The organism is Micromonospora trifolii (genome assembly GCF_022229005.1).
Classification (GTDB): domain Bacteria; phylum Actinomycetota; class Actinomycetes; order Mycobacteriales; family Micromonosporaceae; genus Micromonospora; species Micromonospora trifolii.
In genome coordinates, this window is the sequence record NZ_JAKKFD010000001.1 from 55964 (window position 1) to 113634 (window position 57671).

The 57671-nt window shown below is 70.9% G+C and carries 47 protein-coding genes, 1 tRNA gene and 1 pseudogene (2 of these 49 running past the window's edge); 34 read left to right on the forward strand and 15 right to left on the reverse strand.

The window, feature by feature from the left end; genetic code table 11:
* The 3 genes from NIE79_RS00270 to NIE79_RS00280 form a co-directional block, all read left to right on the forward strand.
* Positions 1–106: the final stretch of a helix-turn-helix domain-containing protein gene (locus NIE79_RS00270; RefSeq protein WP_238676705.1), read on the forward strand. Its footprint begins 707 nt before the window's first position; the window shows 106 of its 813 coding nt (coding positions 708–813); the start codon falls outside the window, past its left edge; it ends in the stop codon at positions 104–106.
* Entirely contained in the window at positions 97–279 is a 183-nt protein-coding gene (locus tag NIE79_RS00275; RefSeq protein WP_238676570.1) for a DUF397 domain-containing protein, read from the forward strand. Before NIE79_RS00270 ends, NIE79_RS00275 begins: the two co-directional genes overlap by 10 nt.
* Positions 280–375: 96 nt before the next feature.
* Positions 376–975, forward strand: coding sequence for a GNAT family N-acetyltransferase (locus NIE79_RS00280; RefSeq protein ID WP_238676571.1), 600 nt, complete (start codon positions 376–378; stop codon positions 973–975).
* Here NIE79_RS00280 and NIE79_RS00285 read toward each other — a convergent pair.
* Entirely contained in the window at positions 942–1487 is a 546-nt protein-coding gene (locus NIE79_RS00285; RefSeq protein ID WP_238676706.1) for a CGNR zinc finger domain-containing protein, read from the reverse strand. The two genes, NIE79_RS00280 and NIE79_RS00285, sit on opposite strands and share 34 nt — an antisense overlap.
* An 86-nt stretch (positions 1488–1573) precedes the next feature.
* Between NIE79_RS00285 and NIE79_RS00290 the strand changes: the two genes are divergently transcribed.
* The 3 genes and pseudogenes from NIE79_RS00290 to NIE79_RS00300 all read left to right on the forward strand — a co-directional run bounded on the left by NIE79_RS00290 (position 1574) and on the right by NIE79_RS00300 (position 4767).
* Positions 1574–2539: an EamA family transporter gene (locus NIE79_RS00290; RefSeq protein WP_238676572.1), complete on the forward strand. Its 966-nt coding sequence runs from the start codon at positions 1574–1576 to the stop codon at positions 2537–2539.
* A 21-nt stretch (positions 2540–2560) separates the two neighbouring features.
* A pseudogene (locus tag NIE79_RS00295) lies at positions 2561–2992 on the forward strand (HAD family hydrolase); the annotation flags it as partial.
* Between the two features lie 56 nt (positions 2993–3048).
* Complete coding sequence (locus tag NIE79_RS00300; protein WP_238676573.1) at positions 3049–4767, forward strand: S8 family serine peptidase; 1719 nt, start codon at positions 3049–3051, stop codon at positions 4765–4767.
* Between the two features lie 205 nt (positions 4768–4972).
* On the opposite strand, the gene NIE79_RS00305 is transcribed toward NIE79_RS00300, so the two are convergent.
* Positions 4973–5572, reverse strand: coding sequence for an endonuclease domain-containing protein (locus tag NIE79_RS00305; RefSeq protein ID WP_238676574.1), 600 nt, complete (start codon positions 5570–5572; stop codon positions 4973–4975).
* Positions 5573–5842: 270 nt separating this feature from the next.
* On the opposite strand from NIE79_RS00305, the gene NIE79_RS00310 reads away from it, so the two are divergent.
* Positions 5843–5983 (forward strand): hypothetical protein, encoded by a 141-nt coding sequence (locus NIE79_RS00310; RefSeq protein ID WP_238676575.1) that lies wholly within the window; start codon positions 5843–5845, stop codon positions 5981–5983.
* Positions 5984–6415: 432 nt separating this feature from the next.
* On the opposite strand, the gene NIE79_RS00315 is transcribed toward NIE79_RS00310, so the two are convergent.
* The gene (locus tag NIE79_RS00315) at positions 6416–7159 is read right to left on the reverse strand and encodes an IclR family transcriptional regulator (RefSeq protein WP_372471369.1); all 744 of its coding nucleotides are present in this window, start codon (positions 7157–7159) and stop codon (positions 6416–6418) included.
* A gap of 63 nt (positions 7160–7222) precedes the next feature.
* Here NIE79_RS00315 and cysS point away from each other — a divergent pair, with 63 nt between their 5' ends.
* Together cysS and rlmB are read left to right on the forward strand one after the other, a co-directional pair.
* A complete protein-coding gene (cysS, locus tag NIE79_RS00320) occupies positions 7223–8638 on the forward strand; it encodes a cysteine--tRNA ligase (protein WP_238676576.1) in 1416 nt (471 codons plus the stop codon).
* The gene (gene rlmB, locus NIE79_RS00325) at positions 8638–9771 is read left to right on the forward strand and encodes a 23S rRNA (guanosine(2251)-2'-O)-methyltransferase RlmB (RefSeq protein WP_238676577.1); all 1134 of its coding nucleotides are present in this window, start codon (positions 8638–8640) and stop codon (positions 9769–9771) included. The genes cysS and rlmB overlap by 1 nt, the downstream gene beginning before the upstream one ends.
* 143 nt (positions 9772–9914) lie before the next feature.
* On the opposite strand, the gene NIE79_RS00330 is transcribed toward rlmB, so the two are convergent.
* Entirely contained in the window at positions 9915–11006 is a 1092-nt protein-coding gene (locus tag NIE79_RS00330) for an ABC transporter ATP-binding protein (RefSeq protein WP_210780867.1), read from the reverse strand.
* Positions 11007–11347: 341 nt separating this feature from the next.
* On the opposite strand from NIE79_RS00330, the gene NIE79_RS00335 reads away from it, so the two are divergent.
* Positions 11348–11424: transfer RNA gene (locus NIE79_RS00335), tRNA-Thr, on the forward strand.
* A 234-nt stretch (positions 11425–11658) separates the two neighbouring features.
* Complete coding sequence (locus tag NIE79_RS00340) at positions 11659–11949, forward strand: hypothetical protein (RefSeq protein ID WP_238676578.1); 291 nt, start codon at positions 11659–11661, stop codon at positions 11947–11949.
* Positions 11950–12018: 69 nt separating this feature from the next.
* Here NIE79_RS00340 and NIE79_RS00345 read toward each other — a convergent pair whose 3' ends face one another.
* A complete protein-coding gene (locus tag NIE79_RS00345) occupies positions 12019–12792 on the reverse strand; it encodes a hypothetical protein (protein WP_238676579.1) in 774 nt (257 codons plus the stop codon).
* Between the two features lie 127 nt (positions 12793–12919).
* Here NIE79_RS00345 and NIE79_RS00350 point away from each other — a divergent pair, with 127 nt between their 5' ends.
* The 3 genes from NIE79_RS00350 (at position 12920) to NIE79_RS00365 (ending at position 15179) form a co-directional block, all read left to right on the forward strand.
* Positions 12920–13321: a helix-turn-helix domain-containing protein gene (locus tag NIE79_RS00350; RefSeq protein WP_238676580.1), complete on the forward strand. Its 402-nt coding sequence runs from the start codon at positions 12920–12922 to the stop codon at positions 13319–13321.
* A 35-nt stretch (positions 13322–13356) separates the two neighbouring features.
* Positions 13357–14466: a DUF998 domain-containing protein gene (locus tag NIE79_RS34260; protein WP_443677163.1), complete on the forward strand. Its 1110-nt coding sequence runs from the start codon at positions 13357–13359 to the stop codon at positions 14464–14466.
* A gap of 68 nt (positions 14467–14534) precedes the next feature.
* Positions 14535–15179: a histidine phosphatase family protein gene (locus NIE79_RS00365; RefSeq protein WP_238676582.1), complete on the forward strand. Its 645-nt coding sequence runs from the start codon at positions 14535–14537 to the stop codon at positions 15177–15179.
* Here NIE79_RS00365 and NIE79_RS00370 read toward each other — a convergent pair.
* Positions 15167–15706 (reverse strand): hypothetical protein, encoded by a 540-nt coding sequence (locus NIE79_RS00370; RefSeq protein WP_238676583.1) that lies wholly within the window; start codon positions 15704–15706, stop codon positions 15167–15169. The two genes, NIE79_RS00365 and NIE79_RS00370, sit on opposite strands and share 13 nt — an antisense overlap.
* Before the next feature lie 166 nt (positions 15707–15872).
* On the opposite strand from NIE79_RS00370, the gene NIE79_RS00375 reads away from it, so the two are divergent.
* From NIE79_RS00375 to NIE79_RS00390, 4 genes are all read left to right on the forward strand, one after another.
* A complete protein-coding gene (locus NIE79_RS00375) occupies positions 15873–18266 on the forward strand; it encodes a M4 family metallopeptidase (RefSeq protein WP_238676584.1) in 2394 nt (797 codons plus the stop codon).
* A gap of 179 nt (positions 18267–18445) precedes the next feature.
* Complete coding sequence (locus NIE79_RS00380) at positions 18446–19213, forward strand: enoyl-CoA hydratase/isomerase family protein (RefSeq protein WP_238676585.1); 768 nt, start codon at positions 18446–18448, stop codon at positions 19211–19213.
* Between the two features lie 148 nt (positions 19214–19361).
* Entirely contained in the window at positions 19362–19862 is a 501-nt protein-coding gene (locus NIE79_RS00385) for a hypothetical protein (protein WP_238676586.1), read from the forward strand.
* Between the two features lie 78 nt (positions 19863–19940).
* Positions 19941–21518: a serine/threonine-protein kinase gene (locus NIE79_RS00390; protein WP_238676587.1), complete on the forward strand. Its 1578-nt coding sequence runs from the start codon at positions 19941–19943 to the stop codon at positions 21516–21518.
* Between the two features lie 73 nt (positions 21519–21591).
* On the opposite strand, the gene NIE79_RS00395 is transcribed toward NIE79_RS00390, so the two are convergent.
* The 4 genes from NIE79_RS00395 to NIE79_RS00415 all read right to left on the reverse strand — a co-directional run bounded on the left by NIE79_RS00395 (position 21592) and on the right by NIE79_RS00415 (position 25583).
* Positions 21592–22035: an HNH endonuclease gene (locus NIE79_RS00395; RefSeq protein WP_238676588.1), complete on the reverse strand. Its 444-nt coding sequence runs from the start codon at positions 22033–22035 to the stop codon at positions 21592–21594.
* A 211-nt stretch (positions 22036–22246) separates the two neighbouring features.
* On the reverse strand, positions 22247–23455 hold the full coding sequence (locus NIE79_RS00400; RefSeq protein ID WP_238676589.1) for a hypothetical protein: 1209 nt from the start codon (positions 23453–23455) through the stop codon (positions 22247–22249).
* Positions 23456–23522: 67 nt separating this feature from the next.
* Positions 23523–25070: an FAD-dependent oxidoreductase gene (locus NIE79_RS00405; RefSeq protein WP_274523386.1), complete on the reverse strand. Its 1548-nt coding sequence runs from the start codon at positions 25068–25070 to the stop codon at positions 23523–23525.
* A gap of 24 nt (positions 25071–25094) precedes the next feature.
* A complete protein-coding gene (locus NIE79_RS00415; protein ID WP_238676590.1) occupies positions 25095–25583 on the reverse strand; it encodes an MSMEG_6728 family protein in 489 nt (162 codons plus the stop codon).
* Positions 25584–25678: 95 nt separating this feature from the next.
* Between NIE79_RS00415 and NIE79_RS00420 the strand changes: the two genes are divergently transcribed.
* The 8 genes from NIE79_RS00420 (at position 25679) to NIE79_RS00455 (ending at position 45742) form a co-directional block, all read left to right on the forward strand.
* A complete protein-coding gene (locus tag NIE79_RS00420) occupies positions 25679–27649 on the forward strand; it encodes a potassium channel family protein (RefSeq protein ID WP_238676591.1) in 1971 nt (656 codons plus the stop codon).
* Positions 27650–27838: 189 nt separating this feature from the next.
* Positions 27839–28285 carry a type 1 periplasmic-binding domain-containing protein gene (locus NIE79_RS00425; protein WP_238676592.1) on the forward strand — a complete coding sequence of 149 codons (447 nt, stop codon included), beginning with the start codon at positions 27839–27841 and terminating at the stop codon, positions 28283–28285.
* 109 nt (positions 28286–28394) lie between these two features.
* Positions 28395–40022, forward strand: a complete 11628-nt coding sequence (locus NIE79_RS00430) for a LamG-like jellyroll fold domain-containing protein (protein ID WP_238676593.1) — start codon at positions 28395–28397, stop codon at positions 40020–40022.
* A 9-nt stretch (positions 40023–40031) separates the two neighbouring features.
* The gene (locus NIE79_RS00435; RefSeq protein ID WP_238676594.1) at positions 40032–40604 is read left to right on the forward strand and encodes a suppressor of fused domain protein; all 573 of its coding nucleotides are present in this window, start codon (positions 40032–40034) and stop codon (positions 40602–40604) included.
* A 58-nt stretch (positions 40605–40662) separates the two neighbouring features.
* Positions 40663–41055 (forward strand): GNAT family N-acetyltransferase, encoded by a 393-nt coding sequence (locus NIE79_RS00440; protein WP_238676595.1) that lies wholly within the window; start codon positions 40663–40665, stop codon positions 41053–41055.
* Positions 41056–41087: 32 nt separating this feature from the next.
* On the forward strand, positions 41088–43940 hold the full coding sequence (locus NIE79_RS00445) for an AfsR/SARP family transcriptional regulator (RefSeq protein WP_238676596.1): 2853 nt from the start codon (positions 41088–41090) through the stop codon (positions 43938–43940).
* Positions 43941–43970: 30 nt separating this feature from the next.
* Positions 43971–44960 carry an ATP-binding cassette domain-containing protein gene (locus tag NIE79_RS00450; protein ID WP_238676597.1) on the forward strand — a complete coding sequence of 330 codons (990 nt, stop codon included), beginning with the start codon at positions 43971–43973 and terminating at the stop codon, positions 44958–44960.
* The gene (locus NIE79_RS00455) at positions 44957–45742 is read left to right on the forward strand and encodes an ABC transporter permease (protein ID WP_238676598.1); all 786 of its coding nucleotides are present in this window, start codon (positions 44957–44959) and stop codon (positions 45740–45742) included. Before NIE79_RS00450 ends, NIE79_RS00455 begins: the two co-directional genes overlap by 4 nt.
* 19 nt (positions 45743–45761) lie before the next feature.
* On the opposite strand, the gene NIE79_RS00460 is transcribed toward NIE79_RS00455, so the two are convergent.
* Both NIE79_RS00460 and NIE79_RS00465 read right to left on the reverse strand, forming a co-directional pair.
* Positions 45762–46997, reverse strand: a complete 1236-nt coding sequence (locus NIE79_RS00460; protein WP_238676599.1) for an APC family permease — start codon at positions 46995–46997, stop codon at positions 45762–45764.
* Positions 46998–47008: 11 nt separating this feature from the next.
* The gene (locus tag NIE79_RS00465; protein WP_238676709.1) at positions 47009–47746 is read right to left on the reverse strand and encodes a phosphatase PAP2 family protein; all 738 of its coding nucleotides are present in this window, start codon (positions 47744–47746) and stop codon (positions 47009–47011) included.
* Between the two features lie 120 nt (positions 47747–47866).
* On the opposite strand from NIE79_RS00465, the gene NIE79_RS00470 reads away from it, so the two are divergent.
* The gene (locus NIE79_RS00470) at positions 47867–49090 is read left to right on the forward strand and encodes a DUF4032 domain-containing protein (protein WP_238676600.1); all 1224 of its coding nucleotides are present in this window, start codon (positions 47867–47869) and stop codon (positions 49088–49090) included.
* Positions 49091–49220: 130 nt separating this feature from the next.
* On the opposite strand, the gene nagA is transcribed toward NIE79_RS00470, so the two are convergent.
* From nagA to NIE79_RS00485, 3 genes are read right to left on the reverse strand one after another with little or no spacing between them, the layout of a single operon-like run.
* Positions 49221–50330: an N-acetylglucosamine-6-phosphate deacetylase gene (gene nagA, locus NIE79_RS00475; RefSeq protein ID WP_238676601.1), complete on the reverse strand. Its 1110-nt coding sequence runs from the start codon at positions 50328–50330 to the stop codon at positions 49221–49223.
* Positions 50327–51277, reverse strand: a complete 951-nt coding sequence (locus NIE79_RS00480) for an ROK family protein (RefSeq protein WP_308193114.1) — start codon at positions 51275–51277, stop codon at positions 50327–50329. Before NIE79_RS00480 ends, nagA begins: the two co-directional genes overlap by 4 nt.
* A 20-nt stretch (positions 51278–51297) precedes the next feature.
* Positions 51298–52227, reverse strand: coding sequence for an SIS domain-containing protein (locus tag NIE79_RS00485; protein ID WP_238676602.1), 930 nt, complete (start codon positions 52225–52227; stop codon positions 51298–51300).
* Positions 52228–52428: 201 nt separating this feature from the next.
* On the opposite strand from NIE79_RS00485, the gene NIE79_RS00490 reads away from it, so the two are divergent.
* From NIE79_RS00490 to NIE79_RS00520, 7 genes are all read left to right on the forward strand, one after another.
* Entirely contained in the window at positions 52429–53214 is a 786-nt protein-coding gene (locus tag NIE79_RS00490) for a DeoR/GlpR family DNA-binding transcription regulator (RefSeq protein ID WP_091403015.1), read from the forward strand.
* A 121-nt stretch (positions 53215–53335) separates the two neighbouring features.
* Positions 53336–54346, forward strand: coding sequence for an ABC transporter ATP-binding protein (locus NIE79_RS00495; RefSeq protein WP_091403013.1), 1011 nt, complete (start codon positions 53336–53338; stop codon positions 54344–54346).
* Entirely contained in the window at positions 54343–55359 is a 1017-nt protein-coding gene (locus NIE79_RS00500; RefSeq protein ID WP_238676603.1) for an ABC transporter permease subunit, read from the forward strand. The genes NIE79_RS00495 and NIE79_RS00500 overlap by 4 nt, the downstream gene beginning before the upstream one ends.
* A gap of 110 nt (positions 55360–55469) precedes the next feature.
* Positions 55470–55868, forward strand: a complete 399-nt coding sequence (locus tag NIE79_RS00505; protein WP_238676604.1) for a DUF3263 domain-containing protein — start codon at positions 55470–55472, stop codon at positions 55866–55868.
* 194 nt (positions 55869–56062) lie between these two features.
* Positions 56063–56701: a hypothetical protein gene (locus tag NIE79_RS00510; RefSeq protein ID WP_238676605.1), complete on the forward strand. Its 639-nt coding sequence runs from the start codon at positions 56063–56065 to the stop codon at positions 56699–56701.
* A complete protein-coding gene (locus tag NIE79_RS00515) occupies positions 56698–57093 on the forward strand; it encodes a phage holin family protein (RefSeq protein WP_238676606.1) in 396 nt (131 codons plus the stop codon). The genes NIE79_RS00510 and NIE79_RS00515 overlap by 4 nt, the downstream gene beginning before the upstream one ends.
* 22 nt (positions 57094–57115) lie before the next feature.
* Positions 57116–57671, forward strand: the 5' portion of a protein-coding gene (locus NIE79_RS00520) for a DUF3618 domain-containing protein (protein WP_238676607.1). 44 nt of this gene lie beyond the right edge of the window; only the first 556 of its 600 coding nucleotides appear in the window; it begins with the start codon at positions 57116–57118; its stop codon lies off the right edge, out of view.

Sequence of the window (57671 nt, forward strand, 5' to 3'; positions counted from 1 at the left end):
GGATCTGTTGCGGTTGCAGCGGGTCTGGGAGGCTACCTTGGGCGAAGCCCTGCCCCCGCAGGCGTCCATTGAATTGATCAGCGAGGTGGCCGAGTCGTGGAGTTGACCGACGCTCGATGGCGTAAGAGCAGCCGCAGCAACCAGGACAACAACTGCGTCGAGGTGGCGACGAATCTTGGGGACGTGGTCGGGGTGCGAGACAGTAAGGACTCGGACGGGCCCGTGCTCGTTGTCGACGCGTACTCCTGGCGGCTCTTCGTGGTCGCGCCCCCGCGCTGACCCGACCGCCTCGCCCGCGACGGCGGTCGGGGTTCCGCGCGTCTGGCCTGGATAAACGGCTCGACGGGGTCGTGAGCAGACCGGATGATCCGGGCTATGGGTGACGATGGCGCGGGTGTGCCGGCGGGGACCGAGCGGCTGCGGTTGCGGCGGCTGACCATTGCCGACGTGGACGCGCTGGTCGAGTTGGACAGCGACCCCGAGGTGATGCGTTTTCTTACCGGTGGTGTGGCGACCTCGCTGGCCACAGTGCGCGACGAGCAGTTGCCGAGGCTGCTGGCCCAGTACGACAGGCACCCCGGGCTGGGTCGGTGGGCGGCGCATGATCGGGAGTCCGGCGAGTTCCTGGGCTGGTTCGCGTTGGACCCGTCGGCGGACGGGACGGAGGCCGAGTTGGGCTACCGGCTGCGCCGCTCGACGTGGGGGCGAAGGCTGGCCACCGAGGGGTCGCGGGCGCTGGTCCGGTACGCCTTCGACATTGTCGGGGTGCGTCGGGTCTGGGCCGAGACGATGACTGTGAACGAGCGCTCCCGGCGGGTGATGGTGAAGGCCGGGCTGCACTACGTGCGGACCTTCCACCTCCAGTGGGACCACCCGATTCCGGGCACCGAGCAGGGCGAGGTGGAGTACGAGGTGCGGGCCGAGGAGTGGGCGACCGTCGGTCAGGAGCGGCCGGCGGCCCGGCGGGCGCGGTAGGCGGTCACCGCGGCGCGGTTGCCGCAACCGGCCTCGCAGAACCGCCGGGACCGGTTGCGGGACAGGTCGACGACCACGTTGTCGCAGTCCGGGTATTCGCAGATCCGCAGTCGACTCAGCTCGCCGCTACGGACCAGGTCGGCCATCGCCATGGCGGCCTCGACAGCGATCCGGGTGGCCAGCGGCGCGTCGCGGGGCACGGCGTGCAGGTGGTACGGCTCGTCGTCGTGCTCGATGAGCTGAGGCAGCGCCTTGTGTTCCAGCAGCAGGCCGTTGACCACCGCGACGATCTCGGGTGGCTCGGAGTGCCAGATGCGGCGCAGTTGGGGGCGGATCTCCCGGACGGCGTGCAGCTCGGCGTCGGTGTGCTCGTGCCGGCCGCTGTAGGAGTAGCGGGCGAAGAACGCGTCCAGCGCCGCGATGTCGGGCAGCAACTCACCGTCCCGACCTGCGGTGTTGACCAGCGCCGCGGCGGCGATCAGCGAACACTCGGTGTCATGAGCGAATAGCAACTTGACTCCTGTCATGGCTTCCGCCTAGCGTCATCAGCACAAGGATAGTTTGCCCATGACACGGTGCCCATTGCGAGGAGCGCGACATGCACTCACGACCTGCTGCCGGCGTCGGGTTGGCGCTGCTCTCCGCAGTCACCTTCGCCACCTCCGGCACCTTCGCGCGATCGCTCATCGAGGCCGGCTGGTCAGCCGAGTCCGCTGTGATCGCCCGCGTCGGCGTGGCCGCCCTGGTGCTGGCGATCCCCGCCCTGCTGTCGCTGCGGGGCAAATGGCACGTGCTGCGAAGCAACGCCACGGCCATCGGGCTGTTCGGGCTCCTCGGGGTGGCGCTGGCCCAGGTGTGCTTCTTCAATGCCGTGCGTTACCTGCCGGTCGGTGTCGCGCTGCTGCTGGAATACCTGGGCATCATCCTCGTCGTGGTCTGGATGTGGCTGCGGCACGGGCAGCCGCCCCGCCGGCTCACCGTCGCCGGGTCGGTGGCCGCGCTGGCCGGGCTGGCGTTCGTGCTCGACCTCGCCGGCACCGCCGACTTCCACCCGGTGGGCGTGCTCTGGGGGTTGGGCGCGGCGTTCGGCCTGGCCGGATATTTCGTCCTCGCCGGTCGGGTCGACCCCCGGCTGCCCTCGGTCGCCATGGCCAGCGGTGGAATGGCCGTCGGCGCCGCAGTGCTGCTCCTCATCGGGCTGACCGGCCTGCTGCCGTTGCACGCCACCTTCGGTGAGGTCACCTTCGCCGGGCAGCCCACCAGCTGGTTGGTGCCCATCGCCGGGCTGTCGCTGGTGGCCGCCGTCATCGCGTACCTCGCCGGCATCGCCGGCACCCGGATCCTCGGGCCCCGCCTGTCGTCGTTCGTCGGGCTGACCGAGGTGCTCTTCGCGGTGCTGATCGCCTGGCTGTTCCTGAACGAGCTGCCCACCGGCTGGCAGTTGTTCGGTGGTGCGCTGATCGTCGCCGGCGTCGCCCTGGTACGCCTCGACGAACTGCGTGGGTCGCCCTCGACGCCCGCGCCGGTCACGCCCGAGCCCGAGTTGGCGCTTGACGGTCGGTGAGGTTCGGGGGTCGGTGTGCCCTCGCTGGTCGGTGAGTTTCCGGACGTACCACCGGCGCTGGCCGTGCTGCGCAGCCGGTACACGCTGGGCTTCGCCACCAACGGCAACAGCCGCGCCGAACGCTGCGGGCTCGCCCGCGGGTTCGCCTTCGAGCTGTACGCGCACGAGAACGGCCTGCCCAAGAAGCCGGCCCCGGAGTTCTACGCCGCTGTGGTAACGGCGGCCGGGGTGCCGGCCGAGCGGATCGTGTACGTCGGCGGCTTGTGGGAGCACGACGTGGTGGCACCCCAACGGGCCGGCCTGCGGTCGGTGTGGCTGAACCGGCTCGGCCTGCCTCGCCCCCTCGGCTGCACCCCCGACGCCGAGGTTTCCAGCCTCACCGAGCTGCCGGCCGTTCTGGCGAATCTCGAACTGGCGGGATTCACGGCCATAACGGGCGCTCAACTGGCGTAATCCGGATCGTTGTTGTGTGATGGCTGCCACGTCCCTCAACGAGAGGATCCGATGTGGTGAGCAAGCGCTTCACCGCCCGTACTGTCGCGACCGCGGCTGTGCTGGCACTTACGGCTACGGGGTTGGGCGCGCCGGCCAACGCCGCGCCGAGCGACTCCCGCACCTTCACGGTCGTCGCCGAGGATGGCGTCGCCACCGACACGGCCGTCGCCGCGATCCGGGCAGCTGGCGGCACTGTGGTGTCCCGGTCCGACGAGGTCGGCATGTTCCAGGTCAGCAGCGACCGGGCCGACTTCGCGACCAGGGCGACCGCCGCGCCGACGCTGATCGGCGCCGCCGAGCAGAAGGCCATCGGCCGCAAGCCCAAGCTGGACCGGGTCGAGCAGGAGCACCTGCTGGCCGCCGCCGGTGCTCGTGCCGGTGCTGCCGGTGCTGCCAAGAAGGGCGCCAAGCTCGATCCGCTCGACGACAAGCTGTGGGGCCTGGAGATGATCCGGGCCGACAAGGCCCGCAAGATCGAACCGGGCGACCGTCGGGTGACCGTCGGCGTACTGGACACCGGCGTCGACGCCAGCAACCCGGACATCGCGCCGAACTTCAACTGGTCGCTGTCGCGCAACTTCGCCCCCGACCTGACCGACGTGGACGGCCCCTGCGAGGTGCAGAGCTGCCTCGACCCGGTCGGCACCGACGACGGCGGGCACGGCACCCACGTGGCCGGCACCATCGGCGCTGCGGCCAACGGCTTCGGCCTCTCCGGCGTCGCCCCGAACGTCTCGCTGGTCGAGCTCAAGGGTGGCCAGGACTCCGGCTACTTCTTCCTCGACCCGGTCGTCAACGCCCTGGTCTACGCCGGCCGGTCCGGGATCGACGTGGTCAACATGTCGTTCTACGTCGACCCGTGGCTGTACAACTGCACCGCCAACCCGGCCGACTCGCCCGAGGACCAGGCCGAGCAGCGGGCCATCATCAAGGCGATGAAGCGGGCGCTGATCTTCGCGCACAACAAGGGCGTCACCCTCGTCGGTGCGCTCGGCAACAACAACGAGGACCTGGGCGCACCGCGCACCGACGTCACGAGCCCCGACTATGGTGCCGACCCGTACGACCGCCCGATCGACAACGAGAGCTGCTGGGACCTGCCCACCGAGGGCCCGCACGTGATCGGTGTGTCGTCGGTTGGCCCGTCCGGCAAGAAGTCGGACTTCTCCAACTACGGCACCGAGCAGATCTCGGTCGCCGCGCCGGGAGGTTGGTTCCGGGACGGCTTCGGCACCGACACCCACCGGACCCCGGCCAACATGATCCTCTCCACCTACCCGCTGAAGGTGCTCCAGGAGGAGCCGATCTCCGCGACCATCCCGGACCCACGGGTGGACGCCGATGGCAACATCGACCCCCGGATCGCCAACGAGGTCTTCAAGCAGTGCAAGGCCAACGGTGAGTGTGGCTACTACACGTACCTCCAGGGCACCTCGATGGCGTCCCCGCACGCCGCTGGTGTCGCCGCGCTGATCGTCAGCCGGCACGGCAAGGCGCAGGGTCGGACTGGCTTCGGGATGTCGCCGGACCAGGTCGAGCAGCACCTCTACCGCACGGCCGCCGAGCACGCGTGCCCGGAGCCGCGCCTCCAGCAGTACCGCAACGAGGGCCGGGACGAGACCTACGACGCGTACTGCGCCGGTGGGGTCAACTTCAACGGCTTCTACGGCTACGGGATCGTCGACGCCTACGCGGCGGTGAAGACCCCGCTCAAGCCGAACGCCCGCCCGTAGCGCACATCGCACTACGGAGGTGGCCCAACCGCCACCACCGTCGGGGCCCGGTCGACACCTCGTCGACCGGGCCCTGCGGTCGTCCGGGCCCGTTGTCCCGAGCCGCCGCCGCCCGGCGCTCATCATGATCGACTCGGCTTCCTGGAAGGCGCGGTGTTGGTGCCCGAAGGATGGCGCGGTTTCCAGGAAACCGAGGTGATCCTGGTCATTTGGACGATCCCTGTCGCCAGCCGCGGCTGACCAGCGCGTCGCGTACCTCACGAAGCACCGCCGGGAACTCGCCGTGCAGCCGCCGGCTGGTCACGTGCAGGACCAGCCACCCCGCGCCCACCAGCAGATTCAGCCGACGGCGGTCACGGTGCAGCTGCTCCACGTCGGAGTGCCACGTGCCGTCGTACTCCACCGCCACCCGATATTGCGGCCAGGCCAGGTCGGGGTGCAGAACAACGCCGGTGGGCAGGCGCACCGGATGTTGAACGGCTGGGCGCGGCAGCCCACCCAGCACCAACCGCACGCGTAGGTGTGACTCCGGCGGGGACTCGGCGCCGCCGTCGGCCAGGTCGAACACCCAACGTGCTCGTCGCGCGCCCGGCCGGTCAGCGTTACGGGCAGCCATGGCGGCCAGGGTGTCGCGATCGGCCAGCCCCTGCCCGAGCAGCGAATCGACGATGGCGACCGCCCGGACCGGGTCGAGCCAGACAGCCGTCTCCCAGGCGGCCCGGCCGGGGTCTGACCGGGGGATCGGAAGGTCCCGCTCGCTGGGACTGGTCGCCGCCCACCCATCGCCCCGGCTGGCCGTGACCATGCCCCCTGCTCCGACGGACACCATGGCCGGGCGGGACAGGTGCCGTGCGGGGCGTGGTGACATCCCGCCGACAGGTGGGCGGCCTGCTCCCTGAGGCCTCGCCGCATCGCGTGGACGTCCAGCGATCAAGGGTCGTCCTGCGTCTGGCGATCGTCCTGCGTCTGGCGGTCGTCCTGCGTCCGATTGCTGTCCCGTGCCTGCCGGTCGTCGTGTGGTCGGCACCGCCAGCCTGGGGGTCTCACTCGCCGTTAGCGGGGTGATGGCATTGACGTGCACGCGGAGGCCGCGCTGTGGGCCGATCCGCAGCGGTCGGGGCACGAGGACGTGCACATCGTCAGTGAAGCTCGCGGCGTGTTGGACGCCGTGCAGGTAGGCGGCGGACGGGCCGCCGACCATTACTCCGGGCGGTAGCCGGAGGAGGGCGGCGCGACACGCGAGGGCGTGGTCCCGGTCCAGCCGCGAGTCGGCGTAGATGTCGTGGCGCAACCGCACCCAGGCGGAGTTGCGCAACTGATGTTCGGTGAGCTGGCCGTCCCGGACAGCGTCGGAGCCGCGGAAGACCTGCCAGGCCAGGGCATCGGGGCGGTGCGGACGTGGTGGCATGCCGAGCAGCCTGCCGACCGCGCACCGGGCACCGAAACCCCTGTGGACAACCCGGCGTGCGGGTGCCGCCGGACCTGTGGACAACCACGAATCCGCCTGCCGATCGTGCTATGACACCGGGCCGATCAGGCATCCGGGCCGCCGACGGGTGGTGATCCACTCGCGTTCCTGAAAGTCGGGCGGTCACCGGGCCTGGGACACCGCGACTTCCGTGAACCCGAGTGGATCAAGGGCGCGGGGTCAGCTGAGGGCTGTGGTGATGGCTCGGGCGGCGGCCAACACCTGGGGGCCGAGCGTGTCGACGTCCAGTGGGGCGAGCGCGACCACGCCGACGCTGGCCTCCAGCCCGGGTACGCCGAGCACTGGCGCAGCCACCCCGTACGCCCCGGCCTGCAACTCACCGCTGCTACTCACCGGCTCTGCCACCCCGGCGCGACCGGCCAGGATCGCCCGGCCGGCAGCTCCCCGCTCCAGTGGATGCCGTGCGCCGGTCCGGTACGCGACGTGGAACGACGTCCAGCTCGGCTCGACCACGGCCAGGGCGACGCCCTCTCCACCTTCGACGACGGTCAGATGTGCTGTCGCGCCGGCCTGCTCGGCCAGACGGCGTAGCGCGGGCAGCGCACCCTCGGCGAGCAGCGGCTGGGCCCGTCGGGCCAGGTGCAGCAACCCGGCACCGAGGCGCAGTCGACCTTCTCCGTCGCGGCGCAGCATTCCGTGCCCGGTCAGCGCGCTGACCAGCCGGTAGACGGCGGCCCGGCCGATGCCGAGCCGATTGGCGGCCTCGGTGACGGTCAGACCGCCAGAGGCGTCGGCGACCAGGTGCAGCAGTCGCAACCCCCGGTCCAGCGTCTGCGACGTCTCCCCGCCCCGCCCCGCGACCGCGTCGGCCGGCCGGGTGGCGCGTTCGAAGGCCGGGTCGGCGGGGGCGGTGGGGTTGGCTGGCGGGTCACCGGAGCCACCGGAGCGTGCGGTCGCATCCACGCCTGGCAGCGTACGACCCGGCACCGGCGGACCCGGACAGGCACGGACAGCTACCCTTGTACGGTGACGCTACGCCTGTACGACACCGCCACCCGATCGGTGCGGGACTTCGTCCCGCGGGAAGCCGGCAAGGTGGGGGTCTACCTGTGTGGTCTCACCCTTCAGGCTCCGCCGCACATCGGTCACCTTCGCTCCGGCGTCAACTATGACGTCCTGCGTCGCTGGCTGTTGGCCGCCGGCTACGAGGTCACCTTCATTCGCAACCTGACCGACATCGACGACAAGATCCTGGTCAAGGCCGGCGAGCAGGGCCGTCCGTTCTGGTCGATCGCGTACGCCAACGAGTTGCTGCTCGCCGAGTCGTACCGGTCGTTGAACGTGGTGGCGCCCACCTATGAGCCGCGCGCCACCGGGCACATCCCCGAGATGCATGAGCTGATCACGAAGTTGATCGCCGACGGGCACGCGTACCCGGCGAGTGACGGCTCCGGCGACGTCTACTTCGACGTGGCGTCCTGGCCGGCGTACGGGTCGCTGTCGGGTCAGTCTCCGGACGCCATGCAGTCCGCCGGGGACGCCCCGGATCGGGGCAAGCGGGATCCGCGCGACTTCGCGCTGTGGAAGGGTGCCAAACCGGACGAGCCGGCGGACGCCTACTGGCCCTCGCCGTGGGGGCTGGGCCGTCCCGGCTGGCACATCGAGTGCTCGGCGATGTGCTGGCGCTATCTCGGCCCCGAGTTCGACATCCACGGTGGTGGCCTGGATCTGACGTTCCCGCACCACGAGAACGAGATCGCCCAGTCCCAGGCGGCCGGGTTGCCGTTCGCCCGCTACTGGGTGCACCACGGGCTGTTGAGCATCGGCGGGGCCAAGATGGGCAAGTCCGCCGGCAACGCGCTGGGCCTGGCGTACGTGGACTCGCTCGGGGTGCGGCCGGTGGAGCTGCGTTACTACTACGCCGCCGCGCACTACCGCTCGTTGATCGACTACTCGGAGGATTCGCTGCGCGACGCGGCCACCGCGTACCGGCGGATCGAGGGTTTCGTGCAGCGGGCCGCCGAGCGGGTCGGTGCCGGGCAGCTCGGTGACCTGCCCGTCGGCTTCGTCGCGGCGATGGACGACGACCTCAACACGTCCGCCGCGCTGGCCGTGCTGCAACAGCACATTCGGGACGGCAACACCGCGCTGAGCGCCGGTGATGATGTGACCGTCCGCACCACGCTGGCCGTGGTGCGGGCAATGCTGGATATTCTCGGGATCGACCCCCTCGACCCGGCCTGGACCGGCGGCGGCCGATCGGACGACCTTCGTGCCGTGGTGGACTCTCTGATCGCGCTGGCCCTGGAGCAGCGTGCGCAGGCGCGGGGCCGCAAGGACTGGACCGCAGCGGACGCCGTGCGTGACCAGCTCAAGCTGGCCGGCGTGGTGGTCGAGGACACCCCCCAGGGCCCCCGTTGGACTATTGGAGAGCAGGACTGATGGCCGGCAACTCGCAGCGCCGTGGCCGGCGACTGACGTCGAAGGCAGGCGCCCCCAAGGGCACCGGCGGCAAGAACAAGGACTCGTTGGCCGGGCGGGGTCGCACCCTGCCCGCTGACGAGCGGCCGTGGCACAAGGGCTACTCGGGCACCGAGAAGCTGCCCCAGCGCACCGCCTGGAAGCAGGACAAGGAGCGCCGCGCGGCGGCCGAGGAGGGGCGCGCCCCCAAGATCGGCCAGCCTGGCAGCAAGGACACCACCTGGGGTCGGGGTGGCGGTCGGGGCGTACCGGGCGGCCGGGGTGCCGCCACCGGCGGGCGGGGCGGCAAGCCCACCGGCCGGTCCGGCCCCCGGGTCACGCCGGGACGCAAGTCCAACCCGTCCAAGGACACCCCTGAGCTGTTGGTCGGGCGTAACCCGGTGCTGGAGGCGCTGCGCGCCAACGTGCCGGCGACGGCGCTCTACACGGCCCTGGGCATCGACATGGACGACCGGATCAACGAGATCATCCGGACCGCCGCCGACCGGGGCATCGCCAACCTGGAGATCAGCCGCGCCGAGTTGGACCGGATGACCGGCGGGGTGCTGCACCAGGGCGTCGGCCTGCAGGTGCCGCCCTTCGCGTACCAGCCGTTCGAGGACATGGTCGCCGCTGCCCTGGAGCAGCAGGCTCCGCTGCTCGTCGCGCTGGACGGTGTCACCGACCCGCGCAACCTGGGCGCTGTGATCCGGTCGGCTGCCGCGTTCGGCGCGCAGGGTGTCTTCGTACCCGAGCGTCGTGCCGCCGGGATCACCGCGACCGCCTGGCGGACCAGTGCCGGCGCGGCCGCGCGGGTGCCCGTGGCGCAGGTGACCAACCTGACCCGGTCGCTGAAGGCGTGCCGCGACGCCGGCTTCATGGTCGTCGGCCTGGACGCCGACGGCGACACCGACCTCTACAACCTGGAGGCCGCTGTCGGTCCGCTGGTGGTGGTGGTCGGTTCCGAGGGACGCGGTCTTTCCCGCCTGGTCGGGGAGACCTGCGACCTGACCGTCAGCATCCCGATGATCTCCGAGATCGAGTCGCTGAACGCCAGCGTCGCCGCGGCGGTCGCCCTGGCCGAGGTCGCCCGCCGGCGCTCCGTCGAGCTGTAACGCACGTCGACGAAGGCCCTCTCCCGCCGAGCGCGGGAGGGGGCCTTCGTCGTCAGGCGCCCAGGCAGGGTGAACAGCCAATTGTGGTACGACGGAAGGGGCGGCCCGCCGAAGCGGACCGCCCCTTCCGGTACGGCGTTACGTCAGATCCGGCCACCGGTGGAGGCGTGGAAGACGTGGCTGCGACCGGCAACCGGCCTGACGAACACGGTGTCACCCATGTTCGGCATGTTGCGCCGGTCGGTGCGGACGACGAAGCGCTCCGAGTTGCCACCCAGCGCGGCGTGCCCGTAGACGTTGGCGTCCGAGCCGAGGTCCTCGACCAGCTCGACCACTACCGGCATGCCGCCCTCGGTCGGGCTGACCAGCTCGCAGTCCTCCGGGCGGAAGCCCACGGTGACCTTGCCGTCGCCACCCTCGGCGCGGGCCGCCTCGACCTGCTCCCGGGTCAGCGGGATCTGCAGCTCGGCGAACTCGGCACCCCGCTCGTTCAGCGGAACGGTCTTGATGTTCATGGCGGGAGAGCCCATGAAGCCGGCGACGAACACGTTGGCCGGGGTGTCGTAGAGCGCCCGCGGGGTGTCCACCTGCTGAAGGACACCGTCGAGCAGCACTGCGACCCGGTGACCCATGGTCATGGCCTCGACCTGGTCGTGCGTGACGTAGACGGTCGTGACGCCCAGCTTGGCCTGGAGGGACGCGATCTGGGTACGGGTCTGCACGCGGAGCTTGGCGTCGAGGTTCGACAGCGGCTCGTCCATGAGGAAGACCTGCGGCTCGCGGACGATCGCCCGGCCCATCGCGACACGCTGACGCTGACCACCGGAGAGCGCCTTCGGCTTACGGCTGAGGTATTCCTCCAGCTGGAGCAGCCCGGCCGCCTCCTTGACCCGCCGGTCGATCTCCGACTTGGAGGTCTTGCGCAGCTTCAGGGCGAACGCCATGTTCTCGTACACCGTCATGTGCGGGTAGAGAGCGTAGTTCTGGAAGACCATCGCGATGTCGCGGGCCTTCGGGGGCAGGTGGGTGACGTCACGCTGGTCGATGTAGATCGAACCGGCGTCCACGTCCTCCAGGCCGGCGAGCATCCGCAGGCTGGTGGACTTACCGCAACCCGAGGGGCCGACCAGGACGAGGAACTCCCCGTCGCCGATCTCGAGGTCCAGCTCGTTGACGGCGGGACGCTCTTGGCCCGGGTAGACCCGGGACGCCTTGGAATAGGTGACCGTAGCCATGGTGAAGCGCTTCCTTTCACCGGCAGGAACGTGCCGGACGATCCGAGTGAAGGAGCAACCGGCACGTGTCCGTGCCGGTTCAGCGGACGGCGGCCCGGTCGCGGGGGCGCCCGGTCGTCGTCCGTGTCAGTGAACCGTAAACGCGTTTACCCGTGCTGCCAAGGTGGGGGGCCGTCCAGCCCACCAGGCGGGCTACGCATTCCGGTCACTCGGGCACGGTCAGACATCAATCGACGCCGTGTGAAACGAGTCTGCGTCGGGTTGTTGACGATTCCCGTGCTCGGGAGGCATCGCGATCGGGATTACCGGACGTCAGTCGCTATGCTGACCTCGACGCACGCGCCCCTGTAGCTCAGCTGGCCAGAGCACTCGCCTTGTAAGCGAGATGTCGCCGGTTCGATCCCGGCCGGGGGCTCCAATTACATCAGACCTATCCGAGCGGCACTGCCGCGAGTCGACCTGTTGACAGCAACGGCACTCGCGACAGCTTCCCGTCGAGCTTGGCGTCCGGTAGGTAGCCGGCGACGAGCGGGTGCCGCTCGACATCCAACCATTCGATGCCAGGACCACGCCGAGCGTGAAGGTCAGTCGGGCAAGCTTGGCGTCCAGGCTCAGTACCCACGCGTTCTGTCTGCTGCGAGGATCTGTAGTCATGGCCTTGGCGGATGAACTCGCTGAGTGGACGGATGTGGATGGCGCTCAGTACGAGTTGGGCCGAGCGGTGGGCCTGTTCACGGATCAAATGTTCTTGCAGGTCAAGTGGGTGTTCTGGTCGGACAATCCGCTCGGTCAGGCGCTGTGGGACATGCTGCATGAGCTGGTGAAGGCGGGCGTTCTGGAGTACCGCGACGAGCCTGATCACCAATTTCGATGGAAGACGGCAACACCATTCGGCGGCCTCACGGCTGAAGACTCGCGAAGCGCGACGACGGAAAGTCCTTGAAGATCAACTCGCCCGCACGCGCTGGTGAGCCGCCGACTTCTCCCAGCGCAAGTAACAGCCCAGCAGGTGTCACTCCTGGCACACAGCGCCCCACAGGTCTGGGTGGCGGTAGTGGTTGCGAGCACCAGCCGCCAGCACCGCCCGCAGCGGGGCGAGGTGCGGGGTGTCCGCGGGTAGCTGAAGGCGGTCCAACAGGGCGAGCGCCGGCACGGGTTCGAGGTCGCCGTAGACGTCGTGGTAGCTGGCCCGGAGGCCATTGAACAACGCCAGCCGCAGCTCGGGCACAGTTGCGGCAGTCTCGTAGACATCGTGTTTGTGAGCCCAGCCGACCGGCCCCGAGTGTTCCAGGACCCGGGCGACTCGACGGTGCACCGGACCACTGGCGAGATCGCACAGACGCTGTCGGGCCAGCGTGCGGCGCACATCGTCGCCGGCCACCTGCGAGAACGCGGCCTCGACGGTGCCCTGGTCCTCGAACCAGTCGACCCACAGCGAGTGCAGCACCTGTTCCGCCGGTTCGACGGCTTCGAGGCGCTGTCGGTATCCGGTCCAGAAGGCGTCGGTGACCGACGGATCGGCCTGCTCGGTGACGAAGGTCCGCAGCTCAACGGTCACCCAGTATTCGTCGAGCAGATCGAGGAGGCCGAGCCCCGTGCGTAGCCGCTGCATCGGGGCTAGCCGGTCGTCTCCCAGAGCGGCGGCGGCCCACTCGTGAGCGAGGTCGTTGTCGGATCGTTCGAGGTCACCCGAGGAGGTGGATTCGCACCAGCGTCCCTTCCCGAGCGGTGTGACGGCCTGTTCGGCCAGCCAGCGCAGCGCGTCGTTGGCCTCGGGTGTGGGCATCCGCGAATCATCGGGGATCGGAGACAATCGTGCAGACCCTGGTCGTCCCGGCGCGCGCCACCCGACCGGACGACGGAGGCCCGGCGCTAACCTGGGGCCGGAGCAGCGCGGAGCGGGACGGGGGCAGATGAGTCGGGCGGTGGAGGAGTCGAACCGGGCGATGCTGCGCGCCCGGGACGGGATGGACCGGGCGTACGCCGAGCCTCTGGACATTCCCGCGTTGGCCCGGATCGCGCACGTCTCGCAGGCGCACTTCATCCGTACCTTCCGGGCGACCTTCGGTGAGACCCCGCACCGCTATCTGCAACGCCGCCGGGTGGAGCGGGCGATGTCGCTGTTGGTGGAGACCGACCGGGACGTGACGGACATCTGCTACGCGGTCGGCTTCGGCAGCCTGGGCACGTTCAGCCGAACGTTCCGACAGATCGTCGGCGAGTCGCCCTCGGATTTTCGGCGTCAGCGCGTCGCGCCGGCCAACGTGCCGTCGTGCTTCACCAAAGCCTGGACCCGACCCAGCAGTTTTGGATAAGCCGCAGGTCACGGTCTACCTCTAGCGTCATGGGCATGACGATGAACGCGATCAGCCGCTCCCAGATCTACGTCCTCGACCAGGACGCTGCGCTTGACTTCTACGTCAACAAGCTCGGCATGGAGGTCAACACCGACCAGGACCTCGGCTTCATGCGGTGGCTCACTGTCAACCTGCCCGGCGACCCGGAGCGCGAGATCCTGTTGGAGAAGCCGGGCCCGCCCGCGCTGGACCCGGCCACCGCCGAGCAGGTGCGGGAGCTGCTCACCAAGGGTGCCCTCGGCGGGTACCTCTTCATGACCACTGACGAACTGACGACGCCCGCAAGACGCACGAGGACCTGGTGGCGAAGGGCGTCGAGATCACCGACGAGCCGACCGAGCGCCCGTACGGGATCGACTTCGGCATCCGGGACCCGTTCGGCAACCGGATCCGTATCGGCCAGATGTTCCCCCGGGCGTAGGGGGCGGGCGATGAGCCAGGCCGCGGCGTTTCCCGTGGTACGACCGACCGCCGTCGGTCGGGACCGCCTGCTGTTGATCGGTGGGGTGCTCGCCGGCCCGATCTTCGTCGGCTCGGCGATCGTGCAGGCGGCGACCCGGGACGGCTTCGACTTCCGTCGCCACCCGGTCAGCGTGTTGAGCACCGGAGAGCTGGGCTGGATTCAGATCGTCACGTTCCTGGTCACCGGGGTGCTCTGCGCGCTGGCCGCCCAGGCGCTGCGCCGCCGTACCAGCGGAGGCGACGGATCGCCGTGGTTGCCCCGACTGCTCGCGCTGTACGGCCTGGGCCTGGTCGGAGCGGCGATCTTCAGCGCCGACCCGGCCGATGGGTTCCCGGCCGGCACGCCTCGGGGCGCTGGTGAGATCAGTTGGCACGGGGGCCTGCACTTCCTGGTGGCGGCGGTGGCCTTCGTGTCGCTGATCGTGGCGACGGTGGTCGCCGCCCGTCGGGCCGCCCGGCGGGGGGCGCCCGGTCGAGCCGCGTACAGCCTGGTGACCGGGTTGTTCTTCGCGGTGGCCTGGGTGACGCTGATCGTCCGGCCGGCGCCGGCCGTGATGGTGGCGTTCGGCCTGGCGGTGACGGCCGGCTGGCTGTGGGTGTCGGTCACCTTCTCGCGGGCGGCGTCCGGTCGGGCCGACTGAGCTGACGGAGGCAGGGACCGGGAGGTGCGGGTCGAACTCGTACCTCCCGGTGTGTTGAGGTGAGGGCCATGGCTACCCGGTTGCTGTACCTGACCCGACACGCCGAGCAGGATCTCTCCGAGCCGAGTGGGCCGGATGCCGGCGAACCGGATACCGGCCTGTCGGAGCGCGGCCGTCGGCAGGCCACCCTGCTGGGTGAACGCCTGCGGGCCCGGCGGTTCGCCGCCGTCCATCACGGGCCGCTGCGCCGGGCCGCGCAGACCGCCGAGCTGGTCGCCAAGTCGCTGCCCGACGTGCCGGTGTACGAGACGGAGTTGGCCGGCGACCACCTCCCACACGACACCGATCCGGCTGGCCTGCCGCCCGCGTACGCCGAATTCCTGACCCAGTTCCCGGCGGCCGAGCGGGTCGACGGGCCGCGAGTGACGGCGGACGCGGTGCGGCGGTTCGCCGGACCGGTCGCCGAGGGGCCTGCCGGCGGCGAACCGGTCCGCGAGTTGGTAGTGACGCACAGCTTCCTGATCGCCTGGCTGGTGCGGCACGCCCTCGACGCGCCGGAGTGGCGGTGGCTGGGCTTGAACACGCACAACGCGGGGCTGACAGTCATCCGGTACAGCGCGGCCGGCCCACCGAATCTGGTCGCCGTCAACGACGTGGCCCACCTACCGCCGGAGCTGCGTGCGACCGGCCTGCCCCCGGACTATCTGGTCTGAGTGCCGGTGGCCCGTAGCAGCAGCCTGACCACGTCCTGCGTCGCCGGCGGCGGGGGCCCCTCGGCCGGGCAGTCGGCGTACCCGGTCTCCATCGCGCCAACGGTGACCCGGTAGGTGAACACGTCCGCACAGGTGGTCGGGCTTGTCGTCCGGCGCGCCTCGGCGGCCAGTCGGGGGTCGGCGGCCAGAGCTGTCAGGCGGCCGAGGTCGGCAGGGCTGAGCCGCCCGGTACGCCGGCTGCCGGCCCGGTCCACAGCGGTCCACTGACCGTCCGGCTCGACGGTCACCACGTCGCCGCGCCCGGCGAAGCCGCCGGAGCTTCGCAACATCACCCGGGCGGCCGCGCCGCTGGCCTGGGGGGCGGTGGTCGGAAGCAGGGTGCCGGTCGGGCCGGGAGCGGTGGTGACCTGGGGTTGGCTCGGGGTGGTGGGGGCCGGGGCGGTGGGGGTGCGCTCGGCGCTGGTGCAGCCGGTCAGGAGGGCGACCAGTAGCGCGATGGCGGCGCCGGTTGTCGAGATGGGTCTCATGGTCGTCGGACGCATGGTGTGCGGCGTCGGTTCCCTTGTCAAGAGCCTCACCCGAACGGCCACTGTCGATGTCTGGAAGCGGTCCGAGGCATCCTTCCCGCCCTCTGGTAGCTGAATGTACATGCGTGACTACCCCCGTCACACTCTTCTCCTTCCAGGAGGGCACGTGAAACGAGCTCCTGCCGCCGTCAGCGCACTGCTGCTCACCAGCGGCCTGCTGGCCTGCGTCGTCACCCCGGCGCACGCGGCCCCGCCCACCTCTCCCTCGCCGGACGCCTCCGCCGTGGCCCGAACGGCAACCGTCCTGCGGACGAACCCCGGCGCGGTCCAGGGTTCGAGCGCCGAGTCCTACCAGGTGCACAGCACCACAGTGGATCTCGGCGGTGCCGCCCACACCCGCTACACCCGCACCTACCGGGGCCTGCGGGTGTACGGCGGTGACTTCATCATCCACACCGCGCCGAACGGCACGTACGCCGGCAGTTCGGTCGGACTGGCCGCGCCGCTGACCCTCGCCACCTCCGCCAGGACCACCGCGGCGGCCGCGAAGAAGGCCGCCAGTGCCCGGTTCACCGGCAAGGCCGAGGCGGTGGGCACGCCGGAGCTGTTCGTGGACGCCAGTTCCGGGCAGGGTCGGCTGGCGTGGGAGACCGTGGTCAGCGGGTGGCAGCCCGACGGGCAGACCCCGTCCCGGCTGCACGTGATCACCGATGCCACCACCGGTGCGGCCGTCGGCGCGTACGACGAGATCGAGTCGGTGACCGGCACGGGCAACAGCCTCTACTCGGGAGCGGTCAGCATCGACACGACGCTCTCCGGCAGCACCTACCAACTGGTCGACCCCTCGCACGGCAACGGGGCGACCTGCGACATGAACAACGGCACGTCGAGCTGCACCACGTTCACCGACGCCGACAACACCTGGGGCACCGGGGCCACCTCGAACCGGCAGTCCGCTGGCGTGGACGCCCACTTCGGCGCCGCCAAGACCTTCGACTACTACAAGAACGTGCACGCCCGCAACGGCATCTTCGGCAACGGCACCGGCGTGCCGAGCCGGGTGCACTACGGCAACAACTACGTCAACGCCTTCTGGGACGGCTCCCGGATGACGTACGGCGACGGCTCGGGCAACGCCCGCCCACTGGTCGCGCTCGACGTTGCGGCGCACGAGATGAGCCACGGTGTGACCGACAACGTGGTCCCCGGCGGTCTGACCTACTCCGGTGAGTCCGGCGGCCTGAACGAGGCCACCAGCGACATCTTCGGCAACATGGTCGAGTTCTACGCCAACACCTCGGCCGACCCGGGCGACTACCAGGTCGGTGAGAAGATCAACATCAATGGCAACGGCACGCCGTTGCGCTACATGTACAACCCGACGCTGGACGGCGCGTCCGACAGCTGCTGGTCGAGCAGCACGAAGAACAAGGACGTGCACTACTCGTCCGGTGTCGCCAACCACTTCTACTTCAACCTGGCCGAGGGCACCGGCGCCACCGCGTACGGCACCTCGCCGGTCTGCGGTTCCGCCCCCGCGGTCACCGGCATCGGCCGGGCAAAGGCCGAGAAGATCTGGTTCCGTGCGTTGGACGTCTACTTCACCTCCAACACGTCGTACGTCAACACCGGCAACCCGGCGAACACCGCCCGTGCCTACAGCCTGCGGGCGGCCACCGACCTGCACGGCAGCTGCTCCACCGAGTACAAGGCAGTGCAGGCCGCCTGGACCGCGGTGAACGTCGCCGGCAACGACGCGCCCTGCTCGACCGGCAACGACTTCTCCGTGGCGCTGTCGCCGACAGCCGGCTCGGTGAACCCGGGCAGCTCGGTCTCCACCACCGTGTCGACCGCCACCACCAGCGGCTCGGTGCAGACGGTGACGTTCTCCGCGTCCGGCCTGCCCAGCGGGGCGGCCGCCGCGTTCAGCCCTGCATCGGTGACCTCGGGCGGCTCGTCCACCCTGACCATCAGCACCTCGGCGAGCACCCCGCCGGGCACCTACTCGATCACCGTGAACGGCGCGGGCTCGGTCACCCGCAGCGCCACCTACCGGCTCACAATGAACGGCACCGGTGGCGGCTGCACCGCGCCGGGGCAGAAGCTGGCCAACCCGGGCTTCGAGTCCGGCACGACCGGCTGGTCGGCCAGCTCCGGCGTGATCACCAGCGCCAGCAGCCAGGCGGCCCGCACCGGGACGTGGAAGGCGTGGCTGAACGGGTACGGCAGCAGCCACACCGACACGCTCGCCCAGTCGGTGAGCCTGCCCGCCGGCTGCTCGTCGTACACGGTCAGCTTCTGGCTGCACACCGACTCGGCCGAGACCACCACCAGCGTCGCGTACGACACGCTGCGCGTGCAGGTGCTGAACTCGGGCGGAACGGTGCTGGCCACACTGGCGACCTACTCGAACCTGAACAAGGCCACCGGTTACAGCCAGAAGTCGTTCTCGCTGGCGGCCTACGCCGGCCAGACCGTCAACCTGAAGTTCACCGGCACCGAGGACTCCTCACTGCAGACGTCCTTCGTGGTCGACGACACCGCGGTCACCGTCTCCTGACCTGACCTGACGGCCCGGTGGCCACCCCTCACGGTGGTCGCCGGGCTCGCCGGTTCTCTGGCAATCTCGGTAGTCCGCGTGACCTGACCCATTGCCGCGCCGTTATGGTCGCCGCACGGGTGCACGGTGTCGGCTCGCCAGATCGGCGCCGTCGGACGGTGGCGCGGGAAGGGGCGGACGTGTCGGACGCGGAGTTGACAGTCGAGGTGACCGGACCGGTCGCCACCGTTGTCATCAGCAACCCGGCCCGGCGCAACGCGATGACAGCGGCCATGTGGCGTCAGCTCCCCGAACTGCTCGACCGGCTGGAGCCCGACCCCGACGTACGGGCGTTGGTGCTCACCGGCGCGGGCGACGCCTTCTGCGCGGGTGCCGACCTCGGTGACCTGGCCGAGCTGCTGGACGCCGGTGACGCCAGCATCGCGGTGGCCGCCGAGGAACGGCTGGTCCGGTTCGCCAAGCCGACGATCGCGGCCATCCGGGGCGCCTGCGTCGGCGGTGGAGCTCAACTGGCTGTCGCCTGCGACCTGCGGATCGCCACCGACGACGCCCGTTTCGGCGTACCGCCGGCCCGGCTCGGGCTCGTCTACCCGGCACCGACGACGCGCCGGCTGGCCCGGCTGGTCGGCCCGTCCGCCGCCAAGTATCTGCTGTTCACCGCCGAGCTGATCGACGCCGAGCGCGCCCTGCGGATCGGCCTGGTCGACGAGGTGCTGCCGGCCGACCGGCTCGCCGCACGGCTGGACGAACTGACCGCGACCATCGCCCAACGGTCACCGCTGAGCATCGCCGCCGCGAAGGAGATCATCGACGATCGGGCCGAGCCCGCGCGGATCGCCTGGTGGCACCGGAAGGTGGCGACCACCGGCGAGGCTCGGGAGGGGGTCGCGGCGATCGCCGAACGCCGACAGCCCCGCTTCGCCTGGCGGCCCTCGGCAGGCGACTGACCGCGTTCAGTCCGACGCATCGATGGGTAACTCCGGTCCACCACGGTGAGCGGGGGCCATGATGCACTTGGGGACCACCAGCCCGACAGGGACCGAGCAGGGGCGACGCCGGAATCGGTGGCTGTTTCCCGTTGCCCTGGCATCCATCATGGTCGGCGCGCTCGCTGTCGGTGTCGTGATGGGTGGCCAGAACACCGGCATCTTCGAGGGTGATCCGCCACGCTGGGCCAGTAACCTCGGGCGCGTTCTGATGATCCTCGGACTCATCGTCGAGGTGGCCGCCGTCGTCTGGGCCGTACGCACCGGGCGCTACCGGGCGTCCCGCCGGTCCCCGTTGCTGACATTGAGGTGGTCGGCCCGTCGCCGGCTGGCGCGGCAGGTTCGACGGGGCACACCCGAGGCCGACGAAGATCCGGCCCTCCTCGTGGAGACGGCTCGACAGTTCGCCGGCCAACGCTGGTTTGTGGTGCTGGTCGCCGGGTTGGCGATGACGAGCGTCGGTCAGGCGTTCCTGGCTTTCGCGCCGTTCTTCGCGGCGATCGGCGGGTTGCTGCTGGTGAACTGGGCGGTGCTGATCGTGTCGGTCCTCCGGAATGCCCGCCGGGGCGAGGCGTTCCTGCGCGCCCACCCCGATCTGGGCGGACGGTAGCCGCAAGTCGGTCGCACTCATCGCGATATTTCGATCCCGGGTACCCGGATCTCAGGCCGGTACGGCAGGCTGTCCGTCGTGCAGCGTGATCAGTTGCTTGCGGGCCGCTACCGGCTCCTGGAGCGCCTCGGCAGTGGCGGCATGTCGGCGGTGCACCGCGCGTACGACGAGGTGCTCGAACGGGACGTGGCGGTGAAGGTGCTCGTCGCCTCGGACACCAACGCCCGACAGCGGATCCGGGGCGAGGCCAAGGCTGCCGCCCGGCTGTCGCATCCGCACGTGACAAGCGTCTACGACTACGGCGAGTCGGTGCTGGATGGTGCCGAGGTCCCGTTCGTGGTGATGGAGTTGCTCGGCGGTCACACCCTCGAACACCGGTTGGTGGTCGGACCGTTGCCGCCGCGCGCCGGTCTGCGGGTGTGCGCCGAGGTGGCCTCGGCGCTCGCCGCCGCGCACGAGCAGGGGTTGGTGCACCGCGACATCAAGCCGGGCAACGTGATGCTCACACCCACCGGCGCGAAGGTGCTCGACTTCGGCATCGCGGCAGCCGCCGGCGATCCGGAGATCGACTTCGAGGGGCGGCTGCTGGGTACGCCGGCGTACCTGGCGCCGGAGCGGTTGCAGGCCGGCGAGGTGCTGCCGGCCAGCGACGTGTACGCCCTCGGCCTGCTGCTGTACCGGGTGCTCACCAGCCGGTTGCCGTGGCCCGCCGAAGCGCAGAGCGCGATGCTCCGCGCGCACACGCACGTCGAGCCGGATCCGCTCCCCCCGATCGACGACGTACCGCCGGAGGTGCACCGGCTCTACCGCTGGTGCCTGGCCGGCGACCCCGCCGACCGGCCGTCGGCCGCCGACGCGGCCCGCATCTTGCTCGCCGCCGCCAGCGGGGCCGCCCCTGAGGCGGCTGCGGCTGCCGTTGCCGCCGACCCGGCGGCAAAGGTCGCCGAGCCGACCGGCGCCGAGCCGACCGACAAAGGATCGACCGACAAAGGATCGACAGGCACCGGATCGACAGGCAAGGGACCGACTGGCAGGGGACCGACTGGCACCGAGCCGGCCGGGGATTCGACGGGGCCGATGAGGCCCGGCCCGTGGCGTCGGGGGCGGGCCATTCTGACGGTCGGCGGTGCCGTGATCGCCGCGGTGGCGCTGGCCGGGTCGCTCGGTGACTTCAGCAATCGTCGACAGGGACAGAGCATCGTTCCGACCGGTAGCGGCCCGGGCACCACCACTGTGGGGATGCCCCGCACCGAGGAGCCGACCGACGTCGCCGATGTCGGGCCGTCCGTGGCGCCGACCAGGAGCACCGCGCCTGCTACCCGGATCAGCCCTCCGACCCCTCCGCGCGGAACGGAGACCCCGGGCCCGACAACCACCACCGCAGGGCCGACCCCGACCGGGGCCGCGCCGAGCCCCAGCTCTGCCGCCGCCGTACCCGTCGACGCGCGCGGCGGGACGGTCACCGCTCGCTGCGTGGGGAAGTCGGTCGAGGTGCTCACTGTCGTGCTTGCGCCCGGTTTCCGGGCCGAGGAGTACGACCCGGGGCCGGCGAAGCAGATAGTGGTCGAGCTGACCTCCGCGCAGCACAGCAGCGAGATCCGGGTGCAGTGCCCCAATGGCCAGCTGAAGTCGAAGGTCAAGGAACGCGCCGCCTGATTTCGGGGGCCGGCGGGTGCCGCGCCCGGGACGTACCCGGGACGCGGCCCCCCGTTCCCGCCGGCCCGGTCCGTCACCGCCCGGTCAGCGCCGCCCAGCCCGGGTTCACCGGCTCCCGGCGCAGCGGCATGCCCGCCTCCGCCGGCGTCCGGTCCCCCTTGCGCTGGTTGCAGGCGTAGCAGGCGGCGGTGGTGTTCCGCCAGGTGTTCCGGCCGCCGCGCGAGCGGGGCAGGATGTGGTCGATGGTGGAGGCCGGGCCCCCGCAGTACGCGCAGCACCTGTCGTCGCGGCGCAGCACACCGGCCCGCGACCAGGCCGGCCCGGAGTTGAACCTCCACCGGGTGACCACGAAGCGGACCAGCCGCACCACCCGGGGCATCGGGAAGACCCCGATCACCCGGTCCGGCTCGGCCTCGTGGATCTCGGCAACCCGACGGCAGAGCATGCGGACGGCGTGTTGGACGGTGACCCGGTGCAGCGGGCCGAGGTCGGCGTTGATGACGAGGACGGCGTCCACCGGGACTCCTTTCCAGAGGGGACGGACAGCAAGAAGCCGCCCGGTCCGGCTGTCGGACGGGGCGGCTCAGCGCGTACGGTTACGCGTCAGTCGGGCCAGCCCGCCCGGGGACCTTCCGCTCGGTAACCGTCACCGGGCAGCGTCGAGAGCACGGTGCTGACGTGCCACGTCGTCATGAGTTGCTCCCGCGGTGGTGGTTGACCTTGCGCGCTCACGGTAGGTCGCCGCGGGAGACGCGAGCAACGTATTTCGATCGGCCGGTCTCCTCGGGGCGCCGCTGGCGGCGCGTGCGGGGAGCTGATTTCGCCGAGACCTGGGCGGTGGTCAGCGGCCGGTTCAGCCGCAGTGCCATCCGCGCGGTGAGTTCGCTGTCCAGCAGTGGCCGGTTGACCTCACCGGCGACGGCCAGCGCGGGCCCGGAGACCGAACGCCAGATCGCGGCCAGCCCGGCGCCGAGGCCCACCAGGGCCACTGTGGCCCGGGTGGTCGGTGAGCCGGCGGCCGCGGCGGCACTCACCCCGACGACCGCGAAGAGCACCAACAACAGGGGTACGAGCACCGGCCAGAAGATGCCCCGGGCGGCCTGCGCCACCAGTCGCCGGTCCCTGATGATCAGGTTCCTGGCGATCACCGCGTAGTCCTCCTCGTCGAGCAGGTCACGCGGGTGCAGGCCGCCGGTGAGCACGTCGCGCCAGAGGTCACCCTGACCGCGCAGCGCCCGGCTCAGGGTGGCGGGCGTCGGCTCGGCCGGGTCCCCGTGGCCGGCGCGGTCGACGGCGGTCGCCCAGGCGGCCAGCGAACGCCGCACCACCGCGGCCGAGTACGGCGGCAGCACGCTGGCCAGCTCGTCCAACCACCTGCTGATCTGGACCTGCCGGCCCCCGAACTGCCGCAGCAACTGCGTCACGTCGCCGGCCCGGACGGTGTCGGCAACTGATCGGCCCAGCCGGTAGGCCAGCCCGACCCGGTGGTTGGCGGCCATCGCCCAGCGCAGCACCTCCACGTTGAGGTCGTCGAGGGCGAGCAGCAACGGCACCGGGTCGGCGGGGTCGGGCTGGCCCAGGTCGGGGAGCAGGGCCCGGGCGGCCGACGTGTCGGGTACCGGCCCGGTGTGCCGGGTGAGGTCGGCGATCTGGGCCAGGGCGACGTCCACGCCGTCGAGGTACATCCGCATCCGTCGGTGGGCGGACATCTCGGTGAGGTTGGAGAGTTTGGCCGGCGGTACGGCAGGGCGGGCCTCGGCGAAGGCGCGGGGCTCGGCGTGCTGCCCGTGGTGGTAGGCGTCCGCCATCCACCAACCCAGCCGGAGGGCGGTGACGATGCAGGCGCGCTCGTCGCGGATCAGCGGGTACGTGTCGTCGCGGCCGATCTCGTCCATCGACGGACCGTTCTCCGCGCCGGCGCGGTGCAGTGGTGACATCTCCCGCTGCCCTCCCGCCCGGCCGATCGACGGTTGATCATTCGAGCGTACGGCAGCGTACCGTGGCTTATGTTGCGTTTTGTCGTTTCGGCCTGCCAGCCAGCAGCCCGCGCGGTCGGATCGAGCGCACCGGCTCGGCCGCGCCACCCTCGGCGCGCAGGATGTGGTTCGCGGCGATGATCCCGGTCGCGGCCGAGCGTTCCATCAACGCGCTCGGGAAGTCCGTGGCGATGCCGTCGCCGGCCAGGTAGATGCCGTTCGCGTCGGTGCGGACCCCCGGCCGCCAGGCGTGGCTGCCCGGCGTGAACGCCGGCGCCTGCGCCTCCACCCGGGCCCGCAGCTCGCGGACCCGCAGGTCGCCGGCCTCCGGCCAGAGCGCTACCAGCTCGCGGCGCATCCGCTCGGCCAACTCCTCGGCTGGCACGCCGGGCTCGCAGGCGTACGCGTGCAGCTCGATGACCGACCCGCCGGTCTGCCGCGCCCAGCGCCGCGGCTCGTTCTCCAGCCGGTGGTAGAGCGTCACCGAGTCCAGCGTGGGCTGGCGGGACACGCCGCTGAACACCGCCCGCTCGGCGGCCACGTCCCCGTCACACCAGTACCGCGCCACGGCGTACGGCGGGCCGGGGGTGCCGAAGGCCGCCATCCGTCCCGCCAGCTCGGGTGCCTGCGCGGCCAGGTCCGGGGAGGCCGCGACCAGCGCGGCGAGCGCCGGCGGGTCGACGGCGAGCACGACGTGACCCGCCGGATGGCTACCGTCGTCGGTGGTCGTCACCCGCCAGCCCTCGGCGTCGCGGTGCACCCCGGTGGCAGCGCAGCTCGTGAGGACCCGGCCGCCGTGCTTCTCCACGTGCCGGGTCAGCGGCTCCCAGATCGCCGTGGCGTAGTCCTCGTCGGGGCAGTCGAAGGCCAGCCCTTCCGGGTTGCCGAGCAGGTAGAAGTGGAACTGGGCGACCATCTCGGCGGCCGACATCTCCGCCTCGTGGTTGAAGAACGAGTGCGAGAAGACCTCGAACAGCATCGCCCGCGCCCGGTCCGGCAGCCGCAGCGACGCCAGCAACTCGTCGGCCGTGGTGTCGTCCAGGTCGGCGTACGTGCGCACCGGGTCGTAGCTGAGCAGCGGCAGTGCCGCGTCCCGATCCATCAGTCGCAGGTCGGCCAGGCGCAGGCTCGGGCTGCGCAGCAGCAGCGCCAGCAGGTTCGCCGGCGGCGCGGGCGGCAACCTGCCGAACTCCTCGGTCGGCCACTGCTCGCTGAGGATCGGGTAGCCCGGAATGGGCCTGAGGAAACCCAGGTCCGGATCGACCCGGCGGAGGATGGACCGCCAGTTGTAGTACTGCCGGAAGAACGCGTGGAAGCCATGCTCGTTCTGCTGGCTGCCGTCGGCGAGCGCCTCCGGCCAGGCGCCCAGTCGGCCACCGAGGGTGGGCGCCGCCTCCAGCACAGTGACCGCCACACCCCGCTCGGCCAGCACCACCGCCGCCGACATCCCGGCGATGCCGCCACCCACCACCAGCGCCGTGGTCGGTCGCGGCACCCGGTCGGCGCCACCGCCGCCCGGGTCCACCTGGTGCTGCCGTACGCCGATCAGCCGACCTACCACTTGCGACAGCGCCATGGGCCCAGTCTGCCCCACCTCGGCTCAGTCGGCCGGTAGGCAGCGGCGGGGACGGTCGGAGGCCGGCCAGACGTACTCCAGATCCTCCGGCACGTCGTCGCCGAACAGCGGGCGGTAGTGCGTCGGGTCCTTGCGCAGCAGCGACGAGCGGTGGCTCAGGTGCAGGTCGTCGCGGCCCAGCCACGGTGGCAGCTCACCGGCTCGGGCCAGCTCGTCCTGTGTTCGTACGACGCCGGCCCCGCAGGCGTCGGCGAGGTCGACGGTCATCGTGGTGGCGCAGGTGTCGGCCCGCCCCGGTTCGGTCCAGACCGCGCACATGTCCAGCCCGTAGCGGACGAGCGCCTCCTCGTACCCGGCCCACATCTTCACGGCCGGGTGGTTGCGCCAGCCGTACCCGGGTCGGGTGAGCCCGCGCAGCACCTGGATGGCCTCCACCCGCTGCTTGCCCAGCCGCTTCTGGTCCAGCGTGCGGGCGCTGGCCAGAAAGCCCGGGTACGGGAGGAACGTCTGCATGTCGCTGCTCTACCCGTCGTCGAGGCGGACATACCTGGGCACGGGATGATCGGGACGGGGTCGCCCACCGTGGCCGTGCTGATTACGATCCGGGCATGGCGGAGCCGTGGCGGGACCGGGCGCGACGGGCGGTCGAGTGGAACTGGCGGCTGCGGTCCGTTGGTGATCCGCGCCCGCTCTACGTGATCTGCGGGAAGGACGCGCTCGCCTACTACGTGGCCCGGGCGATGCTCGAATCCGAGCTGCCGGCGGGTGGGGCCCGGGTGACAGTCGTGGTGCCGGAGCGTTACCGCAGCAACGGGCCGGACGTGGCCGGGCTGCGCGGGGTCCGGGTGGTTCGCTCGGACCGGCTGGACGTGGCCACCTTCGAGGCCGCCGGTCTGGCCGGGGCGACCGGGCTGGCCCTGCTGCACCAGGACGACGTGGGCAACCTGCACGCCGCGCTCTGCGCCCAGGCCGTCGACCAGCGGGTCCGTCAGGTGCTGCGGATGTTCAACGGCACCCTCGCCGACGGCGTTCGCAAGCTGCTCAAGGCACCGGTCGAGGTGCTCTCCGACGCCGAGATGGCAGCGCCGGCCTTCGTGGCCGCCGCGCTCAACGAGGTAGACCCGAGTTCGTTCCAACATCGGGACAAGACGCTGCGGGTGGCGCGGCGGGCCGACGTCCGACCGCAGGACGTGGTCTGCGCGTTGGCGCACCTCAGCGAGGCGCAGGGGGTGGAGCTGCTGCCGGCCGATCAGGCCGGCGCCGACCTGGTGCTCGCCGAGGCGACCGGTCAGCCACCGGGCACCGAGGTCGCCGCCCGGCGGTTGGTCCGGGCGCGTCGGCGGCGTCGTCCGGTCTCTGTGGTGATGGGGGCGGTACGCGGCTTCGCCACCCGCAAGATCGGCATTGCGGTGATGGCGGTGCTCGCGCTGATCGCGGTGCTGGGGGCGCTGATCTCCCGGGCCGAGGACGTCTCTCCGCTGGAGGCGCTGTACCTGACGCTGGTCACCACGCTCAGCGGCGCCGACCCGGACACCACAAAGGCGGCGGACGCCCAGATCATGCAGGTGGTGCTCAACCTGGCCGGGTTGGCGCTGATTCCGCTGATCACCGCCGTCGTGGTGGACGGCATCGTCAACGCCCGGCTGGCCCTGCACACCGGCCGTCTGCAACCCCCGCGGGTCGGGCACGTGGTGGTGATCGGCCTCGGCAACGTCGGCACCCGGGTGGTGGCGCAACTGCGCGAGTACGACGTCGAGGTGGTGGCGATCGACAAGGATCCGGAGCCGCGTGGCGCCGCCCTGGCCCGCCAACTGGAGGTGCCGCTGATCGTCGGCGACGCCGCGTTGCCGGAGACGCTGGTCGCCGCCTCGGTGGCCGACTGCCAGGCGCTGGTGGTGGCGTCCACCGACGACGTGGCCAACCTGGAGGCGGCGCTCGCCGCCCGCGATCTCCGCGCCGACCTGCGCGTCGTGCTTCGGCTCTTCGACGGTGACTTCGCCGAACGGGTGGAGGAGACCTTCGCGCTCGGGGTGTCCCGCTCGGTGTCCTACCTGGCCGCCCCGGCCTTCATCGGAGCGCTCACCGAACGCGCCGTGATCAGCACCATCCCTGTCGACCGGCACGCGCTGCCGGTCGCCGAGGTGCCGGTCGCCGCCGGCTCCGAGCTGGACGGCCGACCCCTGGACGTGGTCAACCGGGACGGGCAGGTCCGGCTGATCGCCCGCACCCCGGCGGGCGGCGCCAAGACGATCTGGTGGAAGGACCTCGACCCCCGGCAGGTGATCTTCGCCGGTGACCGGCTGACAGTGGTCGCCCGGCGGCGCGGGTTGGACTGGCTGACGCGGCAGTGTGCCCCGCCGGCCCACCCGGGCCCGATCTTCCGGCCGGCCGGGCCGGTCCACGGCGGAGTCCACGCCCCAGCGGCGGCACCGCCGTCGGTGCCGGGCCAGACAGGTTCGGGAGTTGGCGCGGCACATCCCGTTCCGCCCGCCGGAGAGGTGCCGTCGACGTCCAACGGCGGTCAACCTGACGATCTCGAGCTGACCCGTCGGCACGACGGGCCCGGCGAGGTGAGCTGACACCACCCGGGGCGGCCGGTGCGGCACCCACCGGTGGAGACCGCCGAGTATGGTGCGCCCGTGCTTGGTGGTGGGGTGGGTCGACGAGCCCGTGACGCGCAACGACCGCGACGCGACACTGCGGTCGTACGGTGGCTGCGGGCTCGGCCCAGGTGGTGGCCGCTCGCGGCGGCCGGTCTGGTCGTTGCGGTGGTCGTCGGCTGGGCGCTGTGGCCCACGGCCGAGCCGGAGCCGCGCCAGCGTGAGTACCGGGCCGAGACGGCATGCCTGCTCACCGGCACGGCGGGTGTGGCGGCTCCCGAGGCCCGTCCGGTGTGGACAGGAATGCAGGAAGCCTCTCTCGCGACGCAGGTCAAGGTGCAGTTCCTTGAGGTGGACGGCCCTCAGACCGGCGAGAACGCCGAAACGTTCCTCGCCAGCCTGGTGCAGAGCCGCTGCGGGGTGATCCTCGCCGTCGGCGAGGCGCCGGTGCAGGGAGTGGGCACCACCGCCGCGCGGTTCCCCGCTGCGAAATTCGTCGCCTTCGGTGCCGCAACCCCGGGGCCCAATGTGGTCGTCGAGGATGCCACCGACCCGGAAACGGTGCAGCGTAAGGCCCGCGACCTGGTCACCGCACTCGCCTCCTCCAAGGACTGACGCTCCAAGGTTTCTCTCAGGATTGGCCGTTCGGACAGCTTGTGCCGAAGATCGACGAGCCCTCACACTCCGCGTTGGTAATTTCACTTCACGGGGGAGGGGACCGGCCATGCGCCGATCCGTTACCACTGGCGCGCGCCGCGCGGCATTCGTGGTCGCCGTTGTCTTCGGGCTGACGGTCGCCATACCGGCCGACGTGGTGCGGCCGGGCGGCGAGTTTCCACTGACGTGGCTGACCTGGTTCGCGCAGCGTCCCGCCTGGTCGGCGACCGCGGCGTTCGTGGGCCTCCCCGTGCAGCAGAGGGGGAAGCCGGTCACTGTCGACCCGCACGTCCCGGCTTCGGCGACAGATGCCGGCACGGGTGCGGGCCGAGCACCCCAGCCCGCGCCCGGCACCCTGGCGGCGTACCAGCCGCACCAGCTGGCCACCACCCCCGAGGTCACTGATGTGGCCGAGCCGGGCTTCGACGCCCGGACCAGCACCCGGGACGCCCGCAAGTCGAGTGCGCGCTCGGACATCTTCGCGAACGCCGACGGCTCCCTCACCAAGCGCACCTACAACCGCCCGGTCAACTACCGCGCGGCGGACGGCAGCTGGCAGAAGATCGACTCAAACCTCACCCGCCGTTCCGACGGCCGTCTGCACGTCACGGCGAACCGGCTCGGCGTGTCGGTGACCGACGGCACCCCGGGTGCGACAGGGCGCGCCGCCGCCTCGGCCGCCGCCGGCGACCTCGCCCAGCTCACCCTGCCCGGCGGCGAGAGCGTCGGCTACCGGCTCGAGGGCGGCACCGTCAACGCGCCCGAGGTGACCGGGCCGACCGCCCGCTACCGGGACGTTCTCCCGCACACCGACCTGGAGTTGACCACCTTCGACGCCGGCATCAAGGAAACTCTGGTGCTGCGCTCGCCGGAGGCGGCGTCGAGCTGGGTGTTCCCGCTGCGGCTCACCGGCCTGACCCCACGACTCACCACCGCGGGCTCGGTGGAACTGCTCAACGCCGACGGCAAGGCCGTGGCCTGGTTCCCGCACGGCTCGATGCAGGACTCGAAGGTCGACCCCCGATCCGGCGCCCCGGCCGAGTCCGACGCCGTCACGTTCGAGATCGTCACGGTCGACGGCGCACCCGCGCTGAAGGTCGTGGCCGATCCGGCCTGGCTGCGGGACCCGGCCCGCCAGTACCCGGTCCGGGTGGACCCCACCACGACCACCGGAACCACCGGCGACGTCTACGTCGACAGCGACAGCGAGACCACCGATCAGAACGGTGACAACCTGCCGGTCGGCACGTATGACGGCGGCGGCGTGAAGGCCCGCTCGTTCATCCACTTCGACGAGTTCACCAGCGACGGCCTCGCCGGCAAGCGATTCAGCGCCGCCAAGCTGCGCCTGTACCACACCTGGTCGTTCAACTGCACCTCGCACAAGGCGTTCGACGTGCACCGGGTGACGCAGGCGTGGACGGTCGCCGGCCTGACCGCCGGTGCGCACCCCGGGCCGACCATCTCCCCCTCGATCGGCTCGCTGACCATCACCGACAACTACCCGGCCTGCACCAACAACCCACCCAACCGGAGCACCGGCAAATGGGTCACGGTGCCCCTCGCCGTCGACACGTTCAACGACTGGTCGACCGGTGGCCTGAACGAGGGTCTCGCGCTGACCGCCTCCGAGACGGACTCGACGGCCTGGAAGCGGTTCACCGCCGCCAACTACTCGGACGGCAGCTACAAGCCGTACCTGGAGCTGACGTACACCAACAACGTCGCGCCGCAGGTCAACGTCCGCTACCCGACGAACAACGCTGTCGTGCAGACCCTCACCCCGGAGCTGCACTCCCGGGCGGTCGACCCGGACAAGTGGCCGAACAAGGGGTTCACCTACAACTACGTGGTGGCGGACGCCGGGACCGGCGCTGTGGTGGCCAACTCGGGCTGGGTCGCGACGGCGAGTTGGACCCTCCCGGCCGGCAAACTGACCTGGAACAAGAGCTACCTCTACACCGTCCAGGTCAACGACAAGGCCGGCTCCAGCGCGGTCTACCCGGCGTACGCGTTCACGACGTCGGTGCCGCAGCCGCTGCTCACCGGGAGCCTGACGCAGAACTCCGGCAAGGGCTACGACCCCGGCATCGGCAACTACACCACCTCGGCCACCGACGCCAGCGTCGCCACTGTCGGCCCGTCGCTGGCGATCACCCGTAGCTACAACAGCCTGGATGCCCGGCGCAACAACGCCTTCGGCGCCGGCTGGTCCAGCATGCTCGACACCCGGGCCACGCAGGTGCGCGACGTGGCGGGTCAGGTGCAGTCGGTCCTCATCACGTACCCGACCGGCCAGGACGTGGCACTCGGCCGTAACGCCGACGGCACGTTCACCCCGGCTTCCGGCCGATTCTCCATCCTGAAGGAGAACAAGGACGTCAGCGGTGCCGTCACCGGTTACACACTGACCGACAAGGACGCGTCTCTCTACGTCTTCGCCCAGTCCGCCGGCAACGGAGTCTTCAAGATCACTAGCGTCACCGACGCCAACGGTCGGACGATGACGTTCACGTACGACGCCAGCTCGAACGTGACGAAGGTGACCTCCGCTTCCGGCCGGTCCCTGCACGTCACCTGGTCGACCCCGGCCGGCTCGACGTACGCCCACCCGGCGACGGTGTCGACCGACCCGGCCGTCCCGGGCGACGCGAGCACCTCGACGACCTGGCAGTACACCTACGGCACGAACGACCAACTGGCGAAGGTGTGCCCTCCGACGAGCGCCACGGCCTGCACCACCTACCAGCACGACACCACCTCGCAGTACGCCAACGCGACGCTGAACGCCGGGCCGTACTCGTACTGGCGGCTGACCGAGGCTGCCGGCGCCACCACGGCGGCGAGCTCGGTGCTGGGCAACGCGGGCGTGGACAACGCCCGTTACAACAACGTCGCGCTGGGTCAGGCGGCGGCGCTGCCCGGCTCCACAGCGACCACCGCCGGCTTCAACGGCACCACCTCCCACGTGCAGCTGCCGGGCAACCTGGTCAGCGACGGCCAATACCAGTCGGTGAGCATGTGGTTCAAGACCACCACCCCGAACGGCGTGCTGTTCAGCTACCAGGCCGACGCGATCACCAAGGGCACCACTGCCGCCAACTACACCCCGTCGATCTACATCGGCAATGACGGCAAGCTGCGTGGCTCGTTCTGGAACGGCTTCCCGTCCCCGATCAACACGAACGTGACGGTCACCGACGGCGCGTGGCACCACGTGGTGCTGGCCGGTGCCGGGGACACCCAGAAGATCTACCTGGACGGGGTCGACCGGGGAACCCTCGACGGCACCGTCGCCCAGGTTCCCGGCGGGTCGGCGAACGTGCTGGTCGGCGCCGGGTTCGTCGGCGGTGGCTGGCCGAGCCACGTCAACAGCGGTGTCACGCCCGCCCGGGCCACCTACTTCACCGGCTCGATCGCCGAGGTGTCGTTCTTCAACCAGGCGCTCACCGGCACCACTGTCACCGCGCTGCACGACTCCGGCCGAACCGCTCATCCGGTGCTCACCAAGGTGGTCCGCCCCTCCGGCGGGGTCACCGCCCAGGTCGGCTACGACAAGGGTTCCGGTCGGGTGTCCGCCGTCACCGACGAGAACGGCGGCGTCTGGTCGATGGGCACGCCCACCGTCTCGGGCAGCAGTGACGTCTACGCGGCCTCGGTGCTCGGCGGCAAGCCGGCCGACTACTGGCGGCTCGGCGACGTCGAGGCGACGGACGCCGCCAATGAGGTGCAGGGCGGCGTCGCCACCTACAGTTCCGCCACCCTGGGGGTCGCCGGTCCGTTCAGCGACAGTCGGGCGGCATCCTTCAACGGCACCAGCTCGTACCTGCAGCTCCCACCGGAAGACGCGCCGACCACCGGACCCAACTCGGTGGAGATGTGGTTCAAGATGCCGGCCGGCAACACCGCCGGTGGGGTTCTCTACGGATACCAGGCCAGCCCGGTGACGGACCCGGCCGTGGCCGGTATGTGGACTCCAGCGCTCTACGTCGGTACGGACGGCAAGCTGCGGGGCGGTTTCTGGACCGGTAGCGCGACCCGGGTCATCACCAGCGGTGGCGTGGTCAACGACGACAAGTGGCACCACCTGGTGCTGTCCGCGGCCAACGCCACCCAGTCGCTCTACCTCGACGGTGCCGCGGTCGGCAAGCTCGACAACGCGCTGGCCGCCGCCGACGGGCAGAACGTGTACGTCGGCGCGGGCAAGTGGGCCGGCGCCTGGCCGGGGCGTGGTGCCCGCGATGTCGGGTACTTCCCGGGATCGATCGCCGAGGTCGCCTTCTACCGCTCACAGCTCTCCGCCGACCAGGTCGGCGCGCACTTCCAGGCGTCGAAGCAGACCGCACCTGTCGCGGTAACGATGGTCAACGGTGTCGCGAGCGCGATCCCGATGCCCGTCTCCACCGTCTCGGTCACCGGGCCCACGGGCGAGAAGGTGTCCTACAGCTACGACCTGGTCAACGGTAACCGGATGGTCGCCCAGACCGACGGGCTGGGCAACACCACCAAGTTCGGGTACGACGTGGGCGGCTACGGCAACCTGACGTACGACCCGCGCGGGGTCTGGTCCCAGGAACTCCAGGACGCCCGGGGCAACACGAAACAGGTCATCACCTGTCAGGACCAGTCGGCCAGCAAGTGCTCGTCGGTCTACTACACCTACTACGCCAACTCGGCCGAGCCCCTGAACTGGGCGGCTGCCACGCTGCCGACGATGTTCGAGGACTTCAGCGGTGACGGTGCCCCGGACGTGGTCTACCGGGCCGCCGACAACACCATCCAGATGGTGCAGGGCAACGGTGCCGGCGGTTGGCTGACCAGCCTGCCGACCCCGACCGGGGCCAGCCTGGCCGCGGCGAACATGGCAGTGGCGGCAAAGGACTTCTCCGGCGACGGCAAGCCCGACCTCCTGTGGCGCAACGCCTCCGACGGCAACCTCTACATGCTCAACGGCAACGGAGCGGGCGGCTGGGTGTCGAGCACCCCGGTCAAGATCGGCCCGGTTGTCAGCGCCGCGGACCTGATGGTCTACTCCAAGGACTTCAGCGGTGACGGCAAACCCGACATCATCTACCGCAACTCCACCGACAAGAACCTGTACCTGCTGAAGGGCAACGGCTCGGGTGGCTGGTTGAGCGCCACCCCGACCCTCATCGGCCCGAACGTCAGCGCCGCGAACCTGCTCGTCTCGCCGGGTGACTTCGACGGCGACGGCAAGGCCGACGTGATCTACCGCAGCAGCGCTGACAACAACCTCTACATGCTGCGGGGCAACGGCTCCGGCGGCTGGTTGAGCGCCACCGCCACCCGGATCGTCACCGGGTGGAGCAGCGCCAAGGCCCTGCTCAGCGCGGGGGACTTCGACGGCGACAAGTTGGCCGACCTTCTCTACCTCAAGAGCACCGACAACGACATGTACCTGGTGTCGGGCAACGGGACCGGTGGTTGGGCGACCGGCAGCTCCATCAAGATCGGTGGTACGCCCGACCCGCGCAACGACGTCATCCTGACCATGCGGGACGGCCGATCGTCGTCGGCGACTGACAACCGGTACCTGACCAGCTACGGCTACGACGGCAAGGGCAACCAGACCAGCATCACGGACCCGTTGGGCCGGATCACCCGTACCACCTTCACCGACGGCACCACCGTCGCGGCAAAGGACGGCGGGTTCGCCCCGGCCGGCCTGCCCGCGGCGGTGACCACCCCCGGTGGGCAGACGCAGACCATCACCTACTACGCCAGCGGCGACGTCGCCGAGATGGTCGAGCCGGGCGGCACTGTCACCCGCTACACGTACGACGGGCTGGGTCGCCTGCTCACCGAGACCGAGCTGACCACCAGCTACCCCGCAGGGCTCACCACCAGCCACCAGTACGACCGGCTGGGCCGCGAGATCGCCGAGACCGAGCCGGGGGTCACCAACCGGGTCACCGGCGCGATCCACACCGCCCGCACCACCACGGTCCACGACGACGACGGCAACATCACCGAGGTCACCGTCAGCGACCTGACCGGCGGCGACGCGTCCCGGACCGAGCGGCACACCTACAACTCGTACGGGCAGGAGTCGACGACCACCAACGGCGTCAACCAGACCACTGCCTTCGAGTACGACAGGTACGGCCGGGTGGTGAAGGAGACCGGCCCGGACGGAGGGGTGACCACCAGCACCTACGACGTCGAGGGCAACCTCATCACCTCGACGGTCAAGGGCTACACGGGTGACCCGAACAACCCGTCGGCCCCCCGCGACCTGGTGACCACCACCCGGGCGTACGACCCGGCGGGCCGGCTGGCCAGCGAGACCGACGCGATGGGCTGGACCACCAGCTACACGTACACCGACAACGGTCTGGAGGCGAAGGTCAGCCGGACCGACGGCACCCGGACGTTCGTGGTGGAGGAGAACCTCTACGACGCCGCCGGCAACGCGGTCAGCGAGATCACCAACAACGGCCACACCGTCACCGCCACGGAGTACGACGCGGCGGGCCGGACGACGGCCTCGATCGTCGACCCCAACGGCCTGAAGCGCCGCACCGCGTTGACCTACGACGCCGACGACAATGTCATCTCCACAGTGTCCTCCGGGCCGGACGGCACTGTCACCAGCGTCTCCGACGCTCTCTACGACGGCGCCGGCCGTGCCATCGCCGAGACGGAGTACCCGTCGGCGGCACTGACCCCGGTCGCACGCTGGAAGCTCGACGAGACCAGCGGTACCAAGGCCGCCGACTCCACCGGCAACAGCCCGGCCGCCGCGATCGGCAACGTCACCTGGTCCACCGACCGGGGCGGCTCGGCTGCTCTCGACGGCACGAGCGCCTACCTGAAGACCGGCCCGGTCGTGGACACCAAGCGCGCGTTCACGGTCTCCGCCTGGGTCAAGCTCAAGTCCGGCGGCCCGAATACCGACCAACTCGTCATCGCGGCGCCCGGCTCGAACGGCAGCTCCGCTCTGAAGTTGTACTACGCGCCGGCCCAGAGCCGCTGGTTCTTCGCGATGGCGGTGCGTAAGGCCGACGGCACCGTCACCTGGCTCGGGGGCGGCGGTCCGACCGGCTCCGCGGTCGTCGACGCGTGGACGCACCTGTCGCTCGTCATGGACCCGGTGGGGAAGACGGGCAAGCTCTACGCCGATGGCAGCCTCCAGACCACGGTGGCCACCACCGAGGCCTTCAACAACACCGCGACCGGCTTCACCATCGGCGGTGCGGACGGCTTCGGCTGGTTCCCCGGCGGCATCGACGACGTACAGGTCTACCAGAAGGCCCTGACCGACGCGGAGGTCTCGCAGGTCAAGGCGGGAACCGCCCCGGCGGTCGACGCGCAGGTCATCCGTACCTCGCAGGTGCTGGACTCCGACGATCTGCCCACCTCGGTCACCGACCCGAATGGCAACACCACCCACTACGGGTACGACGAGGAGGGCCGGGCGGTGAAGACCACCGCCCCCGCGGCGATGACCGAGCAGCCCGGTCAGGTTCCGGCTCTGGCCAACGCGGTGAGCCTGGTCGGGTTCAACACCTTCGACGAGCCGACCGACACCCGGGACGCGAACGGCAACTGGTCGGTGGTGGAGTACGACGCGGTCGGCCGGACGGTGTCGGAGAAGGCACCCGCGTACACCCCGCCCGGAACGGCGACGCCGATCGTGCCGGAGACCCGGCAGAGCTACGACGAGAGCGGCCAACTGGAGGCGGTCACCGACCCGCTGGGCAAGGTGACCCGCTACGAGTACGACCAGCTCGGCCGGGTGTCGAAGGAGATCGCGCCGAACGACGGCGCCTCCACCTACACCTACGACGACGCGGGCAACGTGTTGTCGTCGACCGACCCGACCGGTGCGGTGAGCGCCGCGACCTACGACTACCTGGGTCGCGCGCTCACCTCGACGGAGGTGGTGCGGCAGGAGGGCAAGAGCCACACCACCAACTACACGTACAACGCTCAGGGCTGGCCGTCGCAGGTCACCACGGCCGCCGGCGTGAACAGCTCGACGACGTACAACGTGCTCGGTGACCCGCTGACGGTCACCGACGGCGCCAACAACGTGAGCCGCTACGAGTACGACTCCGAGGGTCGGACCACGAAGACGATCCGCCCGGACGGCTCGTACGCCTCGGTCACCTACGACATGGCGGATCGGGCCACCCGCACCGCCGAGTACAGCCCGACCGGAACGTTGCTGTCGGAGCAGTCGGCCCGCTACGACCGGGCCGGCAACATGGTGGCCAGCACCGACGCCCGCCGCACCACAGTGACCTACGAGTACGACGCGACGGGTGTGGTCACCAAGGAGACGCAGCCGATCTCCGCGTCGGACTCCATCGTCACCACGTTCGGCTACGACCTGGAGGGCAACCGCACGCGGTTCACCGACGGACGGGGCAACGCCTTCCACACCGGGTACAACTCGTGGGGGCTGCCGGAGGCGATGATCGAACCGGCAACCGCCGCGCACCCGGACCCGGCGGACCGGACCTTCACCCTGTCGTACGACAAGTCCGGTCGCCCGGCGAAGCAGACCATGCCGGGCGGGGTCGCGGTCACCAACGAGTACGACGATCTGGGTCAACTGGTCCGGCAGTCGGGCGCGGGGGCCGAGGTCGCCACGGAGGACCGGAGCTTCGGCTACGACGTCGCCGGCCGGATGACCTCACTGTCCGGATCGGGTGGCACGAATACCATCGCGTACGACGACCGGGGCCTGCCGAGGTCGGTGACCGGCCCGTCGGGGAACTCGACGTTCGGCTACGACCCGGACGGCCGGCTGGCCTCCCGGCAGGACGCGGCCGGCACGACCTCCTACACCTACGACGGCGCGGGTCGGCTCTCGACGCTGGCCAACTCGTCGGCCGGTGTGCAGATGGCCTACACCTACAACACGCTCTCCCAGGTTAAGAAGATCACGTACGGGTCGAACGGCAACACCCGCGACTTCACCTTCGACCCGCTGCGGCGGCTCACCGGCGACGAGTTGAAGTCGTCAGCGGGGGCGTCGCTCGCGAAGATCACGTACGGCTGGGACGAGAACAGCAACATCACCTCGAAGTCGACGACGGGCTTCGCCGGTTCGGCCGCGAACACCTACACCTACGACCTGGCGGACCGGCTGACGTCCTGGAACAACGGCGCCAGCACCACGGCGTACGCGTACGACAAGTCCGGCAACCGCGTGCAGAACGGCTCCAAGCTGTTCACCTACGACCAGCGGAGCCGGCTGCTCACCGCCGACGGCGCGAGCTACACCTACACGGCCCGGGGCACCCTGGCCAACGCCGGCGGCAACATCACCCGCACCGACGCCTTCGGACAGGTGGTGTCGCAGCAGTCGACCGCCGGCACACAGACCTACACGTACGACGGTCTGGGTCGGGCGATCCGCCCCGGCCACTCGTACACCGGTCTGGGTAACGACCTGGCGGCCGACTCCAGCGCGAGCTACGTGCGGGGGCCGTCCGGCGAGGTGGTCGGGACCACCGGCGGCGGTAACCAGCGGATGGTCTGGACGGACCTGCACTCCGACGTGGTCGGGCAGTTCACCCCGACCGGGACGGCGCTGACCGGCTCGGTGACCTACGACCCGCTGGGCAAGGCGCTCAACACCAGCGGCCTGCTCGGCCAGCTCGGCTACCAGTCGGAGTGGACCGACGCGCTGACCAACCGGGTGAACATGCACGCCCGCTGGTACAACACGGACACCGGCCAGTTCGACACCCGGGACACGGCGAGCAACAGCCCGTTGCCGGACTCGATCAACGCCAACCGCTACCAGTACGGCGACGCGAACCCGATGACCGTCACCGACCCGAGTGGACACTTCGGCCTGGGCAGCCTGAAGAGGTCCTTCTCCCGCGCGGTCAGCTCGGTCACCTCGAGTGTCCGCTCGTACGCGTCGTCCGCCTACTCGTACGCCTCGTCGGCCTACTCGTACGCCTCGTCGGCCTACTCGTACGCGTCGTCGGCCTACAGCGCCGCGAAGTCGACTGTGAAGAAGACCGCCTCGCGGGCCAAGGCGGCGGTGAAGAAGAAGTATCACCAGGCCAAAAAGAAGTACAACCAGGTCAAGAAGCAGGTCAAGAAGAAGTACAACCAGGCCAAACGGGCGGTCAAGAAGAAGTACAACCAGGCCAAGAAATACGTCGCCAAGAAGGTGGCGGCGGTCAAGAAACGCGCCAAACAGGCCGCGGCGAAACTGAAGCAGGCCGGTAAGAAGATCGCGGCCAAGGCACATCGGGTGGTCAAGAAGGCCACCACCGCCGTACGAGACGCCGCGAACGCGACGACCAAGTGGGTCAAGGAACACAAGGACGTCCTGCTGGAGGTCGCCGCGATCGGCGGCGCGATCCTCGCGGGTATCGCCTGTACGGCGGTGACCGCCGGTGTCGGTGCGATTGCCTGCATGGCCGGCGCCGGGGCGCTGATCAGCCTGGCCAAGGACGCCGCGCAGGGCGACATCCACAGCATCGGCGACGCGCTGGGCTCCCTGGGTACCGGCGCGGTCACCGGACTGATCGGCGGTGCGGGCGGCGCCATCGCGGCGCGGGTCGGTGCGGCAGTGGCAAAGAAGGTCGGCACCGGCCTGGTCGGCCGGTTGGCGACCGAGGCCGCCGAGAACGGCATCGAGGACGCGGTCGGGCAGCTGGCCACGTCGGGCACCTACAACCCGCGGGCTGCCGCGGAGAACATGGTGCCGGGGCTCGGTGGGTTGAGCCGCAAGGGCGGCGGGGGCGCGCGTTCCGGTGTTGGTATTTCGGTCGGTGGCGGGGGCGGAGGGTGCCCGAGATCCGGCGGTCGCCGGCACAGCTTCGATCCGAAGACGCAGGTCCTGATGGCGGACGGCACGAGCCGTCCGATCGAGGACGTCAACGTCGGCGACAAGGTCATGGCCACCGACCCGCTGGCCGGTAAGTCGGAGCCGAAGCAGGTCACCCAACTGCACCGGAACGTCGACAAGGACTTGACCGACCTCACCGTCCGTGACCAGGACGGCAAGGTGACGAAGGTCGAGACGACCTGGCACCACCCGTTCTGGAACGACTCAGAGCGGAAGTGGGACGACGCCAAGGATCTGAAGCCGGGCACCAAGCTGCTGGTCAAGGACAAGAGAGCGGTCACCGTCGTCTCGGTGCTCAACAAGCTTGGCGCCGAGGACATGCGCGATCTCACCGTCGCCGACATCCACACGTACTACGTGGTCGCCGGTGACGACCCGGTCCTCGTCCACAACTGCGGCGGCGGCGAGGACGGCCATGGCGATGCGTGCCAATGTGCCAGCGGCGGGCGGGCGATCGGGCCGAATGGTCGGTTCCTGCCGAACGCCAACGCTCCTGTCCCGGGGGCGGTGGATGCCAACGGCATGGTGCGCGGAACGAACGAGCCCGGTTTCACGACGAGCAGGGGCGGTTGGCGGGCAGATACCACGAACGCCGCCTGGACGGACGGAACGCCGGGACCTAAGGGTGGCGTGATGTGTCCTCGCCAGGGGCCAAAGTGCGCGGGCGAGGTGTTCCGCAATCCGACGGCAGGCCAGCCGGCCGGGGACATGGGCCATTGGCCGGAAGCGCATACAAACCGCTCCTATCCCGCCGACATATCCCGCGAGGATTTCCTGGACGAATATCAGAAGGACGTGCGAATAGAATGCATACCTTGCAACCGAGGTGCCGGTAACCGGCAGGACGGGTAAGGTGCCGGGGTGCCTCTACTGATCGATCATCTCGAGCGACGCCTGGGACAGCTGACCAGTGGCTGGAAGGGGGCCCCACGAGAAGGGCTGCCAGCCGTCAACGTGGCGTGCTTCACCGGCGGTGTCTTCAGCGAGACCACCGGCTACGCCACCGTGGGGCTCAGTCGTGTGCCCCTGCACCACCCTGGCCACGACAGGCACCTCTTTTTGGAGTTCATCGCCGCCGAGCACGGTCCTGACGACGTTGCACTCAGCATGCTCCCCCGCGTGCTGGAATTCGTTGTGTCGATGTGTCTTGACACCCGCGAGGCCGTGGTCCGGGGCGACGTCATTCCTTTGCCGGAAGACGTGGTCCGAGGCTCCCGTTTTACCTTCCTGTATGCGGCGCTGCCCGTCTACTACGACGCGGACTTCAAGTCTCTCGTTGTTGAGAACGGTGATCCGGTGGCTATCGCATGGCTGATTCCCGTGACATCCGGCGAAGCGCAACTCGTGGCCGAACGCGGTTGGAGCGAGTTTGAGCAGGAATTACTCAAGCATGACCCCGATCTCATGGACATGAACAGGGAAGTCATCGCCTAGTGATGCGTGATGCCGACGGCGTTGGATAGGCGGCACCGCGTTCTCTGCGGGTTGCCTGATGGACACGAGTTCAGCGGAGAGGGCTGGTGAGGGAGGGCTGTGCCGGGCCAGCGACTACTCAGATTCCCAGCTTGTGGTGGCGTACGTTGTCGGCTACTACGCCCTGGCTGCCGGTAGCGTCGCCCCCGCTGATGCCTCGCCTCGCCTGCAGCAGGGGGCCGGCCGCTACCACCAACCGGTGGTGATCCTGACTCAGCTCGGGGTCGACCGCAGCGCCCAGGGTGTCGGGCTGGGTCGAGCCCTGGTGGTCGACGCACTGCGGCGGATAGCTGCCGCCTCCGAGGTCATCGGCGTACGCGCGGTGCTCATTCACTGCGAGACGGAAGCCGCCCGCGACTTCTACCAGCGGCTGACCCTCCAGATCCGCAAGGTCGGCGGAACGGGTCAGTAGGAACCGACAGGCAGTGGGCGACAATCCATGGCATGCGTTTCCGCATCCTGGGTCCGACCCAGGTCGTGTTGGCCGACGGGCGAGAGGTCCCCGTGGGCGGTCCGCGGCTGCGCGCCCTGCTGGCGCTCCTCCTGCTCGACGCGGGCCGGGTGGTCTCCGCCGAGCGGCTGATCGACGGCCTGTACGGGGAGCATCCGCCGCGGGGAGCGGCCAACGCGCTCCAGTCCCAGGTGTCGCGGCTGCGTCAGGCCCTGCCCGCCGAGCATGACCCGGTCGAGTTTCACCCGGCCGGTTATCGCCTGGCAGTGGATCCCGACGATGTCGACGCGTACCGGTTCGAGCGCCTTGCCGAGGCGGGGCGCCGCGCGCTCGCCAGCGGTGACTGGCCCCGGGCGGCGACGGTGTTGCGCGAGGCGCTGGAGTTGTGGCGGGGTCCCGCCCTGGCCGATGCCATCGGTGCGGCCGGCGCGCCCGCCCAGGCGGCCCGGCTGGACGAGCTGCGGTTGGCCGCCATCGAGGACCGGGTCGAGGCGGACCTGGCGTTGGGCGCACAGAGCGCGCTGATCGCTGAGTTGCGGGAGTTGGTCGTCGCGCATCCCCTCCGGGAGCGCTCGCGGGGCCAGCTCATGCGTGCCCTGGCGGCACTGGGTCGGCCGGCGGAGGCGCTGGCCGAGTTCGAGGACGCCCGGCACACGCTGGCCGAGCAACTCGGCGTCGACCCGTCGGCGGAGCTGGCCGCGGTTCACCTGGCGGTGTTGCGCGGTGAGGAACGCGGGTCGGTCGAACCGGTGCTGCCGGGCCAACTCACCACGTTCGTCGGGCGGGAGGAGGAGCTCAAGCGCGTCGGGGACCTGCTCGTCGAGCGGCGGCTCGTCACCCTCACCGGTCCCGGGGGCGCGGGCAAGACGCGCCTGGCGATCGAGGCCGCGGGCCGGGTCGACGGGGAGGTCCGTTTCGTCGAGCTGGCCGGGCTGGCCGACGGGTCGGACGTTCCGCAGGCGGTGTTGAGCGCGCTCGGCCTGCGCGACGCGGGCCTGCGCGCCCCGGCCGAGCCGGGCTGGCAGACCACCGATCGGCTGGTCGAGGCGCTCGCCGAGCGGCGACTGCTGCTGGTGCTCGACAACTGCGAGCACGTCCTCGTCGACGCGGCCCGGCTGGCGGCCCGGTTGCTGAGAGCGTGCCCGGCGTTGCGCGTCCTGGCCACGAGTCGGGAGCCGCTGGGGCTGGCCGGTGAGGCGCTGTGCCCGCTGTCCGGGCTCGCAGTGCCACCGCTCGGCGCGTCCGCCTTGGACGCCGACGACTACGCGGCGGTCGGCCTCTTCGCTCAGCGGGCCGCCGACGTCGCGCCCGACTTCACCGTGACGCCGGCCAACGTGGAGATGGTGCTGCGGATCTGCCGCAGCCTGGACGGCCTGCCGCTGGCGATCGAGTTGGCCGCCGCGCGGCTGCGGGCGCTGTCCGTCGCCGAGGTGGCCGCCCGCCTCGACGACCGGTTCCGGCTGCTGTCGACCGGCAACCGGGCCGCGTCGCCGCGACACCGCACGCTGCGGGCCGTCGTCGAGTGGAGTTGGGATCTGCTCGACGACGCGGAACGGAAGGTGGCCCGACGGCTGACCGTCTTCGCCGGTGGGGCGACGCTGGAGGCGGCCGGGCGGGTCTGCGGCCTGCCCACCTTCGAGTTCGTCGACGCGCTGACCGGTCTTGTCGACAAGTCCTTCGTGGAGATGACCGGCGGCCGGTACCGGATGCTCGAGACGGTCCGGGCCTTCTGCGCCGAGCGTCTCGCCGAGGCCGGTGAGGCCGATCAGCTCCGTCGCGCGCACACCGCGTACTTCCTGGAATTCGCCTGGACCGCCAGCGACCACCTCCGCTGCGCGGAGCAGCTGCACTGGCTGCGACGGCTCGACGCGGAGCGGGACAACCTCCATGCGGCGTTGCGGCGGGCCACCGCCGCCGGTGACACGTCCGACGCGGCCGGGCTGGTCGCGGCCCTGTCGTTCTACTGGTGGCTGCGCGGCATGCGCGGAGAAGGGGCGAGGCTCGCCACCGACGTCCTCGACCTGCTCGGCGCCGAAGCACCGCCGGGGCTGACCGAGGAGTTCGCCCTCTGCGTCTACAACGCCTCGCTCGCCGGCTCCGGCCCTTTGCCGTCCCTCGGGACGCAGCGGTCCGTGATCCGCAGCCTCGGCCGGGCGCCCCGACAGCCGTTCCTGCTGTACCTGTCGGGGATCTCGACGGGGCCGCCGTCCGGAGGCGCCGAGGATGTCGACGAGCTGATGGGAGAGCTGCGACGCCTGGTCGGCGCGGACCCCTGGATCAACGCACTCGGCGCGATGGGCAGCGGCTCGGCGCTCATGTGGAGCGACAAATGGGACCGGGCCGAGGCCGCGCTGGCCACCGCGCTCGACGGCTTCCGCGGCACCGGGGACCGGTGGGGCACCATGATCACGCTCGGTGCGCTCGGCGAACTGGCCGCCTGGCAGGGCGATCCGGCGACGGCGGGCGCGCACATGGACGAGGCCATGGGACTGGTCGAGGCGCTCGGGTCGGCCGTCGACCAGGCCGACATGCTGCGTACCCGGGGCGAGATAAGGCTGCGCGCCGGTGACCTCGCGGCGGCGCACGACGACTTCGCCGGTGCGCTGCTCCTCGCGCAGCGCAGCGGCGCGCCCGAGTTCGTGGCCAGCGCCCGGCTCGGCCTCGCCCAGGTGGCCCGGGTGCGCGGCGACCTGGCCGCCGCGAGGCGGTTCTGCGAGGAGGCGTTGGCCGGTGGGCTCACCGGCTGGTACGTCGGCGAGGCCGCCCGTGCGGAGATCATTGTCGTTCTCAAGGAGATCGCCGAGGCGGAGAAGGTCGGTGCGCCGCCGTCAGCGGACGGTGCGTGACCGGTCAGCGCCCGGCCGCACCGTGGGGGCATGACGACATTCGAGGTGGTCGCCGAGGGTCTGGGTAAGCGGTACGGCCCGACCCGCGCGCTCGACACGTTTGACCTGACCGTGCCGCCCGGCACGGTCCACGGACTGCTGGGACCGAACGGCGCGGGCAAGACGACGGCCGTACGGATCCTCACCACGCTGCTGCGCTTCGACACCGGAAGGGCCACAGTGGCCGGGTACGACGTGCTGCGCCGGCCGGACGAGGTGCGTGCCCGGATCGGGCTGACCGGGCAGTACGCCGCTGTCGACGAGATCCTCAGCGGCCGGCAGAACCTGGAGCTGTTCGGCCGGCTGTTCCGGCTCAGCCGACGGGAGGCCCGTCGACGCGCCGCCGAACTGCTGGAACGGTTCGGGCTCGACGAGGCGGCGGGCCGGTCCGCCGGTGAGTACTCGGGTGGGATGCGTCGCCGACTGGACCTCGCCGCCAGCCTGATCCGCACGCCGCGCGTGCTGTTCCTGGACGAGCCGACGACCGGCCTGGACCCGCGCAGCCGCAACCAGGTGTGGGACCTGGTGCGCGGTCTCGTGGCGGACGGGACGACCGTGCTGCTCACCACGCAGTACCTGGAGGAGGCCGATCAGCTCGCCGACCGGATCTCGGTGATCGACGCCGGTCGGGTGGTGGCCGAGGGCTCACCGGACCAGCTGAAGGCGATGACGGGCGGCGACCGGATCGAGGTGGTGGTCCGCGACGCGGCCGAGCTGAGCCGGGCGGCCCGCCTCGTCGCGCCGCTCTGCGGCGCTGAGCCCGAGCTCGACCCGGAGGTTCGACGGCTCAGCGTGCCGGTGGTCGATCGCGTCGCCGGCCTGGTCGACGTGGTGCGCGCGCTGGACGACGCCGGGATCGCGGTCGAGGACATCGGCCTGCGGCGCGCGACGTTGGACGAGGCGTTTCTGCACCTGACCGGGCACCGGCCGGACGAGGCCCGCGAGCCCGTCGCCGCGGGACGAAAGGCGGAGGTGGCATGACCACGGCAATCGCTGACGGCTGGACGATGACCCGGCGGAACATGACCCACGTGGTTCGCGCGCCGGAGGAGCTGATCCTCTACTTCTCGCTGCCGATCATGTTCGTGCTGGTCTTCGGGTACGTGTTCGGCAGCGGCATGCAGGTGGCGGGCGGTGGCGACTACCGCGAGTTCCTGCTGCCTGGGGTCTTCGTGATGACGATGCTCTACGGGCTGGGGGCCACCGCGACCGGCGTGGCGCTGGACCTCAGCCGGGGTGTGGTCGATCGGTTCCGGTCGACGCCGATGGCACGGTCCGCCCTGATGACCGGTCGCAGCGCCGCCGATCTGCTGCGCGCCCTGCTGGAGATGTCCACCCTCCTGGTGTGTGGCCTGCTCGTCGGGTGGCAGTGGCGACAGGGTGTCGGCAAGGCATTGCTCGCCGTCGGGCTCCTCCTGCTGCTGCGAATCGCGATCACCTGGGTCGGGATCTACCTGGCGTTGCTGGTCCGCAACCCGGACACGGTCGGTGTGATCGTCTTTCCGGCGGCGTTTCCGTTCACCGCGATCTCCAACGTCTTCGTGTCGCCCGAGCTGATGCCGTCGGTCATCGGGACGATCTCGGAGTGGAATCCGTTGTCGGCCACTGTCGCGGCGATCCGCGAACTGTTCGGCAACCCGGGCCTGGGCGGCGACTCCTGGCCGGCGGAGCACGCGATGCTGTTGGCGGTGCTGTGGCCGGTGCTGCTGATCGCGACGTTCGCCCCGCTGGCCGTGCGCCGCTACCAGCGGTTGAGCCGCTGACCCCGGCCACCTGCCACTGTCAGCGGCGAGCCCGCAGGGCGTAGAGGGCGGCGCCGACGGCGAGCACACCGAAGCCGGTGAGGACGCTGCCCAGCGGCAGGTTGACAGCCAGCAGCAGACAACCGAAGAGCCCCAGACCGGCGAGCACCCGGACCGGCAACCGCCGGTCCGGGTCCCGGCCCACCGTGAGCGCCGCCGCGTTGGTGATCGCGTAGTAGACGAGCACGGTGCAGCTGGAGAAGCCGATCGCGCCGCGGACGTCGCCGAGCAGCACCACCGCTATCACCACGGCCGCGACCGCCAGTTCGGCGCGGTGCGGCACCTGGTGCACCTGGTGCACGGCGGCCAGCGCGCCGGGCAGGTCACGGCGGCGGGCCATGGCGAGGGTGGTCCGGCCGACCCCGGCGACCAGTGACAGCAACACCCCGACGACCGCGATGGTGGCACCGGCGCGGACCACCCACGCCAGGCCGGGCAGCCCGGCGGCGGTCACCACGTCGACCAGGGGCGTTGCGGAGTCGGCCAGCCGGTCGGCACCGAGCACGCCGAGGGCGACCACGGCCAGCACCAGGTAGATCGCGAGCACCACCCCGAGGGCCAGCGGCACCGCGCGCGGGATGGTCCGCCGCGGGTCGCGGACCTCCTCGCCGAGCGTGGCGATCCGGGCGTACCCGGCGAAGGCGAAGAACAGCAACCCGGCGGCGGTGAGCACTCCCCGCGCGGAACCGCCTGGCTCGCCGAGCCGGTCCAGGTGCACCGGTCCTTCGACCAGGCCGACGACAGTGACGAGCGCCAGCACCGCGAGCACCAGCGCGACCAACGCCCTGGTCACGGTGGCGGTCTTACCGATACCGCGCAGGTTCACGGCGGTCACCGCGAGCACCGCGCCGACGGCGACCAGCCGGGCCTGACCCGGCCAGAGGTACGCCCCGACGGTCAACGCCATCGCCGCACAGCTCGCCGTCTTGCCGACCACGAAGCCCCAACCGGCCAGAAACCCGGCGAACGGTCCGAGGCGCTCCCGGCCGTAGACGTAGGTGCCGCCGGACTCCGGGTAACGGGCCGCGAGCCGCGCCGAGCTGGTCGCGTTGCAGAAGGCGACGAAGCCGGCCAGCGCCAGCGCGGGCAGCAGGCCGGCGCCGCCGGCCGCCGCCGCGGCCGGGCCGAAGACCACGAAGACGCCCGCGCCGAGCATCGAGCCCAACCCGATGACAACCGCATCGGGTACGCCCAGCCGCCGCGCCAGTTGGTCCACGGACCGAAACCCTAGGGGTACGAGGTGAACGGCCGGTCCCATCCGCGGAGCCGGCCGGGGAGCGGCACGCCGTCCCACGGCGCCCGGTGCAGCAGCCGGTCCAGGAGCAGGCCCAGCAGCAGCCCGGCCACCGAGTCGGTCAGCCAGTGCCAGCCGAGGTACGTGGTGGTGGTGAGGACTACCAGCGGCGGCACGACGCGGATCACCGTGACGAGCCGGGTCGGTAGTTGGCGGCCGAAACTACGGGCCAGCGGGGCGAGCAGCAGCGCGATGACGCCGTACCAGACGATGGCGTTGGCGACGTGCCCCGACGGGTAGGACTGGGCGAACCGCACCGGCAGGTCGTGGTGGAACAGCGGCAGGGTGTGCTCGGGCGTCAGGAACGGCTCCTTGACGCTGGCGCTCGGTGCCGCCCGCGCCGTCCAGATCTTGAGCGGGCCGATCGTCAGGTTGGTCAGCAGGAACGCGACCACCGGCGGCAGGATCGGTCGCACCGACCGCAGCCGGACGGCCAGCAGCACGCCCAGCCCGGCGGCGATCAACGTCAGCGGGGTGCCCTGGCCGAGGAAGTTCAGCACCCGGGCGACCCAGTACGCGGCGGCCGGCCGGTGCCCGTCGGCCCAGTCGGCGACCGCCCGGTCCAACCCGAAGAGCTGGTCGGCGGCGAGCGCCACGGTCAACCCGGCCAGACCGACCAGGAGGAGCGCGTCGAACCACCAGCCGGCCGGGCGGACGGGCCGTAGCCGCAGGTCACGTCGTACCGCTGTGGGTTTGAGCACGCGACCACGCTACCGGCCCGACGCGAGGCCGGGGTGTGCGGCGCTGTGGGCCCAACCACGATCAGGGGCGGATGCGGGGGGCGACCAGTCATGCTTGTGCCCGTGCGGATCACGTCTGCCCTCGTGGACCCGGCGCTGCTCGACCTGCCCTGGTCGACACCGCTGGAGGAGTGGCCTGCCCAACACCTGGTGGCGCTGCCGCAGGGCATCTCCCGGCACATCGTCCGGTTCGTCCGGTTGGGCGACTACGTGTACGCGTTCAAGGAGACCCGCGAGCGGATCGCCGAGCGGGAGTACGACCTGCTCCGAGCCCTGGAACGGATCGACTTTCCCTCGGTCGAGGCGGTGGCGGTCGTCGCCGACCGGCAGACCGAGGACGGGGAGCCGCTCGAATCGGTGCTGATCACCCGGCACCTGCAGTTCTCGCTGCCGTACCGGGCGCTCTTCTCGCACACCCTCCGGCCGGAGACGATGAGCCGGCTGCTCGACGCCCTCGCCGCCCTGATCGTGCGAATGCACCTGACCGGCTTCTTCTGGGGCGACTGCTCGCTGTCGAACACGCTGTTCCGGCGGGACGCGGGCGCCTTCGCCGCCTACCTGGTGGACGCGGAGACGGGCGCCCTGCACAACAAGCTCTCCAACGGTCAGCGTGGCGAGGACCTGGAGATCGCCCGGGTGAACATCTTCGGTGAGGCGCTGGACCTGCAGGCCGCCGGCCTGCTGCACGAGTCCATCGACCCGGAGGTGGTCTGCGAGGAGGTCGTGCAGCGCTACGAGCGGCTCTGGCACGAGATCACCTACGAGCAGGCAATCGAGCGGGAGGCCCGGCACGACATCGAGGGCCGGATCCGCCGCCTCAACGAGCTGGGCTTCGACGTCGCCGAGGTGGCCATGTCGTCCATCGACGACGGGCGGTTCCTGGTCCGGCCGAAGGTCGTCGACGCCGGCTACCACACCCGGCGGCTGCTGCGGCTGACCGGGCTGGACGCCGAGGAGAACCAGGCCCGCAAGCTGCTCAACGACCTGGACGCCTACCGCGCGGAGAGCGACCTGATCGACGAGCAGCAGGCAGCCCACCGCTGGCTCACCGAGGTCTTCGAGCCGGTGGTCCGGGCCGTCCCCGCGCACCTGCGCCGCAAGCTGGAGCCGCAGGAGCTGTTCGCCCAGATCATCGAGCACAAGTGGCTGCTCTCCGAGCAGGCCGGCCGCGACGTCGGGATGCGCCACGCGGTCCAGTCGTATCTGTCCGACGTGCTGGTGCACCGCCCCGACGAGCAGGCCGTCCTCGGCGTGGAAGTCCCCGCCATCAGCTGAGCTGGGCCTCCGCTTGCTCCGCCGCCTGACGTTGGCGGTGTGTGGTGGATGCCTTTGGAGCTGATGTCGCAAACGAATCGGCGCACGGCCTCACGTCCGGTCGCCCAACCCGCGGTGACGGGACGCCCCGTCACTCCACCCAGGAGCCTGCCCGCAGCACCCGCACCACGTTGAGGTCGTCGTCGAGCACCACCAGGTCGGCGCGCAGGCCCACCTGGAGGGACCCGACCCGGTCGCCCAGGCCGATGGCCCGCGCCGGGGTGGTGGCCACCATCCGTGCGGCGTCGGCGATCGGGATTCCGGCGTTCACGGCGTGCCGCAGCGCGGCGTCCATGGTCAGCGTGCTGCCGGCGATCGCACCGTCGCGGGCGAGCCGGGCCACCCCGTCGGCGACGGTGACGGCCTGGCCACCCAGCTCGTACTCGCCGTCGGGCATGCCGGCGGCGGCCATCGCGTCGGTGATCAGCGCGGCGCGGTCCGGGCCGGCGGTCGCGGTGACGAAGGTCAGCATGCCGTCGTGCAGGTGCACCCCGTCGGCGACCATCTCGCAGATCACTGTGGGCGCGTCGAGCAGGGCCACCACCGGCCCCGGCTCACGGTGGTGCACCGGCCGCATCCCGTTGAACAGGTGGGTGCCGACACTGGCGCCGGCGGCGACCGCGGCGCGGGTCTGCTCGTACGTGGCGTCGGTGTGGCCCACCGCCGCCACCACCCGCTGCGCGGTGAGCAGCTTGATCGCCTCCAGCGCGCCGTCGCGCTCCGGGGCGAGGGTGACCATCCGGATCGCGCCCCGGCCCAGCTCGATCAGCTCGGTCAGCTCGTCGGTCGACGGGTCGCGCAGGTACTCCGGGTTCTGCGCGCCGCAGCGGGCGGCCGACAGGTACGGCCCCTCGAAGTGGATTCCCGCCAACACGCCCTCGTCGACCAGCGGGGCGAACGCCTCGGTGGCCGTACGCATCAGCGGAAAGGGCGCGCTGACCAGGCTGGCCAGCAGCGTGGTGGTGCCGTGCGAGAGGTGGAAGTCGGCCGCCGCGCGGGCCTCGTCGGCGTCACCGGTGGTGAAGGTGTGCCCGCCACCGCCGTGCGTGTGCATGTCGACGAACCCGGGCAGGATCCAGTGCCCGTCGCGCACCGACGGATACTCGGCCACCGCTGTGATCCGATCGCCGTCCCACTCGACGCAGCCCTGTCGGACGACTCCGGTCGGGGTCACCACTCGGCCGTCAACCCGTACGGTCATCGCTTCTCCTGAAGGTCACGGACACCCACGGCGTCCAGGGCGAGCAGGGCGGCACCGAGGCAACCGGCCTCGTCGCCAAGGGCTGCCGCGACCAGCTGCGGCTCCCGATGGAAGGTCATTCGTTCGTGCAGCGCAGCCCGCAGCGGGATCAGCAGCCGGTCCCCGGCCTGGGCCAAACCGCCGCCGAGCACGATAGTCGCCACGTCGAACAACGCCTGCCCGCTGGCGAGGCCATCGGCGAGCGCCTCGACCGCCTCCTGCCAGACCTGGCCGGCGAGCGGTTCGCCGGCGGCGGCCCGTTCGGCCACCTCGGCCGCGGTCACCGGGGCGTCGACGGTGTCGCCGGCGAGTTCGGCGTAGCGGCGGCCGATCGCGGCGGCCGACGCCATCGCCTCCAGGCAGCCGGGGCGGCCGCAGCCGCAGCGCGGACCGTCGGGCCGGACCAGGATGTGGCCGATCTCCCCGGCGGCGCCGTGGGCACCCACGGCGGCCGTGCCGTCCACGACGTGCGCGGCGGCGATGCCGGTGCCGATGGCCACGAACAGCACGTGCCCGGTGCCGCGTCCGGCGCCGAGCCGGGCCTCGGCGAGACCACCGACCCGCACGTCGTGGCCGAGCGCCGTCGGCAGGCCGAGCCGCTTCACCGTCAGGTCCCGCAGGGGTACGTCCCGGAAGCCCACGTTCGCCGACCAGACCGCGACGCCGCGCGCCTCGTCCACCACCCCGGGCACGGCGATGCCGACAGCGATCGGGGTGAGCCCGTCGGCGCGGGCCTTGTCGGCCAGACCGCCGGCCACGTCCAGGATGGTGCCGACCACGGCGGCCGGGCCACGTGCGGCGTCGGTGGGGTGCCGCTCGGTGCGCACCACGACGCCGTCCGGTCGGACCAGGGCGCACTTCATGCCGGTGCCGCCGACGTCCAGCGCAACGACCACGCGGTCACTCACGCGGTCGCTCGGGCGGTCACTCACGCCAACACCACGGATCGGGTGAGGTGGCGGGGTGCGTCCGGGTCGAGGCCCCGGCTGGTGGCCAGCGCGACCGCGAAGCGCTGGGCCAGGATCAGGTCGGCCATCGGGTCGACCGGGGTACGGCCGGCGGACCAACTGCCCAGCACCGTGCGCCAGCCGTGTGTGCGGCTGTGCACGAAGGCCGCGCCGGTGGCGGCCACATCCTCGGGCAGCCCGTCGGGCAGCTCACCGAACGCCCAGACCAGCCGGCCCGGCGCGGCGACCGAGATGGGCCCGTGCCGGTAGTCCATCGCCGGGTACGCCTCGGCCCAGAAGGTGGCCGCCTCGCGGCACTTCAACGCGGCCTCCTGGGCCAGCCCGATCGTCCACCCCCGACCGAGGAACGTGGCCTGCTCGATGGTGGCCGGGTCGATCGGCAGCGGGGATCGCACCGCCACCTCGGCGTCGGCGGCGAGCGCGCTGACCGGGTCGCCGAGCTGGGCCCGGAGCAGGGCCAACGCGGTGGTCGCGAAGCGGGTCTGCACCACCGACCGTTCGTCGGCGAAGGGAAGGGCCACTGTGGCGGTGGCCAGGTGGACCGCCGGGGAAGCCGGGTCACCGACGATGACTGTGGTGGGTGTGCGTCCGCGCAGTGCGGCGAGCAGTTCCAGCACCTCGGTGGTGGTGCCGGAACGGGTGATCGCGATAAGCCGGTCGTAGCGGCGGCCGGCGGGAAACTCGGACGCCTGGAACGCGTCGGTCTCACCCTGGCCGGCCTGCTCGCGGCGGGCCGCGTACGCCATCGCCATGAACCACGACGTGCCGCAACCGACGACGGCGACCCGCTCCCCGGGACGCGGCAGGTCACCGCGTACTCCCTCGGCCAGCCTGGCCGCCTCCCGCCAGCAGTCGGGTTGGCTCGCGATCTCCGCGTCCACGTACGCCATGGGAAACTCCTCGCAGGGCCGATCGGTGCGCAATACGGCTCGTTAGACCCGCATTTCGCGCGTTATTCTGCGCGAACGCGGGTGACCATGGCAACCGGCCGGCCGATCGCGCAGGTCAGTCTTTTGCGCCAGCCTAGTTTTGCGCACTAGTGTGCACGCAATCAATCACCGTCCGTGCAAGTTGCTGGGAGGGCCCCCGCAGTGGACCGGTACGCCAGATGGAACGCCCTGCTCGAAATGCTGACCGACAACGGCCGGGTCAGCGTCGAGGCGGCAGCCGAGCGGCTGGACGTCTCCCAGGCCACCATCCGGCGTGACTTCGACCAGCTCGCGCAGCAGCAAATGATCACGAGGACCCGGGGCGGCGCGGTCGCCAACGGCGTGTCGTACGACCTGCCTCTGCGCTACAAGACGGCCAAGCACTCGGCCGAGAAGCAGCGGATCGGGGCGGCCGCCGCCGCGCTCGTCACGCCGGGCACAGTGGTCGGCCTGAACGGCGGCACCACCAGCACCGAGGTCGCCAGGGCTCTCGCCGTGCGACCGGATCTGAACACCAGCGCCGAGGGTGCTCAGCTCACTGTGGTGACCAACGCGCTGAACATCGCCAACGAGCTGCTGGTCCGATCCCGGATGAAGGTCGTGGTGGCCGGCGGCGTGGTGCGCCCGAAGTCGTTCGAGCTGGTCGGCCCGCTGGGCGGGGCGCTGCTGCGCGAGGTCACCCTGGACGTCGCCCTGCTCGGCGTGGACGCGATCGACCCGCAGCTCGGCGCCGCCGCCCACCATGAGGGGGAGGCGGCGATGAACAACCTGATGGTGGCCCGCGCCAAGCGCGTGGTGATCATCGCGGACTCGTCCAAGCTCGGCGGGCACGCCTTCGCCCGGATCTGCCCGGTCGAGCGGGTGGAGACGCTGGTGACCGACTCCGGTGCCGCGCCGGAGGTGGTGGACGCGTTCCGCGCTGCCGGCGTACAGGTCATCTGCGCCTGAGAGGTCACGCTCCGTCGATGAACTAGCCTGATCGGCGCGTCGGTGCATACCGCGTATTGCGTGCTCCTGCATACCGCGTATGGTGTCGGCTGTCACGCCCACCCATCGGGGGAGGTGCAGCTTGCCAGCTGTCCTGGAGATCGAAGGTCTACGTAAGACGTACAAGAGTCGTCGACGCGGCACCCGCAACGCGCTTGACGGCTTCGACATGCGGGTCGACGCAGGGCAGGTGCACGGCTTCCTGGGTCCCAACGGGTCCGGCAAGACCACCACGCTGCGTACCCTGCTCGGCCTGATCCGACCCGACGGTGGCCGGATGGCGCTGCTCGGGCACGAGGTCCCCGACGCGCTGCCCACTGTCGCCGGCCAGGTCGGCGCGATCGTGGAGAGCCCGCAGTTCTTCCCGCACTTCACGGCCCGGGACACGCTGTCCCTGCTCGCGGGGGCGGGCGAGGTGCCGGCCGTCCGGGTCGACGAGGTGCTGGAACTCGTCGGGCTGCGCGACCGGTCCGGCGAGCGGGTCAAGACGTACTCGTTGGGCATGAAGCAGCGGCTCGCCGTGGCCTCGGCGCTGCTGAAGAACCCGAAGCTGCTCATCCTGGACGAGCCGGCCAACGGCCTCGACCCGGGCGGCATCCGGGAGATGCGCACGCTGATGCGCACCCTCGCCGAGTCCGGAATGACAGTGGTGCTGTCCAGCCACATCCTCGGTGAGATCCAGCTGATCTGCGACTCGGTCACCATCATCTCGCTGGGCCGGCGGGTCGCGTTCGGCCCGGTCGACGAGGTGCTCGCGCAGCACTCGTCCGGTGCGGTCCGGATCCGGCTGGAGGCGGTCTCCGACCTGCCGGTGGCGACCGAGGCGCTCACCCAGGCCGGGATCCGGGTCACCGGTCACCCGGACCACCTGATGCTGGCCGGCGTCGACAAGCCGGCGTCGGTGACCCGGCTGCTCGCCGAGAAGAACCTCTACGTCAGCGAGTTGGCGCCGATCGCCGTCGATCTGGAGAGCGTCTTCCTCGAACTGACCGCCACCGCGCCGGTACCCGGTCAGCACCGGCAGGTCGACGAGTCCATGAAGGTCGGCGGGACGGGTCAGCCCGGTCCCGCCGGGGGAGGGTGGGGCGCGTGAGCCTCTTTCGTACCGAGCTTCGCCGGCTCAGCAAGCGGCGTTTCACCCGCTACATGACACTGCTCGGCCTGCTGGTGCTGGCCGCGGTGGTGGTCGGGGTGTTCTTCACCAACCAGAAGATCGGCGCCGACCAGCTCGCCCAGGCCGAGCGTCAGGCCGACCAGCAGTACCAGGAGCAGGTGCGCTGGAGCGAGCAGGAGCGCGCCGCGTGTGAGCAGGCCAAGACGGCGGGCACAGCGACCGACGGCCGCTACCCGCCCGACTGCTCGGTGATCACCCCGCCGCCCCGGGAGGAGATCAAGGCCGACTGGTTCCTGCCGTCGACGTTCGACTTCAAGGAGACGTTCGACGAGACCCTGATCCCGTTCGCGGCGATCCTCGCCCTGGTCGGGTTCGTCATCGGCGCGTCCTTCGTCGGTGCCGAGTGGAGCACCGGCGGCATGATGAACCTGCTGCTCTGGCGGCCGAAGCGGCTCACCGTACTGCTCACCAAGCTGGCCGCGCTGCTCACCGGCATCCTGGCGGTGACACTTCCTGCCGCGGTGCTGTGGTTTGCCGGGTTCTGGGCGGTCGCCAACTTCCGGGGCAGCACCGAGAAGATGACCTCGGGGGTCTGGCAGTCGTTCATGCTGACCGGCGTACGCGGCGTGGTGCTGGTGTTGGTGCTCACCACCATCGGCTTCGCCCTCGCCTCGCTCGGTAGGCACACCGCGATGGCCCTCGGTGGCGTGGTGGCGGTGATGGTGGTCGGCCAGTTCGGCCTGGGCATCCTGCTGTCCATGGCGAGCGTGCGGTTCGCCGAGGCCTGGCTGCTGCCCACGTACGCGCTGGCCTGGATGACGAAGACTGTCACGTTGCAGGACTGGAACGCCTGCAATGCGACCTACTACGGGGAGTGCAAGCCGGCCACGATGGACATCACGTGGCAGCAGTCCTCCGTCCTGCTCTCGGTCGGGGTGGTGGTGATCCTCGGGGCGGCGCTCTGGGCGATGCGTCGCCGCGACATCTCCTGACCTGACCGAAGTGACGCGGCGCGGCCGGCCCGGCCGTCGGGGTTCCCGGCGGTACGGACCGGCCGCGCCGCCTACTGCGTCCCGGGTCGCCGCTGACTAGGCTGAACGACATGTCCGCCGACACCACCCCGGCCGCCCCCGAGCCGTCCATCGACGCTCGCCCGGGTGAGGTCACGGGTGCCGCCGGGCCGACCGTCCCGAATCCCCGACCGGCGCCGCCCATCGAGACCGCCGACGCGCCACCCGCCGACGAGGCGGCGCAGCCCACTGATCCCGCGGCGGGGCTGACCGAGCGGGAACGGGCAATCCTCACCTTCGAGCAGCAGTGGTGGCGGCACGCCGGCGCCAAGGAGCAGGCCGTCCGGGACACCTTCGGGATCTCGTCGACCCGGTACTACCAGCTGCTCAACGGCCTGCTGGACAATCCGGCCGCCCTCGCCGCCGACCCCGTGCTGATCAGCCGACTCCGCCGGTTGCGCTCGTCTCGCGCCCGTAACCGCCGGCGCTGATCGCGCGCTCCGCGATCTTGCACCTCCTGTCGCCGCTTCGCGGGCTTTTGTGCGTCTTTGTCGGGACACAAAGTGCAAGATCGCCCCGTCGGTTGCCGGACAGCCGGACCAGCCGCATGCCGGCTGAGCAGGCGGGTAGGCGGGAGGCGTTCCCGGAGTCGCGTGCGACCTCGGGCCCAGGAAGGGAGCGGGGTATGACGGCAACGGACCAGAGCGGCAAAGGACAGCAGGCCCGCCAGGAGGCCTCGCGGGTCGGCCAGCAGGCTGCGCAGGCCGGGGGTCAGGTCGCCCACACCGCAGCCGAGCAGGGCGGGCAGGTGGCCGCAGAGGCGCGGCGACAGGCCCAGCAGTTGACCGGAGAAGCCACTGGGCAGCTTCGGGATCAGGCGCAGACGCAGCAGCGGCGGGCCGCCGCGGGCCTGCGCGACCTGGGCCAGAACCTCAGTTCGATGGCGGAACGGGACGGCGATTCCGGGCTGGCCGGTCAAGTGGTACGCAAGGCGGCCGACGCCGCCCAGCAGGCCGCCGGTTGGCTCGACGAGCGCGAACCCGGCGAGGTGCTCGACGAGGTTCGCACGTACGCGCGGCACCATCCGACGACGTTCCTCGCGGGCGCGGCGTTGGCCGGGCTGCTGGTTGGGCGGCTCACCCGCGGCCTGACGGCGCCGGCCCCGGGCAACGGTCAGGATGCAAACGCGTCCGGTGCTCCGTCACCCGCGCAAGGCGCACCGGTGGACGCCGGTCAGCAGCCGTACGTGGGGACGGCACGGGCGCAGAACGTCGCGCCCGCTGGTGAACCAGCGCGGGACCTGCCCGGCGGGGTGGCACCGTGAGCGCCCCGGAGAAGGAGCGGACCCAGGCCTCCGTCGGCGAGCTGATCGGCGACGTGACCCGGGACATGTCCACTCTGGTGCGCAAGGAGGTCGAGCTGGCCAAGGCCGAGTTGCGCGAGGAGGTCAGCCAGGCGGGCAAGGCCGGCGGTATGTTCGGCGGCGCCGCGCTGGCCGGGTTCCTGGCGGTGCTCTTCGTGTCGTACGCCCTGTGGTGGGGGCTGTCCAACACGATGGACCAGGGGTGGGCGGCGCTGATCGTCGCGGTCCTCTGGGCCGCCGTGGCCGGTGGCCTCTTCATCAACGCCCGGACCCAGCTGAAGCGGGCTCGTGCGGTTCTGCCCCGGACGAAACAGACTGCCCGGGAGCTGCCGGACGCCCTACGGGGTCGGTGAACGAGTCGGGAGGGAACAGGTCATGTCCAGTGATCCGGATCGGATCCGGCGGGAGATCGAGACCACCCGCAACGAGTTGAGCAGTGACGTCGACGCGCTGACCGACAAGGTCAACCCGCGTCGGATCGCCGGTGACCGCGTCGGGCAGGCCCGCGGGGCGTTCACCCGAGCGAAGGAGAAGATGATGGGCAGCTCGAACCACCTGGGGCAGGAGGCTGGCCAACGGATGTCGCACGCGGCCGGTTCGGTACGCGACGAAACCCGTTCACTCGGCCAGCACTCCCGCGAGCAGGCTCAGGGCAACCCCATGGCCGCCGGTCTGGTCGCCTTCGGAGTCGGTCTGCTGGCCGCCTCCCTGATCCCGCCGAGCGGACGTGAGCGTCAACTCGCTGGACGCGCGCGGAGCATGGTGAGTGAGCACTCCGGTGAGCTGCGCGAGCAGGCGAGTCAGGTTGGCCATCAGATGCAGGACAACCTGCGGGAGCCTGCGCAGCAGGCGGCGCAGTCGGTCCGGTCCAGCGCCCAGCAGGGCGTGTCCGCGGTACGCGACCAGGGCCGTTCGGCCGCCGGTCAGGTGC

Bases quoted from the DNA above. Each gene is read 5' to 3' on its own strand.
- NIE79_RS00405 (WP_274523386.1), bottom strand. From the start codon at position 25,070: ATGGCGCTGTCGCAAGTGGTAGGTCGGCTGATCGGCGTACGGCAGCAC.
- rlmB (WP_238676577.1), top strand. From the start codon at position 8,638: ATGGCCGGCAACTCGCAGCGCCGTGGCCGGCGACTGACGTCGAAGGCA.
- NIE79_RS00345 (WP_238676579.1), bottom strand. From the start codon at position 12,792: ATGCCCACACCCGAGGCCAACGACGCGCTGCGCTGGCTGGCCGAACAG.
- NIE79_RS00290 (WP_238676572.1), top strand. From the start codon at position 1,574: ATGCACTCACGACCTGCTGCCGGCGTCGGGTTGGCGCTGCTCTCCGCA.
- NIE79_RS00385 (WP_238676586.1), top strand. From the start codon at position 19,362: ATGGTCGGCGCGCTCGCTGTCGGTGTCGTGATGGGTGGCCAGAACACC.
- NIE79_RS00365 (WP_238676582.1), top strand. From the start codon at position 14,535: ATGGCTACCCGGTTGCTGTACCTGACCCGACACGCCGAGCAGGATCTC.
- NIE79_RS00505 (WP_238676604.1), top strand. From the start codon at position 55,470: ATGTCCGCCGACACCACCCCGGCCGCCCCCGAGCCGTCCATCGACGCT.
- NIE79_RS00445 (WP_238676596.1), top strand. From the start codon at position 41,088: ATGCGTTTCCGCATCCTGGGTCCGACCCAGGTCGTGTTGGCCGACGGG.
- NIE79_RS34260 (WP_443677163.1), top strand. From the start codon at position 13,357: ATGACGATGAACGCGATCAGCCGCTCCCAGATCTACGTCCTCGACCAG.
- NIE79_RS00370 (WP_238676583.1), bottom strand. From the start codon at position 15,706: ATGAGACCCATCTCGACAACCGGCGCCGCCATCGCGCTACTGGTCGCC.
- NIE79_RS00340 (WP_238676578.1), top strand. From the start codon at position 11,659: ATGGCCTTGGCGGATGAACTCGCTGAGTGGACGGATGTGGATGGCGCT.
- NIE79_RS00280 (WP_238676571.1), top strand. From the start codon at position 376: ATGGGTGACGATGGCGCGGGTGTGCCGGCGGGGACCGAGCGGCTGCGG.
- NIE79_RS00485 (WP_238676602.1), bottom strand. From the start codon at position 52,227: ATGGCGTACGTGGACGCGGAGATCGCGAGCCAACCCGACTGCTGGCGG.
- NIE79_RS00350 (WP_238676580.1), top strand. From the start codon at position 12,920: ATGAGTCGGGCGGTGGAGGAGTCGAACCGGGCGATGCTGCGCGCCCGG.
- NIE79_RS00400 (WP_238676589.1), bottom strand. From the start codon at position 23,455: ATGTCACCACTGCACCGCGCCGGCGCGGAGAACGGTCCGTCGATGGAC.
- NIE79_RS00455 (WP_238676598.1), top strand. From the start codon at position 44,957: ATGACCACGGCAATCGCTGACGGCTGGACGATGACCCGGCGGAACATG.
- nagA (WP_238676601.1), bottom strand. From the start codon at position 50,330: ATGACCGTACGGGTTGACGGCCGAGTGGTGACCCCGACCGGAGTCGTC.
- NIE79_RS00305 (WP_238676574.1), bottom strand. From the start codon at position 5,572: ATGGTCACGGCCAGCCGGGGCGATGGGTGGGCGGCGACCAGTCCCAGC.
- NIE79_RS00430 (WP_238676593.1), top strand. From the start codon at position 28,395: ATGCGCCGATCCGTTACCACTGGCGCGCGCCGCGCGGCATTCGTGGTC.
- NIE79_RS00330 (WP_210780867.1), bottom strand. From the start codon at position 11,006: ATGGCTACGGTCACCTATTCCAAGGCGTCCCGGGTCTACCCGGGCCAA.
- NIE79_RS00450 (WP_238676597.1), top strand. From the start codon at position 43,971: ATGACGACATTCGAGGTGGTCGCCGAGGGTCTGGGTAAGCGGTACGGC.
- NIE79_RS00470 (WP_238676600.1), top strand. From the start codon at position 47,867: ATGCTTGTGCCCGTGCGGATCACGTCTGCCCTCGTGGACCCGGCGCTG.
- NIE79_RS00420 (WP_238676591.1), top strand. From the start codon at position 25,679: ATGGCGGAGCCGTGGCGGGACCGGGCGCGACGGGCGGTCGAGTGGAAC.
- NIE79_RS00415 (WP_238676590.1), bottom strand. From the start codon at position 25,583: ATGCAGACGTTCCTCCCGTACCCGGGCTTTCTGGCCAGCGCCCGCACG.
- NIE79_RS00510 (WP_238676605.1), top strand. From the start codon at position 56,063: ATGACGGCAACGGACCAGAGCGGCAAAGGACAGCAGGCCCGCCAGGAG.
- NIE79_RS00440 (WP_238676595.1), top strand. From the start codon at position 40,663: ATGGACACGAGTTCAGCGGAGAGGGCTGGTGAGGGAGGGCTGTGCCGG.